36 protein-coding genes, 1 tRNA gene, 2 rRNA genes and 8 pseudogenes (2 of these 47 running past the window's edge) are annotated in these 51,397 nt (G+C 59.5%); 17 read left to right on the forward strand and 30 right to left on the reverse strand.

Annotation, left to right across the window (positions count from 1 at the left end):
• The 8 genes and pseudogenes from ISN39_RS15035 to ISN39_RS15070 all read left to right on the forward strand — a co-directional run.
• Positions 1–308, forward strand: the 3' end of a protein-coding gene (locus ISN39_RS15035) for an efflux RND transporter periplasmic adaptor subunit (protein WP_246763234.1). It extends 1,084 nt beyond the left edge of the window; 308 of the gene's 1,392 nt are visible here — the last part of the coding sequence; its start codon lies beyond the left edge, outside the window; it ends in the stop codon at positions 306–308.
• Between the two features lie 6 nt (positions 309–314).
• Entirely contained in the window at positions 315–3,425 is a 3,111-nt protein-coding gene (locus ISN39_RS15040) for an efflux RND transporter permease subunit (protein WP_194728067.1), read from the forward strand.
• Positions 3,426–3,434: 9 nt separating this feature from the next.
• Positions 3,435–5,171, forward strand: coding sequence for an ABC transporter permease subunit (locus ISN39_RS15045; RefSeq protein ID WP_194728068.1), 1,737 nt, complete (start codon positions 3,435–3,437; stop codon positions 5,169–5,171).
• 15 nt (positions 5,172–5,186) lie between these two features.
• Positions 5,187–6,497, forward strand: a complete 1,311-nt coding sequence (locus ISN39_RS15050; protein WP_194728069.1) for a nitrate/sulfonate/bicarbonate ABC transporter ATP-binding protein — start codon at positions 5,187–5,189, stop codon at positions 6,495–6,497.
• A 264-nt stretch (positions 6,498–6,761) separates the two neighbouring features.
• Entirely contained in the window at positions 6,762–7,085 is a 324-nt protein-coding gene (locus ISN39_RS15055) for a hypothetical protein (RefSeq protein ID WP_194728070.1), read from the forward strand.
• 1,009 nt (positions 7,086–8,094) lie between these two features.
• Positions 8,095–8,469 carry a hypothetical protein gene (locus tag ISN39_RS15060; protein ID WP_194728071.1) on the forward strand — a complete coding sequence of 125 codons (375 nt, stop codon included), beginning with the start codon at positions 8,095–8,097 and terminating at the stop codon, positions 8,467–8,469.
• A 46-nt stretch (positions 8,470–8,515) separates the two neighbouring features.
• A complete protein-coding gene (locus ISN39_RS15065; protein WP_194728072.1) occupies positions 8,516–9,043 on the forward strand; it encodes a hypothetical protein in 528 nt (175 codons plus the stop codon).
• Between the two features lie 83 nt (positions 9,044–9,126).
• A pseudogene (locus ISN39_RS15070) lies at positions 9,127–9,336 on the forward strand (LacI family DNA-binding transcriptional regulator); the annotation flags it as partial.
• Between the two features lie 442 nt (positions 9,337–9,778).
• Here ISN39_RS15070 and ISN39_RS15075 read toward each other — a convergent pair.
• The 4 genes from ISN39_RS15075 to ISN39_RS15090 form a co-directional block, all read right to left on the reverse strand.
• A complete protein-coding gene (locus ISN39_RS15075) occupies positions 9,779–10,714 on the reverse strand; it encodes a pirin family protein (RefSeq protein ID WP_194728073.1) in 936 nt (311 codons plus the stop codon).
• A gap of 164 nt (positions 10,715–10,878) precedes the next feature.
• On the reverse strand, positions 10,879–11,754 hold the full coding sequence (locus ISN39_RS15080; protein WP_194728074.1) for a LysR family transcriptional regulator: 876 nt from the start codon (positions 11,752–11,754) through the stop codon (positions 10,879–10,881).
• Between the two features lie 40 nt (positions 11,755–11,794).
• The gene (locus ISN39_RS15085) at positions 11,795–12,826 is read right to left on the reverse strand and encodes an LLM class flavin-dependent oxidoreductase (RefSeq protein WP_194728075.1); all 1,032 of its coding nucleotides are present in this window, start codon (positions 12,824–12,826) and stop codon (positions 11,795–11,797) included.
• Between the two features lie 180 nt (positions 12,827–13,006).
• Positions 13,007–13,666: a hydrolase gene (locus tag ISN39_RS15090; RefSeq protein ID WP_194728076.1), complete on the reverse strand. Its 660-nt coding sequence runs from the start codon at positions 13,664–13,666 to the stop codon at positions 13,007–13,009.
• Positions 13,667–13,819: 153 nt separating this feature from the next.
• Between ISN39_RS15090 and ISN39_RS15095 the strand changes: the two genes are divergently transcribed.
• Positions 13,820–14,704, forward strand: coding sequence for a LysR family transcriptional regulator (locus ISN39_RS15095; RefSeq protein ID WP_194728077.1), 885 nt, complete (start codon positions 13,820–13,822; stop codon positions 14,702–14,704).
• Positions 14,705–14,855: 151 nt separating this feature from the next.
• Here the strand turns inward: ISN39_RS15095 and ISN39_RS15100 are convergent, their stop codons facing one another.
• The 3 genes from ISN39_RS15100 to ISN39_RS15110 all read right to left on the reverse strand — a co-directional run bounded on the left by ISN39_RS15100 (position 14,856) and on the right by ISN39_RS15110 (position 18,679).
• A complete protein-coding gene (locus ISN39_RS15100; protein ID WP_194728078.1) occupies positions 14,856–15,812 on the reverse strand; it encodes a zinc-binding alcohol dehydrogenase family protein in 957 nt (318 codons plus the stop codon).
• A complete protein-coding gene (locus tag ISN39_RS15105; protein ID WP_194728079.1) occupies positions 15,809–17,608 on the reverse strand; it encodes a monovalent cation:proton antiporter-2 (CPA2) family protein in 1,800 nt (599 codons plus the stop codon). Before ISN39_RS15105 ends, ISN39_RS15100 begins: the two co-directional genes overlap by 4 nt.
• A gap of 330 nt (positions 17,609–17,938) precedes the next feature.
• A complete protein-coding gene (locus ISN39_RS15110) occupies positions 17,939–18,679 on the reverse strand; it encodes an SDR family oxidoreductase (protein WP_194728080.1) in 741 nt (246 codons plus the stop codon).
• A gap of 172 nt (positions 18,680–18,851) precedes the next feature.
• Between ISN39_RS15110 and ISN39_RS15115 the strand changes: the two genes are divergently transcribed.
• Positions 18,852–19,745: an AraC family transcriptional regulator gene (locus ISN39_RS15115; protein WP_246763235.1), complete on the forward strand. Its 894-nt coding sequence runs from the start codon at positions 18,852–18,854 to the stop codon at positions 19,743–19,745.
• A 275-nt stretch (positions 19,746–20,020) separates the two neighbouring features.
• Here ISN39_RS15115 and ISN39_RS15120 read toward each other — a convergent pair whose 3' ends face one another.
• The 15 genes from ISN39_RS15120 to ISN39_RS15190 form a co-directional block, all read right to left on the reverse strand.
• On the reverse strand, positions 20,021–20,302 hold the full coding sequence (locus tag ISN39_RS15120; protein WP_194728081.1) for an HAD family hydrolase: 282 nt from the start codon (positions 20,300–20,302) through the stop codon (positions 20,021–20,023).
• Between the two features lie 41 nt (positions 20,303–20,343).
• Positions 20,344–21,294: a sugar kinase gene (locus ISN39_RS15125; protein WP_194728082.1), complete on the reverse strand. Its 951-nt coding sequence runs from the start codon at positions 21,292–21,294 to the stop codon at positions 20,344–20,346.
• Position 21,295: 1 nt separating this feature from the next.
• Positions 21,296–23,386, reverse strand: coding sequence for an FAD-binding protein (locus tag ISN39_RS15130; protein ID WP_194728083.1), 2,091 nt, complete (start codon positions 23,384–23,386; stop codon positions 21,296–21,298).
• A gap of 27 nt (positions 23,387–23,413) precedes the next feature.
• Positions 23,414–24,583: a Gfo/Idh/MocA family oxidoreductase gene (locus ISN39_RS15135; protein WP_194728084.1), complete on the reverse strand. Its 1,170-nt coding sequence runs from the start codon at positions 24,581–24,583 to the stop codon at positions 23,414–23,416.
• A gap of 52 nt (positions 24,584–24,635) precedes the next feature.
• Positions 24,636–26,291, reverse strand: coding sequence for a GMC family oxidoreductase N-terminal domain-containing protein (locus tag ISN39_RS15140; protein WP_194728085.1), 1,656 nt, complete (start codon positions 26,289–26,291; stop codon positions 24,636–24,638).
• A 48-nt stretch (positions 26,292–26,339) separates the two neighbouring features.
• Positions 26,340–27,845 carry a GMC family oxidoreductase gene (locus ISN39_RS15145; protein ID WP_194728086.1) on the reverse strand — a complete coding sequence of 502 codons (1,506 nt, stop codon included), beginning with the start codon at positions 27,843–27,845 and terminating at the stop codon, positions 26,340–26,342.
• A 12-nt stretch (positions 27,846–27,857) separates the two neighbouring features.
• On the reverse strand, positions 27,858–28,973 hold the full coding sequence (locus tag ISN39_RS15150; RefSeq protein ID WP_194728087.1) for an ABC transporter ATP-binding protein: 1,116 nt from the start codon (positions 28,971–28,973) through the stop codon (positions 27,858–27,860).
• A 5-nt stretch (positions 28,974–28,978) separates the two neighbouring features.
• Positions 28,979–29,923: a carbohydrate ABC transporter permease gene (locus tag ISN39_RS15155; protein ID WP_194728088.1), complete on the reverse strand. Its 945-nt coding sequence runs from the start codon at positions 29,921–29,923 to the stop codon at positions 28,979–28,981.
• A complete protein-coding gene (locus ISN39_RS15160; RefSeq protein WP_194728089.1) occupies positions 29,920–30,867 on the reverse strand; it encodes a sugar ABC transporter permease in 948 nt (315 codons plus the stop codon). Before ISN39_RS15160 ends, ISN39_RS15155 begins: the two co-directional genes overlap by 4 nt.
• A gap of 74 nt (positions 30,868–30,941) precedes the next feature.
• Positions 30,942–32,204 carry an ABC transporter substrate-binding protein gene (locus ISN39_RS15165; RefSeq protein ID WP_194728090.1) on the reverse strand — a complete coding sequence of 421 codons (1,263 nt, stop codon included), beginning with the start codon at positions 32,202–32,204 and terminating at the stop codon, positions 30,942–30,944.
• Positions 32,205–32,291: 87 nt separating this feature from the next.
• Positions 32,292–33,812, reverse strand: coding sequence for an aldehyde dehydrogenase family protein (locus ISN39_RS15170; RefSeq protein ID WP_194728091.1), 1,521 nt, complete (start codon positions 33,810–33,812; stop codon positions 32,292–32,294).
• The gene (locus ISN39_RS15175; RefSeq protein ID WP_194728092.1) at positions 33,812–34,591 is read right to left on the reverse strand and encodes an enoyl-CoA hydratase/isomerase family protein; all 780 of its coding nucleotides are present in this window, start codon (positions 34,589–34,591) and stop codon (positions 33,812–33,814) included. Before ISN39_RS15175 ends, ISN39_RS15170 begins: the two co-directional genes overlap by 1 nt.
• Complete coding sequence (locus ISN39_RS15180) at positions 34,584–36,197, reverse strand: acyl CoA:acetate/3-ketoacid CoA transferase (protein ID WP_194728093.1); 1,614 nt, start codon at positions 36,195–36,197, stop codon at positions 34,584–34,586. The genes ISN39_RS15175 and ISN39_RS15180 overlap by 8 nt, the downstream gene beginning before the upstream one ends.
• A gap of 6 nt (positions 36,198–36,203) precedes the next feature.
• A complete protein-coding gene (locus ISN39_RS15185; protein WP_194730227.1) occupies positions 36,204–37,205 on the reverse strand; it encodes a Gfo/Idh/MocA family oxidoreductase in 1,002 nt (333 codons plus the stop codon).
• Between the two features lie 400 nt (positions 37,206–37,605).
• Positions 37,606–38,673, reverse strand: a complete 1,068-nt coding sequence (locus tag ISN39_RS15190; RefSeq protein ID WP_194728094.1) for a LacI family DNA-binding transcriptional regulator — start codon at positions 38,671–38,673, stop codon at positions 37,606–37,608.
• Between the two features lie 389 nt (positions 38,674–39,062).
• Between ISN39_RS15190 and ISN39_RS37900 the strand changes: the two are divergent.
• The 3 genes and pseudogenes from ISN39_RS37900 to ISN39_RS36440 form a co-directional block, all read left to right on the forward strand.
• Positions 39,063–39,347: pseudogene (locus tag ISN39_RS37900) on the forward strand (ABC transporter permease subunit); the annotation flags it as partial.
• Between the two features lie 170 nt (positions 39,348–39,517).
• Positions 39,518–39,568, forward strand: a pseudogene (locus ISN39_RS36435) (hypothetical protein); the annotation flags it as partial.
• 42 nt (positions 39,569–39,610) lie between these two features.
• A complete protein-coding gene (locus ISN39_RS36440; protein WP_246763237.1) occupies positions 39,611–39,925 on the forward strand; it encodes a hypothetical protein in 315 nt (104 codons plus the stop codon).
• Here ISN39_RS36440 and ISN39_RS36445 read toward each other — a convergent pair.
• The 3 genes and pseudogenes from ISN39_RS36445 to ISN39_RS15210 form a co-directional block, all read right to left on the reverse strand.
• Positions 39,885–40,163, reverse strand: coding sequence for a hypothetical protein (locus tag ISN39_RS36445; RefSeq protein WP_246763238.1), 279 nt, complete (start codon positions 40,161–40,163; stop codon positions 39,885–39,887). The two genes, ISN39_RS36440 and ISN39_RS36445, sit on opposite strands and share 41 nt — an antisense overlap.
• Positions 40,164–40,552: 389 nt before the next feature.
• Positions 40,553–42,484: a methyl-accepting chemotaxis protein gene (locus tag ISN39_RS15205; protein WP_194728095.1), complete on the reverse strand. Its 1,932-nt coding sequence runs from the start codon at positions 42,482–42,484 to the stop codon at positions 40,553–40,555.
• 694 nt (positions 42,485–43,178) lie between these two features.
• Positions 43,179–43,548, reverse strand: a pseudogene (locus tag ISN39_RS15210) (DDE-type integrase/transposase/recombinase); the annotation flags it as partial.
• Between the two features lie 85 nt (positions 43,549–43,633).
• Here ISN39_RS15210 and ISN39_RS37905 point away from each other — a divergent pair.
• Positions 43,634–45,526: an ATP-binding protein gene (locus ISN39_RS37905; protein ID WP_194728096.1), complete on the forward strand. Its 1,893-nt coding sequence runs from the start codon at positions 43,634–43,636 to the stop codon at positions 45,524–45,526.
• Between the two features lie 112 nt (positions 45,527–45,638).
• Here the strand turns inward: ISN39_RS37905 and ISN39_RS15220 are convergent.
• A pseudogene (locus ISN39_RS15220) lies at positions 45,639–46,268 on the reverse strand (IS630 family transposase); the annotation flags it as partial.
• Here ISN39_RS15220 and ISN39_RS15225 point away from each other — a divergent pair.
• The 3 genes and pseudogenes from ISN39_RS15225 to ISN39_RS15235 form a co-directional block, all read left to right on the forward strand.
• A pseudogene (locus tag ISN39_RS15225) lies at positions 46,257–46,991 on the forward strand (IS6 family transposase). The pseudogenes ISN39_RS15220 and ISN39_RS15225 overlap by 12 nt on opposite strands.
• Before the next feature lie 492 nt (positions 46,992–47,483).
• Positions 47,484–48,233 (forward strand): transporter substrate-binding domain-containing protein, encoded by a 750-nt coding sequence (locus tag ISN39_RS15230; protein ID WP_194728097.1) that lies wholly within the window; start codon positions 47,484–47,486, stop codon positions 48,231–48,233.
• 184 nt (positions 48,234–48,417) lie between these two features.
• Positions 48,418–48,534: pseudogene (locus tag ISN39_RS15235) on the forward strand (IS110 family transposase); the annotation flags it as partial.
• Positions 48,535–48,575: 41 nt separating this feature from the next.
• Here ISN39_RS15235 and ISN39_RS15240 read toward each other — a convergent pair.
• From ISN39_RS15240 to ISN39_RS15255, 4 genes and pseudogenes are all read right to left on the reverse strand, one after another.
• Positions 48,576–48,698 (reverse strand): annotated as a pseudogene (locus tag ISN39_RS15240) (IS6 family transposase); the annotation flags it as partial.
• Between the two features lie 227 nt (positions 48,699–48,925).
• Positions 48,926–49,002: transfer RNA gene (locus ISN39_RS15245), tRNA-Met, on the reverse strand.
• A 108-nt stretch (positions 49,003–49,110) separates the two neighbouring features.
• Positions 49,111–49,225: ribosomal RNA gene (gene rrf, locus ISN39_RS15250) — 5S ribosomal RNA — on the reverse strand.
• 131 nt (positions 49,226–49,356) lie between these two features.
• Positions 49,357–51,397: ribosomal RNA gene (locus ISN39_RS15255) — 23S ribosomal RNA — on the reverse strand (it continues 902 nt past the right edge of the window).

Here is a 51,397-nt window from a genome sequence, read left to right on the forward strand (position 1 = left end):
TGTGGCCGGGTCAATTCGTTGAGCTGCGCGTACGTCAGCAGCTGCAACATGATGCCACTACGGTGTCCTCCTCCGCCGTGCAGAGGGGTCCGGCCGGCTTCTTCGTCTACGTCGTAAAGGCCGACAACACCGTGGAGGCGCGGCCGGTAACGATAGGACAGGTCGCGAACGGCCGCGCAAGCGTGGCAACCGGACTGACCCCGGGGGAGCGTGTGGTGACATCCGGTCAGTACCGCCTCGAACCCGGTATAAAGGTCGTCGCCCAGGATGACATCAAACAGTTGACAGCCGCCAGCCAAAAAGGTTGAAAACAAATGTCGATTTCTTCGCGGTTCATCGAGCGTCCGATTGCCACGTCGCTCCTCATGGTCGGCGTGCTTGCCATCGGCATAGCTGCCTATCCGCTCCTGCCAGTGGCGCCGCTGCCCGAAGTTGACTTTCCCACCATCGCGGTCACCACCCAGCTTCCGGGCGCAAGCCCGCAGACGATGGCTTCCTCCGTGACCCAGCCTCTCGAACACCAATTCGGCGAGATTCCCGGCGTCACCGAAATGACATCCGTCAGCACGCAGGGAAGCAGCGCCATCACGCTGCAGTTCGATCTCAACCGCAACATAGACGGCGCTGCCCAGGATGTGCAGACTGCCATCAATGCCGCCGCGGGCCAGTTGCCGACGGACCTTCCGGCGCCGCCGACCTATCGCAAGGTGAACCCCGCCGACTCTCCTATACTCACTTTGGCAATGACCTCCGACACACTGCCCCTGACGAAAGTCGATGACTATGCCGAAAACGTTCTGGCCCAACGAATCAGCGAGGTTTCGGGCGTGGCGCAGGTTTCGATTTTCGGCCAACAGAAACCGGCGGTGCGGATCCAGGTCGATCCGAACAAGATCGCGGCGCTCGGTCTCTCGCTCGAAGATATTCGTACCGCTATCGACGCCAATACGTCGAATGGTCCGAAAGGGGAGATACAGGCACCGAACCATACCTATACCGTCTACGACAACGACCAGATCCTCGAGGCCGGACCCTGGAATGATGCGATCGTCGCCTATCACAATAGCGCACCGGTCAGGGTGAGCGATATCGGCAAGGCGATCGACGGTCCCGAAAACACGCAGCTGCAGGCTTGGGCGAACGGCAAGCCGGCAATCCTGTTGCCGATCTTCAAGCTTCCCGGCGCAAACGTCATCGATACCGTCGACAAGATTAAGGCAATGCTGCCGGCCTTGCAGGCGACGGCCCCGCGCGCCCTGCATGTCTCCATCCTCAGCGACCGCACCACGACCATCCGGGCCTCGGTCAAGGACGTCGAACAGACGCTGATGATCACCATCGTGCTGGTGGTGATGGTGATCTTCCTCTTCCTGCGCAATTTCTGGCCGACGGTGATCCCGAGCATCACGGTGCCGCTTGCTCTCGTCGGCACGTTCGGGCTCATGTATGTGCTGAATTTCAGCCTCGACAATCTCTCCCTGATGGGTCTTGCCATCTCCGTGGGCTTTGTCGTCGACGACGCCATCGTCATGCTTGAGAACATTCACCGGCACATGGAGGAGGGCAAGTCGGCGATGCAGGCGGCCATCGACGGCTCCAGCGAAATCGGTTTCACCATCATATCCATCAGTCTGTCGCTGATTGCCGTCTTTATCCCGCTTCTCTTGATGGGCGGAATCGTCGGCAGGCTGTTTCGCGAGCTGGCGATTACCATAACGATGACGATCGCGGTTTCGGCATTCGTTTCCCTGACGCTGACGCCGATGATGTGCGCCCGTTGCTTAAAAGAGGAGAGCCACATGCACCACGGCCGGCTCTACATGGCCTCGGAACGGGTCTTTGACGCCATGCTGAACGGCTACCGGCGCTCGCTCGATCTGGCGCTGCGCTACTACCGGGTGACATTTGCGATCTTCATCGCCTCCATAGTCGCTACCGGCTACCTGTTCGTGACAATCCCGAAAGGGTTCTTCCCGATACAGGACAATGGCCTTATCCTCGGTTTGTCAGAGGCAGCGCAGGATACGTCCTTTGCCGAGATGGCAAAGCACCAGCTGGCGCTTGCCCGCATCGTCTCTAGCGATCCTGCAGTCGCCGCCGTCGGCATCGCCGTGGGGGCGAGCGGTGGCCAACCGCTGAACAACGGACGGATGTTCATCACGCTCAAGCCCGAGGACCAGCGGGACGCGTCCGCGAGCGAGGTCATCAACCGGTTGCGTCCAAAGCTTGCACAGGTTGAAGGCGCGGCGCTTTTTCTTCAGCCGGCGCAGGACGTCACGGTCGGGGGGCGAATCGCACGCGCGCAATTCCAATACACATTGCAGGATGGCAATGTCGATGAGCTCAATGAATGGGCGCCGAAGCTGCTGGCCAAGACGAAGACCTTGCCTGAGCTGACAGATGTGGCTAGCGACCAGGAGAATGATGGAGCGACCGTGACGCTCACCATCGACCGCGACCAAGCCTCACGTTTCGGCATATCACCGGAGCTTATCGACGATACCCTCGACGATGCGTTCGGCCAGCGGCAGGTGACGCAATATTTCACTGATCTCAACAGTTATCACGTCGTCCTGGAGGTCTCGCCGGATGCGCAGAGTTCACCCCTTGCGCTCAATCAACTCTATATCAGATCGCCGCTTACCGGTGAACAGGTGCCTCTGAGCCTGCTCGTCAAGCAGACGACACAACCGACCAGCGTCCTGGCGGTCAATCACCAGGCCCAGTTCCCCTCAGTCACCTTGTCGTTCAACCTGGCAAAGGGAGTGGCGCTCAGCCAGGCCGTCTCGGCAATACAGCAGGCCCAGGCTGCTATCAACACGCCTCCGACGTTGACCGGCAGGTTCCAGGGCAATGCTCAGGCGTTCCAGGATTCATTGGCAAGCGAGCCGATGCTCGTGCTTGCCGCGCTAATGGTGATTTACCTCATTCTCGGCATGCTCTATGAGAGCTATATCCATCCGCTGACAATCCTCTCGACGTTGCCCTCGGCCGGTCTTGGCGCCCTCATCATGCTGCAATGCTTCGGTTTCGATTTCACCGTGGTCGCCTTGCTCGGGGTGATCCTCCTGATCGGCATCGTCAAGAAAAACGGCATCATGATCGTGGATTTCGCGATCGCGGCGGAACGCGATCAAGGGCTGAGCCCAGAGGATGCTATCCGTCGCGCATGTCTTCTTCGCTTCAGGCCGATCATGATGACGACCATGTCCGCTCTCCTCGCCGGTGTGCCGCTTATGCTCGGACATGGGACGGGCTCGGAACTTCGCCAGCCACTGGGATATGCGATCGTTGGCGGTCTCATCCTCAGCCAGGCAATGACTCTTTACACGACACCGGTCGTGTATCTCTATCTCGACAGGCTGAACAGCTGGTTCCCGAGGCCGCGCCGAAAGCCGTCCCTCAAGGTTGTTCCCGGCGAGTAGGGGCAGGTTATGGCGGCTCATAAGCGTATTTCACCTCCAGCTCTCGGCTGGACGGTTTTGCCAAACGTCTGGGACGTCATTGCCCTGGTGCTTGTGATCGGCATGCTTGTTCTCGTTGCCTATGGCGCGAGCGAAACGGCGATGCCGATCTCCGTCCTCAACACAGAACCTCTCTCCCTCGATCCGTCACATCTGCCGTTCTATGCTTTGCGGACTATGCTGCGGATGCTGGCGGCGATGGTATTCTCGCTCCTGTTCACCTTCGCCTACGCCGCACTTGCCGCCAAGTGCCGGCGCGCCGAGATGGTGATGATACCGATTCTCGACATCCTGCAGTCGGTACCCATTCTGGGCTTCCTAACCTTCACGGTCATTTTCTTCATGAACCTCTTTCCTGGCCAGGTTCTCGGTGCCGAACTCGCGTCAGTCTTTGCGATTTTCACCAGCCAGGCCTGGAACATGACCTTCAGCATGTATCAGTCGCTGCGCAACGTTCCCAAGGACCTTGACGAGGCGACGCAGAGCTTCCACCTCAGCGGCTGGCAACGTTTCTGGCGGCTCGACGTTCCGTTCGCTACGCCCGGACTCGTCTGGAATGCCATGATGTCGATGTCGGGCGGATGGTTCTTCGTGGTGGCGTCGGAAGCGATCACGGTCGGCGACACGACCGTCACGCTGCCGGGCGTCGGTTCCTACGTTGCCTACGCGATCAAGGAGCAGAACCTGACTGCTGTCACCTATGCGATCGTGACGATGCTCGCGGTGATCATCATCTACGACCAGTTCCTTTTCCGGCCTCTGGTCGCCTGGGCGGACAGGTTTCGCTTCGAGCAGACAGCCTCCGGCGACGCGCCTACGTCCTGGATGCTCGATCTCTTCCGCCGCACCCAGGCCCTGCGCAACCTGGCCACCTACGTCGGAAAGATGGTGCGCACTATTCCGGCGTTACCGATTCCACGACTGCTCAAACTTGCTCCTAGACACCGTGATACGCGGCCGTCGCCGATGATCGACAGGGTCTGGCTGGCGTTCATCATTTGCGGATCGGCATTCATCGCCTGGCAGTTGGTGGATTATCTCAAGAAGACGCTGACGCTGTCCGACGTCGGAACTGCATTCGTCGATGGGTTCTTCACGCTTACACGCGTCATCGTGCTGATGGTTCTGGCAACGCTCGTATGGGTACCCGTCGGGGTCTGGATCGGCCTGCGCCCTAAGCTGGCGGAACGTGTCCAGCCGCTGGCGCAGTTCCTAGCTGCCTTTCCCGCCAACATCGCCTTTCCCGCGTTCGTTGTGCTTATCGTTGATTTCGGGCTCAACACCGAGATCTGGCTGAGCCCGCTGATGGTCCTTGGAACGCAATGGTACATCCTGTTCAACGTCATCGCCGGAGCCAGCGCCTTTCCAAGCGATCTCATGGAGGCTGCACGCAGCCTCCATCTCGGCGGTCGGCAATGGTGGTTCAAGGTCATTCTGCCGGGTATCTTCCCCTACTACGTCTCGGGCGCGATCACCGCATCGGGCGGCTCGTGGAACGCCAGCATCGTGGCGGAAGTAGCGAGCTGGGGCAGCACCCAGCTCACGGCGAGCGGGCTCGGCTCCTACATCGCGAACGCGACAGCGGCAGGGGACTTTCCACGCGTCGTGCTTGGCATCGCCGTCATGTGCGGTTTCGTCACGCTTTTCAATCGCCTGCTCTGGAGGCCGCTCTACGCCTTCGGTGAGCGTCGCCTCCGCCTCGGCTGATCAGGAAGCAGTTTCATGTCGAACAACTTTGTAACGAATGAGCTTATCGACCTCCGCCAGGTCTGCCGATCGTTTCCGAAGGGCAGCGGCGGTGAGGTCGTCGTCCTGGAAAATGTCGATCTCCGCATCCGCGAGGGTGAGATCGTCGGTCTGCTTGGCCGCTCTGGTTCGGGCAAGTCGACGCTCCTCCGCATCATCGCGGGCCTCATCACACCTTCCGCCGGAAATGCCCAATGCCGTGGCGCACCCATCGACGGACCGCCCATGGGGATTTCCATGGTGTTCCAATCCTTCGCGCTCTTTCCCTGGCTGACGGTGCTTCAGAATGTGGAACTGGGGCTCGAAGCTCAGGGGGTGGACCGTGCCGAGCGCCGTTCCCGCGCTCTGGCCGCCATCGACCTCATCGGCCTCGACGGGTTCGAGAACGCCTATCCCAAGGAACTGTCGGGTGGCATGCGCCAGCGTGTGGGGTTTGCCCGCGCGCTCGTCGTCCATCCCGACCTTATGCTGATGGACGAACCGTTCTCGGCGCTTGACGTGCTGACCGCCGAAACGCTGCGCACGGACTTGATCGATCTCTGGATCGAGGGACGTCTTCCCATAAAATCGGTTCTGATCGTGACCCACAACATCGAGGAGGCGGTGCTGATGTGCGACCGCATCCTGGTGTTCTCGTCAAATCCGGGGCGGGTCGCCTCGGAAATCAAGGTCGATCTTCGACATCCGCGCAATCGGCTCGACCCAAGCTTCCGTCAGCTCGTGGACGGCATCTATGCCCTGATGACCGAGCGCGCCGGGCCTCGCGCTCCCTCGGTGGAGGGCATCCAAGGAACCGGCGTCGGGATGATCCTCGATCATGTTTCGACCAACGTGCTGTCGGGCTTGATCGAGGCGCTCGCGGCACCGCCTTACGACGGACGGGCCGCCCTGCCTGTCCTTGCAAGTACCCTTCACCTCAAAGCCGATGAACCCTTTCATCTCGGCGAGGCTCTGCAACTGCTGCGCTTCGCCGAGCTCGACCAGGGCGCTCTCGTGCTGACGGACGTCGGCAGGCGTTTCGCACATCTGGACACGGACGGACGCAAGAAGCTCTTCGCTGATCTCCTGTCCGCCTACGTTCCCCTGGTCAGCTTGATCCAGCGGGTCATCGACGAGCGGCCTTCCCATACAGCACCAGCCACCCGCTTCCGGAACGAGCTCGAGGACTACATGTCGGAAGCCAATGCGGATGAAACCTTAAAGACCGTGATATCCTGGGGGCGGTATGCCGAAGTCTTCGCCTATGACGAGCACTCCGAGATGTTCAGCCTGGAAAATCCAAGCTGAACGGTACCTTAGGCGATACTCGAACTCGCCGCGAAGCACCACGTATCTTGCGGGTCGGTTCTCTTTGCCGTCTCCGAAAACTGCATCACGTCCAGCGAGCCGACGCGCTCAAAATCGACAGGAATTGCAACGCTGGCAGCCGGATGATGCCTATGGAAGCTTCAGCTCGCCAATAGCCTGTGACAGATCGTTGCACGATAAGGCCCGCCAAGTGAAAATGCCGCTATGCGGAAGCCAAATTCCCTCGGCGAAGTTGGAGCTCAGATGTCCGGCAAAGACCCACGCGTAAGAAGTCCTCTGTCGCATCATATTCTGCCAACTTCGAGCACGATGATCGGCATTTGCATGACGCTGATCGGCCTTGTTAAGGTGAAGGAGATAAAAGCCGGGCCGAGCCACGTCGACGAGTACGCAGCTCTTGCCGCCGTAATCTTCCTCGTCAGTTCGGTAACATCTTATCTATCGTTGCGATACGAGGAGAAGGCGGCACTTAGCCAAAAGCTTGAGGTGTTTGCCGATTTCTGCTTCATGATCGGACTCGTCGCGATTGTCATTATTGGCATCTTGTTCGCCTATGCGGTCATCTAGGCGTTCGGCGCGTCCGCGATTGCGAGCGTGAATTTGAGCTGTTCGGTTTCTGACGCAAGGAGATCGTCGCTCCGATTTCATTTCAAGGCGATGCCTGCAATCCTGACGACCCCGGAAGAGGTCGATCTGTGGCTCAGGGGATCGTGGGACAAGGTCAATCACCTGAAGCGTCCTCTTCCCGGCAACATGCTGGTGATTGTCGAACCACCTGTCCCATCCCACGAAGGGCTGCTGCGACGACCATCGATTCGTGCGCACAATTTCCCGGAATGATGTAGCAGATGCCACAACATCGTAGTTCATGTGCCACGACGCCTTGAATGTTCCCCTCAGAAACACACCGACGGCGTCCCCTCAAAGCCTTTGTCGAGCGGCCGCTGCAGTGCCCGGCTGTGCGCCACGATCTGTGCTGCATCCTCGATCAAGGCTCTGACAATGTCAGATGCTGGTAGAATGTCCCCTGACCGCCACTGAGCAGGCTGACGAGCGAGTGCCGCCTTATCGCCGTTGCCATCGGGGTGTGCGGCCAACCTCTTCGCCCTCCCCAGGTCGGGAACCGACTCCGTGGGCGACCATTAGGGGACCTTGGCCTGCCCGATGTTAAGCCCGTTGTCAGATGGGCGGCTCCGTCTCCGCGTTCTAGTCCGCGCGGCTACCATTGCGGCTATCATTGATGACGGAAGGTGCACCATCGGGTCCGCCGCCGTCCAGCGGTCAAGGCGATCACATATCGCAGATCTGCGAGAACGCCGTGCTCGACCAGATGATCTGCGACCCATAGGACGCGGCGAACCTCCACGCCGAGTTGCCCTCAGGGTGCTCGATTCAGCGAGTCCGAGCGCCTGCCACGCCGGGGTTCCCGATCATGAAACCTCGGGTCAGCCGTGACTTTCACGGGTGAGCCTATACAGAAGGACAATTACGCAGCGCGAGCAGAGCCAGTAGCGTTCGATCGCCGATCGCAACCTTTTGAAAGCCCGGTCGCACCTCTTCTTTCAGGAGCATTCAAATGAAGCGCTATGAGGATGAAGACCAGAAGTCCCCATTAGTCGGTCTAGCATTCCCGATCGGGATATATGTGATCTGTCTCGGGGTGTACGTTGCATCCGCCGCACCGGCCGAGGCACCGACCGGGGCCTTCGTATCGGTCGCCGCCGGAGCGCCTGCCCCCTTAGCGGGCACGTGTGCCGCGTCCGAGCAGCAGAGTCCACACGTTCGGTCTCGGGACGATTTTCCACCCACTTCTTTCCGCTACCGGGAGAACCGTGCTGAGATCATTGCGCTGGCCGACGCAGGCAAGTTCGAACTGTCGTACCACCCGAGCGACGAAAAAATTCCAACAGACCAAACCGATTGCATTCGGGAAGTTTCGGATGACGAGTAGCCGTTGCTCTATGGCACGGTGATCAAAACGAAACTCCGATGGCTGTTTGCGCGTCAATTACAGTGGCACGAATTTCGCGGAGGTGTTTCCGCAGCAGGTCGCGCCCAACGGCTTCGTGCAGGCTGCAATCGATCTGCCAGACGACCGGGTCATCACGCTGGATACGCTGGACGACGGCAAGGTGACGGGACGGCTATGCCCGGTGCGGCTCGGCTGGCTCAAGGAACAGCTTAAAGAGGCGAACGGCCGCGCGGTCTATCTTTTCTTGCACCATCCGCCGGCAAAGGTGCATCTGCCGGCACTAGACAGCATCGGGCTTGCCGAACGGGATGCCTTTTTCGACCTGCTGAAAAGCCACGGCGATGTCAGGCATATCTTTGCCGGACACCTGCACCGGCTCGTGACCGGCAAGTGGCACGGTATCCCCTTCACGATCCTGTGCAGCACCAACCATCAGACCGCGTTGGATTTCGTGTCGCCTCAGACCTCAAACTGCTTCGAGCCGCCGCTTTATTCGATCATCCTTGCCGAACAGGATTCGCAGGTCATCCACTTCCATCAGTTTCAAGATTGAGGCCTGATCCGCATTCCGGGAACATTTTCCTATGGCAATAAGGAGGCTTCACGCATTTTGATCGGGGAGGACGATCGCCGCGGATGAAAGGGATCCGACAGCTTGCCAAGCATCTCGACATTTCGATCGGGTCCGTATCCCGCGCGCTGAACGGCAAGGCCGATGTCAATGAGGAAACGCGCAAGCGGGTCCTCCCGGCCACCGAGGAATTCGGCTACGTGGCAAATCAGTCCGGACGCAGCCTGCGCCAGGGGACGTCCAATGTCATCGGCCTGATGATCGAATCCAGCAGGAGCGTCCGGAAGGTGGTGGTCGCCAAGATGCCGGATAACCAGCGGGCAACGCTGGAAGTGCACGGACATATCGCCAGCTATCTGGAGAAGCCGGCTGCCGGTAAGCTCGACACGGAGGCCAAACAAGAAGAACTCCTCCAAAGCTATCTGGAGGAGTTCGATCAGAAACGACTTGCCTGGCAAAGTTTGCAAGTTTGTTTGGTTGCGGGGGCAGGATCTAATCTTCACTTGCGCCCCGAGCAAGTAAAGATGGTTGCGGGGACCGGCGTCGATCATAACTTGCAATCGACGCCAGCAAAGATGGTTGCGGGAGCAGGATTTAATCTTAACTTGCGATCTCCGAGCACCCCGAACCCCTACTTAAGCTTCTGGTTGCCGAGAACCGCATTGGCCCCTTTTTGTAGCGCTGCGTAAACATGGCATGCTAATTCTGCGCTCCTCATCACTCTGGAAGCGGGATGTGCTCATCCCGGTCGTCGACCGGAAGATCGAAGCGCCCCTCGCCCCAGTTCTGTGCCCGCCATTCAGCCTTGGCTTCCTCGATACGCTCCCTGGATGAGGCGACGAAGTTCCACCAGATGTAACGTGGGCCGGAAAGTGTCGCCCCGCCTAAGATCATCAGTCGCGCGCCTTTTTCGCCAGCTGCGACCGTGATCCTGTCGCCAGGACGAAACACCATCATCTGGGGTGCTTCGAACTCCCGGCCGGCGATCGAGATCGAGCCTTCGACAATGTAGATGCCCCGGTCCTCATGATTGTCCGGCATCGGCAGGCGAGCGCCTGCCTCAAGCCTAACATCGGCATAGAATGTCTCGGAAAACATGGTCGCGGGAGCGAACTTGCCATAGGCGTTCCCGAGAATGAGCCTCACCGACACACCGTGGTCCTCGATCATCGGCAGCGTCTCCTTGCCGTGGTGTTCGAACATCGGCGCCATGTCCTCGTGGGCTTCCGGCAAAGCCAGCCAGGTCTGGATCCCGAACAAGCCGTTCGGCCCTGTCCGCGCCGCTGCGGATGTCCGCTCGGAATGGGAAACACCTCGCCCTGCCACCATCCAGTTCAACTCACCGGGACGGATGATCTGGTCAGCCCCGGTGCTGTCACGGTGGTGAAAGTCACCGCGATACAGATAGGTGACCGTGCCAAGACCGATATGAGGGTGGGGCCGAACATCGATGCCCTGGCCGGTCAACAGCTCGGCCGGGCCAGCCTGGTCGAAGAAAATGAACGGTCCCACCATCTGCCGCTTCGGCGCCGGCAAGGCGCGCCGAACCTCGAAGCCGCCAAGGTCCCGGGCCCGGGGAACGATTAGGGTCTCGATCGCGTCGATGCCGACCTCGTCAGGACAGCCTGGTTCGATTGCAGGGTTCCAACTCATGCGCCTTCACCTCATCCGTTGACGATCTCGTGCCTCCGTAGAGCCCAGGGTCGTTGCATGGCCCCAAGTGACTAACGGGTGAGCGCGCCCGCGACTAGTTGCGCGGCGCGGTGAGCTGTGTCGCAAAAAGCGGAACACGCAGTCGATGTGTCAACACGCAGACCCTACAAATGCGGATTTCTTTCGAATGCTTCGATCAGGAACTCCGAGAGGATGCGCACTTTTCGCGCCGGGTGCGGGCTGGGTGGCCGCACGACGTAGACCCCACCCACTGGTAGGGGATAGCGGGTCATGACCGGAACGAGTGCGCCGGCCGCAAGATATTCATGGGTCACACAATCGGGAAGCCACGCTAAACCAAGCCCTGCTGCCGCCGCGCTGGCGAGCGCCGCGCCGTTGTCGGAACTGAAGCGACCCTGCGGCTGCACGGTGACGATCTTGTCGCCATCCATGAACCGCCACGCCTCAGCACCGATCAGGGATTGATGAACGGCGATTTCGTCCGGCTTTTCAGGTGAGCCATGCGTCCTGATATAATCCGGACTCGCCACCAGCCTGCCGTAAATCTGACCAACGCGCCTTGCGATCAGGTTAGAGTCGCGCAGGGCGCCGACCCGGATCGCGCAGTCGAAGCCGTCCGCGATCAGATCGACGAACCGATCGCTGTATTCAGCGTGGATTTGAAGCTGTGGGTGGTGGCGCGCCATCTCCGCAAGCACGGGCGCAAAATGCACCGGGCCCGATGTTAACGGGACGGCGACCCGCAAGCGCCCGCGAAGGTCACCGGAGGGCAGTATCGTTTCTCGCGCGATGTCGATCTCGGCGCAGATCCTTGCCGCATAATCGCGAAACGTGCTCCCGGCTTCCGTCAGCCCAGCACCACGGGTCGTGCGCGCAAGAAGCTGGATACCGAGCGCTTCCTCAAGCCGGATGAGGCGCCGACTGACCATTGACTTGGAGATCCCCAGTCGACGTGCCGCGGGAGAAACGCCCCCGGCATCGGCAACTTCGACAAATGTCCGCAGATCCTCGATGTCCATTTGGCGTTCCCCGCTTCGCGATACAGCCTGGCCTCCATGCCTATCGCGCTGCCCTCACGATTGGCGCGACTTCAGTGCCGAGAAGTTCGATCGATGTCTTCATCGCTGCCGTGTCGAGAGAGGCTGTGCTCATTTGGAAGGTGATGCGCGAAACGCCGCCAAGCGTCTCACTGGCCTGCAGCATCTTGGCTGCGACCGTCTTCGGGTCACCGACCAGGAATGCGCCCTGCGGACCTGTCATGCCTTCGAACTGCTGGCGCGTCGGCGGTGACCAGCCGCGTTCGCGACCGATCTTCGTCGTCAGATGCGCCCATCCGGGGAAGAAGGCATCCTTCGCTGCCGTACTGGTTTCGCCGACGAAGCCCATTGCATGCACGCCGACCTTGAGCGTCTCGGTGCTGTGCCCTGCACGCTTGCCCGCTTCGCGATAGAGATCGACAAGCGGACGGAAGCGCTCGTAGCTCCCGCCGATGATCGCGATCATCAGCGGAAGGCCAAGCGCACCGGCCCGAACGAAGGATTGCGGCGTTCCACCTACGCCGATCCATACTGGGAGCTGTGGTTGATGAGGACGCGGGAAAACACCTTGTCCGTTGAGAGCCGGACGGAAGCGACCTTCCCATGTAATTTTTGTCGCCTCGCCAAGCTTGAGATACAGATCGAGCTTCTCCGCAAAAAGGTCGTCATAGTCGCGTGTGTCCAGACCGAAGAGCGGGTAGGCCTCAACGAACGAACCTCGGCCGACAACAACCTCCGCACGGCCTTTAGAGATCAGATCGAGAGTTGCGAATTCCTGAAAAACCCGCACCGGGTCGGCGGCGCTCAGAACGGTCACCGCGCTCGTCAATCTGATCCGGCTGGTCCGGGCCGCGGCTGCGGCCAGGATGACAGTCGGTGCGGAGTCGAGAAACTCCCCGCGATGATGCTCGCCTATGCCGAAAACATCGAGCCCAACGCGGTCCGCGACGACGACCTCCTCGATAAGTTCGGCCATACGCTCGGTCGCAGAAGGAAGCTTGCCGGAGATCGGATCCGGAAGGATGGCTGCAAAACTGTCGATACCGATTTCCATTTTTGGCCCCTGGATATTTGCCAGTCTACGCCGGTGACTGACGCTGGAAATTCATCATGCGCACAATCAAGCCGGTGCTTCAGATACTTCGACCTGTCATGAAAAGGGACGACGAGATTCAACGCACCGTCCGGGCTCTTGCGATACGTTCATCGAGAACCCCGTCATCCCCGTTAGGTTCTAGTGCCCGCTTTGGGTGGTCGGCACCGGCGTGTTGAGAAGCTGCTGCTCCCAAAGATACGCGATGCCGCTGCCGCCGAAGTGCTGGATGAGAATCTCGGTCAGCTCCTCGACATGCTCGGTGCGCGCCCAATCGCGTTGCCATTCGCCCGCCAGCGCCATCACGGTCATCACGTTCGCGCCGGCCGCGATCATTCGCTGGATGGCAACTTCGTGAGACTCCTTCGAAATCCCGCCCGACGCGTCGGTGATCACGGTCACGTCCCAGCCTTCGCCGGCAGCCTGGATGACAGGCATTGCGACGCAGACCTCGGTCCACAGGCCGGCGATGATCAGCTGCTTGCGGCCGGTCGCCTTGACGAGGTTCACCACATTCTCGTCCTGCCAGGTGTTCACCCAGGTGCGATCGATGACTTCCTGGCCAGGGAACACGTCGGTGATCTGCTTAAAGAGAAGTCCACCGCGCGCCGCGATCACGCTGGTGAGAATGGTCGGAACATTGAAGGCTTTTGCCAGCTTCGCCAGCGCGGTCGTGTTGTTGACCACCATATGAGGATCATGGCTGTTCAGGTTCGCCAGCTGGTAAGGCTGATGATCGATCAGAACGAGGACGGAGTCTTCGGGGCGGAGAAGTGAGTCAAGGCCGTTACGAAAGGTCATGGTTTCATCCTATGTTGGCGGTTTATTGAAGCGCGTTTGCTCAAAAGACATGCGCCCTCCGAGGCGCTGCCGCGGGACGAAACTTGTCATTCCTGTTTGTGATGCGGTAGTCCTTGTCTGTGCCAAGCTGTGTCGCAGAATGAGGAACGCTAAGTGGATATCGAAGATCTCCAGACATTCGTCGAAGTTGCTGATGCAGGAGGCGTCACTTCGGCGGCGTTGCGGCTTGGCATCTCCAAGTCGATGGTCAGCCGAAGGCTTGTGCGGCTTGAAGCGGAGCTTGGCGTCCAGCTTCTAGCCCGATCTACACGCGGGGCTTCTCTGACAGAGGCGGGCGCAACCTTCCGGGACTACGCAGCAAGGATTTCAGCCGAAATCGATGTGGCCAGGGAGACAATTCTGCCGGCTGGTGAGCTTCGTGGTCGCCTGCGTGTAGCCGCACCGCTTTCCTTCGGGCCGACGCATTTCGCGCAAGTACTTGCACAAATGGCGCGTCGCCATCCTCATCTCCAGATCCAGACCTGTTACAGCGATCGCTTCGTGGACCTCATCGCAGAAGGATATGATTGTGCGATCAGGGTCGGGACTCTTCAGGACTCAAACCTGATCGCAAGACGCGTCGGTCCCCTCTACGGGAATTTCGTCGCCAGCCCGGACTACATCAAAGCCCATGGCTCTCCGGAGACACCGGACGAACTCGTAACCCATCAGGCTCTCATGCAGGGAACGGAAACCTGGCAAGTGATGGATGGAGACAAGGTAATAACCGTTCGCCCACAGGGACGTTTCAAGGCGGACAACGGGGTCGCTCTCGCTGTCGCCGCAGCAGCCGGATTGGGTATCGCCGCGCTCCCTGATGACCTTATCAAAGATTATCTGGACTCGAGTACACTGGTTCGGGTCATGAAACGCCATCCGCCGCCCCCGATCGGTATATATGTCGTTAGACCGCCGGGGCAGCATCCTGCAAGAAAAGTTCGTGTGCTCACTGAAATGCTGATTGAGTGTTTCAACCATGGCCCGGCGTTGCCGCGCTAACGCGCATGTGAATCGCTATGCCACAATAGTGCGCTTCATCTCATGTGCCCTCGCTATTCAACAGGAAGATCGATTACCTGCACCGGCCCTCCTTACAACGGTCGCGATGCGTCGGATGGCGATAGGCACTCACCTCTCGAAATCATCAAGGTCAGGGGATCATCACGACGCGACCCAACGGTTTAGCTGTCTCTGCATACTCATGTGCGTTCGATGCATCACGCAGCGGAAACACCCGATCGATCACGACTTTCAGGCGTTTCTTCGCCGTTGCCTTGAGAAGTTCGTCGACCGTGTCATGCACGGCTGACCTCTCGAACAGTGTCCCCATAAAGACGCCGTGAAGCGTCTGATTATTCTGCATCGGCTGCCACAGTTCGACATTGAGCTCCCCGCCGCCTGCGTTCCCGACGAACACGAGGCGCCCCTCGGGAGCGAGTGCGGATAGCGAGGCCTGCAAGGTCGAGCCAACCGGGTCGATGACGAGATCCGCCCCCTTGCCGCCGGTCAGCCGAAGGACCTCCTCAACGACGTCTTTCTCCAGGCGATCGATGGCATGTGATGCGCCGAGCTCAGTCAGCCGCGCCTGCCGTTCGCGGCCACCGGCCACGGCGATGACGGTCGCCCCCGCATCACGCGCCAGTTGAATGGCCGCCAGACCGACACCGCCGGCGGCGGCCTGAATCAGGACCGTCTCGGTTTCGCCCAGGCCGCCTTTGGTAATCAGGCAGTGATAGGCCGTGCCGAAGGAAATCGGCAGCGCCGCGGCCTGTGCCATTTCCAGACCATCCGGAACCAGCCATGTGCGCGAGGCGGGAACGGACCAGAGTTCTGCATGCGATCCACGCATATCGAAGGCAGCCACCTTCTCGCCAACTGCCCGGTCGCGGACATTTGCGCCGATCGAAACAATTCTACCGGCAGCGGCATAGCCGACGATCCAGGAAGATTTCTGTGGCGTCGATCGACGGTTGATCAGATCACCTCCCTCGATCGAAATCGCCTCCACGGAAATCAGGACATCATCTGGCCCACAGACGGGATCGGGCACATCGGCATATTTCAAAACCGTTGGAGGGCCAGGGTTGTCGTAGACTGCGGCTTTCATGGGCCTTTCCTTTTTGATGAGGAAAGCTTGCTCGCTTGATGGGTGACTACTCCGCTTAGCGGCTCAGGAACGGGCCGGACGTGAAGCCGATCGCGGCCGGACATGGCGTTACCGTGCACCTGCTCGGACAGTCGCTCATTGTCCCGTTGACGGACGTCTTCGGCGGCCTCCTCCACGTCAAGTTCGGCATAACCCAATGCTCGCAGGCCCTCCGCTCCCATCAGGTAGGCGGATTCGACCGTCTCGCGGATCTGATAATCCACGCCGGCGCGGATCAGGTCCACGGCATGTCCGCGATCATAGCTGCGCACGAGAATCTTTGCCTGCGGAAATTCATGCTGCGCCAGTTCCACGATCTGCATTGCGGCTTTCAAGTCATCGATGCAGATCATCAGTGCTTCGGCGGAACCGGCGCCGGAGTGGCGCAATGTGTCGAGCCGTGTGCCGTCGCCGAAAAAGACCTTGAACCCGAAACGTCCCGCCTCGCGGATACGGTCGGGGTTCATGTCAATCACCGAGAGGCTGACCCCCTTGGAAAGCAGCAGTTGCGAAGCAATCTGCCCGAAGCGGCCGAAACCGATAATGAGCACCCTTCCATTGAGATCCCGGGCCACCTCAACGCCCTCCATAGATGCCCCGCTTCGTAGCAGCCGGTCTGCCGCGATCATGAGAAGCGGCGTAAGCGCCATGGAGAAGGTCACGACGGTGGTGAACAGTGCATTTTCGCGCGCATCAATCACGCCACCTGTGGTCGCGGAAGCGTAGAGCACGAACGCGAATTCGCCACCTTGCAGGAACATCGAGGTGCGGTGCAATGCCTGATGACCGGAACTGCCAAATGTACGTGCGACCGCATAGACCACGACGCCTTTTGCGACGGTGAATGCGACCAGCATGGACACCAGAAGCCACCATTCCGCGGCAACGACGGAAAGGTCGAGCGACATGCCGACGGCCATGAAGAACAGGCCCATCAGCAGGCCGCGAAACGGCTCGATGTCGCTTTCGATCTGGTGCCGGTAGCTGGAGCTCGACAGCATCACCCCGGCAAGGAATGCGCCCATTGCCATGGAAAGACCCGCGCTGGCCATCAGCAATGCTGCTCCGAGCACCACCAGCAGCGCGCCCGCCGTCATTACTTCACGCGTCCGTGCACGCGCCAGCAGGGCGAAGAACGGGTTCAGGCCCCATCTTGATACTCCCAGAAGAACCAGCAACGCGCCAAGCGCCAGCAAAACGTCCATCCATCCCGACTGTCCTTGGGACAGAGGCGACAGGAAGGTGACCACTGCCAGAAGCGGCACGATCATCAGGTCCTCGAAGAGGAGGATGGAGACCGATTTCTGGCCCTCGGCACTCGAAATCTCGCCGCGCTCCTGCAGGACCGACATGATGACCGCCGTCGAGGAAAGGACGAAACCGGCACCGGCGATGAAAGCCACCGGGCTGGAAAGGCCAAAGACCAGCATGCCCGTCAGCGTCAGGGCTGCAGTTGCCGCCGTGACCTGCACGAGGCCCAGTCCGAATATCTGGCCACGCATGGCCCAAAGCTTGTATGGGCGCAACTCCAGCCCGATGACGAACAGGAACATCACCACCCCCAGTTCCGAGAAATGCAGTATGGACAGGGCATCGGTGAACAGGCCCAGCACCGACGGACCGACAAGCACGCCGGCAGTGAAATAGCCCAGAACCGAACCGAGGCCGAGCCGCCGAAACAAGGGCACCGCGACGACGGCCGCCCCCATCAGGACGATCGCAGGCCCGATCGTCTGCCCCAAGCTCGCTTCAGCCATGCATTCGTCCTTCCGATCTCACACGCTTGAGCAACCGGGCGCCGGCCAAAGATAGACCACGCCCCGCCATTCAGTTTCTCCACCGCGTTTGGTATCGTTGCAATTTTAGGCTGAATAGTCTCCACATTCGCAAAACTATGTCGCAAGAAGCGGAACGCAAAGTCCCCTGACTTCAGCGATACAACTCTGCAAATAATCGCGAGTACAACGATAAGAGTTGAGATGACCTACTTTACCACCAAGGACGGCGCCCGGCTTTTCTACAAGGATTGGGGCACCGACCAGCCTTCGCCCGACCTTCATTGAGCGACCACCAACTGCATTGCGCCTTCATGAAAGCGCGCCGCCGTCCACAGTGAGGATCGTCCCGGTGATCTGCCGAGCGGCAGGCGTCGCGAGAAAGGCGACCGCGGCCGCGACATCTTCGGGCTGATTGAAACGGCCAAGGGGGGTCAGGCTACGCTGGTAATCCGCAGATTCACCCGTCTCGGGATTCGACTCGGTGTTTGTCGACCCCGGTTGAACGAGATTGACCGTTATGTCCCGAGCACCCAATTCGCGCGCAAGACCGCGATTGAATGCTTGAAGCGCACCTTTGGTCATATAGTAGACCGTGCCGGGTACGCCGACGATACGATCCGCACCCGCTGAACCGATGTTTATGATACGACCGCCTTCCTTGAGATGGGGAATGGCCGCCTTCGACGCGAGCACCGGCCCGCGCACGTTGACCGCAAGCAGCGCGTCGAGATCCTCGACCGTGAAATCCGCAATATTGTTATACCGTGCGATCGCGGCATTGTTGACGAGAATGTCGAGACCGCCCAGTGCGCGGACGGCTTCGTCCACGGATCGCTGTATTGCCGCTGGATCGGCGCTGTCAGCCTGGATCGCGACGGCCTTGCGCCCCTTGCCTTCCATCGCCTGAACAAGTTGCGCCGCGCTGTCCGCTGACCGCTCATACGTTATCGCTACATTCGCCCCCTTCTCGGAAAGCGCGCGTGCAATTGCCGCGCCTATGCCGCGAGACCCTCCCGTCACCAGAGCACTCTTCCCAGCCAGTTCCTGCATAATCCGAACCCTTTCAATATCGTGTCGCCCCGATGCGCGGTTTCGAGGCCCATTCCTCTTGGTACCGAGGATCACGGCAGTTTTCCTTCGTAGAGCCTGAAGATAGCCAGACACGACCGAGGCCACATTCCCGATTATCCCAGAGACTTGCCTGATCCTTCCAAATCACTACATGCTCGAGGTGATGGCCGATCCTCTGAAACCAATCACTCAGCTGCTGAACGACGTTGCTCCCTTTGTTGCGCGACATGGGGGAACTGTTGGCCTCCCGACTTCCGTTCCGCGCCTGACGCTATGGACAAGCACACGCGCCACGTCACCCACACCGGCCGTGTTCGAACCCATGTTCTACGCCGTTTTACGGGGCACCAAGGTTTTGACCATGGGCGCCAATCGCTTCGAACTGCTGGCGGGTGCTTGCGCCGCGTCGTCCTTCGGCCTGCCCTATATCCACCAGCTGACTGGCGCGACGCCCGAGCTCCCTTATGTCGGTATCAGCCTTCATCTTGATATCGGCATGCTCACGCGCGTCATGCTCGATATGCCCAAACAGGAGGATCGCTGGACGTGCGCAGTCGCGGCAGGCGATCTGAACGGGCCGGTCGGCGACGCGTTCGCTCGTCTCGTCGGGCTCCTGGCCACGCCCGATGATGCCGGCGTGCTCGCGCCGCACTACGAGTTCGAGCTTTACTATCGTCTGCTGCAGAGCTCGATGGGCGATACGCTCCGTCAGGTCGGCCGGCGAAACGATCGGTTTCAACAGCTCAAGACTGCGGCTGACTGGCTCGCCGCCAACCACAGCGAGCCCGTTGTTATCCCCGACCTGGCGGCCTCTTCCGGCATGAGCGTCACCTCTTTTCATAGGCACTTCAAGGCTGTCACAGGATTTAGCCCGCTGGCCTTCCAACGTCATATACGCCTGCTGGAAGCTCGAAAGCTTCTTGCCGCTGGGAGCACAAATGTATCGCGCGTGGCATATGAGGTAGGCTACGCAAGCCCGTCGCAATTCAGTCGAGAGTATAAAAGCATGTTTGGCACTGCGCCCGTGGCTGACCTGCAACGCTGAATCCTGCCGCGCCCGCCTCGGATAAGTGCAAAAGCTCTGCAAGATAGACTGGTTGAAGAACATTATCAGGGTGCCGAATTAGCCGGAGCCGTGAACTCTTGGTGCATCAGCTCGATCCGTGCCCAGACAAACGAACAACGATGTCGGCGATCCGACTGCATGATCTGCCGATTCGGAGGCGCCAGGGGCCAAATTTCTTTCGGCGTTCCTCATTCAGCGACACAGCTTCGCGCGACGGTGCACTACCGCGTCTCCGTTCAAAATGACATCAAGGCTCAGGCAGCATTTGGGAGCATATTCGCGTTCAAATCTCGCAAGAGTACGTGTTCAGACATACCCGCGCGCTCCAAATACCAGTCGCGATTCATCTGCACGCCGGATGAAGCAAAACCCTGGCTCCAGGCGCGTGCGTAGACTGGGATCGTATCGACAAGCGTGCCATCGCAGTCGAAGATGATGGCATCGAAGGCCATGTCGAGCGTTGTAAGATCTAGAGTCATAAGAGTTCCATTCTCTCCTCCCAAGGGACTTCCTGCAGCAAACTGAGTTGCGATCATGTCGGCTCTTCTAACCGCGGACACTCCAACGCCGTATCGGCCTAGGGGATGCGCCGCAGGGAGGCTCCCATCGACTGTACGATCTCCCGCGTCGCACGGGCACCCAGCGTTCCGATAACCACACCAGAGACTTGCTGCCCGGTCGATATCGACTCTTCGCACGTCCGTCCCAGCAGCCTCGATGCCAGATAGCCGGCGTTGAAAGCGTCACCTGCGCCGGTGGTGTCGCGGACAATCCCAGCAGTCGGTGTGGGAACTTCTCCAGTCCAATCACCTACCGCAAAGACAACCGGCTCGGATCCATTTTTAACGATAACCTCTGAGGCGCCGAAGTTTTTGATCCTTTTGACGGTGGCAACAGGGGAAGTATCGCCCCATAATGTAGCCTCGTCGTCGAAACTAGGCAGCGCGATGTCCGTAAACTCCAGCATACGGCTGATCGCATCTCGTGCCTGGGAAGGGCAATTCCAAAGCCTCTGCCGAACATTGGGGTCAAACGAAATGCGCGTTCCTTTTTGCCGCGCGACGGAAAGCTCTTTAATGAGTATATCGCGCGCGCAGTCGGTGAGAATTGCCAGTGTGATGCCGGAGATGTGGACAAGCTCAACCCCCGACAAAGCCTCCCGGACCGCACTGGGGTCGTCGGCCAGACCGCGCGCAGCCGAATCCTTACGCCAGTAGTGGAAGCTTCGTTCAACGCCCTCTAATTCGATCACGTAGAGGCCCATCTGACGATCAGCATCGCGGAGGACGACGGTCGGGTTCAAGCCGTCTTCCATGAGTTCGGTTGCGAAGGCGTCCGAAAACTTGTCCGTCCCGATCTTGGTAAAAAAGCCGACGTCACCTAAAGGGCCGAGAAGCTGGGACATGTGCCAGGCGGTATTGAATGTATCGCCGGCAAAGCCCCTACGGTACGTGTCGGGGCAGGCCGGAGCCATCTCAATCATCGCTTCGCCGACCGTCAGCACCCGGCATTTTGAGGAAGCAACCATTTCAGGCACATCCCTTCGAATCTAGATCGTAGATCGCGCCTGTGAGCCAGGCAGGCCAGTCGCGCTCGAAGAACGACTTCGCCGTTTCGTCGAAGGTCCTGTTCGGACGGGTCCAAATTTCCATTCCCTTTCTGCCTGCACGAACGACGATCTGTTCGCGTCGGTGTTCGTCTTGCTCCTTGCGGAAACGGAATTCTTCAAGCGGACCAGATCTCGAAAGAGGGAGATATTCGCCGTTCTCGTCGCATATGGCACGTGCGCCTCGGCTTCCACCGCCATTCGAAATGAAATAGTCAAGGGCGGCCAGAACCGCCTCGGACGCCACCGCCATCTGTGCCCACTGAACTGCGCGGCTCGCTTCTGCAGCTCGCTCGAAACCGATGCCTTCTGCGCGAATTCGCGCATTCAGGCGCCTGGCGTCCTGCAGTGCGTCCGCGACGCTCTGCGCATCGCAGATGAGCCCCGCCTTGTCGCTCATTCGAGCCTGCACCTCGGATCGTACAGCCTTGACCGTGAGACCACTGTCGGCGCGAAGCGGGGCCGCCAGTCTATCGACCGCCAAGGCGGCCGAGCTGGTGACATGCCCCAACGGGGCCGACTTGGCCCTGCCGCTCGCAGCGATATGTTCGGCAGCTCGGGTGCCGAACACCTGCCCCGCGTTCAACGCTGCACCACCAGGACGCGTCACGCCATGCGTGCCCGCCGCCTCGCCGATCGCATAACAGCCAACCAGATTGCTTCGGCCCCAGGTATCGACCATGACGCCGCCATTCATATGCTGATTGTTGACTGCGAACTCGAGCGGCGCAGACGCCACGTCGACCTTATAGCGGCGGTACAGCTCGATCGAGAGAGGATTCATGTGCCGGAGACGTTCGATCGGCATGGCCTGGTTCGCGCCGGCGCTGGACAGATACCGGCTCACATCATCGTCAAGGCGATCGAGTGAAAAAGGAAGATCGCCGGGAACCGGGAGCGGATTTCGGTTGAAATCCATGAACACCCGGCGCCCGGCTGCGCTCTCACGATAAATTGCCAGATCGACGAGGCTGGAGCCGAAGTCGAGCATTCGCGTGGAATGGAAAGGCCACTGGTATCCCTTTCGGAAGACGTTCGACGCCAGTTCCTGAGTGGACCGATAGTAGTCGGCAAGAAAGTGATGCTCATTCCCATCGGCGTCCACGGAGTAGATGTGCGGGATCGCCTGCACGTAGGTGCCGGAGAGGTTCCAAGGAAATCCATCGCGACGCGTGCCAATCCCGAACTGGCTCTCGGTCAGGTTCACTAGCTCCACGCCCGCCTCGAGCGCGAGCCCCAACGAGCCGAAACAGCCGTTCGGGTAGACGCTGTCCCTGTAGAGTTCGCCCGGACCACCTGCTGCAAGGACGAGAACATTACAGACGAACAGAGCCAATCCGATTGGGTTCTGCTCGCTCCGTGCCGCCGCCATCATGACCAGAACTCCGCTCACTCGCCGCCTGTCACCCTCGCCTTCATGGAGAACCTTCACCGCCGTCGTGTGATTATAGAACGGGATCGCAAGGCGCATCGCTTCATCGGCTAAGACCTTTACCATCAGGCGCGAGGTGCGTGGACCACAGCTCGTGGCGCGCCCGACCTCGTCATGATCGGTCTGATACCGTAGGGTGCCGCCGAGCGGCTCCTGTGGCAGCGGCAGGCCGAGATATTGCAAAGACGCCATCATCCGGGCGGAACCAACGGCCTCGACGTAGGCCGTGTCCTCGTCCATCGCTCCGCCGGCACGGATTGCTCGCGCCATAGCCTTGAAGTTGTCGCCCTGGTCGGCGGTGTTGGCAGTGTGCAGCGTCTGCTTGTCCGAACCGGAGCAGGCAGACGTGCCGCCCCATGCGCTTTGGCTGACGATGACCACGTCGTCGCCGCGTCGCTTCAGCTCCACTGCAGCACGCAGGCCCGCCGCCCCGGAACCGACGATCACGCAGCCCGCGCGGTAGACTGGCATCTCGATGCCCCCGATGCGGGCCGTCTCCGAGGGCGGCGCCTCGGGAGCCAGCTTGGGCATATCGACGTCCGTAAGGGCGTCCAGGATGTGTTGGGGAACGTCGATTGTCATCGGTGCAGATCCTTGAAGGCCTTCTTATCAGGCGAGCGGGATGTCCACCCAGCGCTTCGCGCGGGAGGATTCCATGCAGGCATCGACGATCTGGCAGATGTGATGTCCGCTTTCGAACGTCGGCCACATCGGCGTATTGGTGGTGATCGACTTAACAACCTCCGCGGCCTCGATGATCTTGCTCTCGTTGTAGCCCAGCGCGAAATTGGGCAGCGGCAGGAAGGCTCGGAAGGTAGCGTTCTCGGGACCGACGTCGATCTCGCGGAATCCAGCTCGGCCGGTCCGGTCGTCGTTGGTGTAAAAGCGAAGGCGGTTCACCTCGTCGTAGTTGTAGACGATGCTGCCCTTGGTGCCGTAGATCTCATAGATCTGCATGAACTTGCGCCCGGTGGCCACTCGGCTGAAGTCCACGATGCCGGCTGCGCCATTCTCGAAGCGGCAAAGAAGGTTAGTCGCGTCCGGATTGGTGATATCGGCCCATTTCTCGTCGCCCTTGAGTTCGACCTTCTCACCGTAGCCAAGACCTTCGACCACGGGACGCTTTGGCGTGAGAATCAGGTTGTCGGCGATCAGCGAGCTGACGCGGCCAACAAGAAACTCCATGAAGCTGAAAATGTGCGAGCCGGTATCGCCGACAATCCCGGTCGGAGCTAGCTTTCCATCAGCGCGCCACATGTAAGGGGCCATCGGATCGCCGTACATGTCGATGTGCTGGCAACCCTTGAACATCTTGATCTCGCCGATCTCGCCAGCGTCGATGATCTCCTTAGCGAGATCGTGCACCGGGTTGCGGGGGAATGCGTGCCCCACGCGGGTGATCACGCCCTTCTCTCTGGCGATGTCGGCGAGCTCGCGAGCTTCGACTGCGGTGTTGGCGAGCGGCTTCTCGCAGTAGACGTGCTTTCCCGCAATTAACGCGGCCTTCGCGACTTCATAGTGGAGGCTGTCCGGCAGGCAGATGTCGATGAGGTCGACGTCCGGATCGTTGACCGCCTGCTTCCAGTCCTGAAGTATCTTCGCGCCTGGCGCGCGGCGTGCAAGGTCCTCCGCCGCGGCCGGGTTGGCCTCGACGATCGCGACGACGCGGGCCGTGCCGCCGGAGGTGCCGAGGAAATGCGGGAACGTCTGATAGGCCATGGTGTGAACCTTGCCCATCCAGCCGGACCCGCCAAGAACAGCTACCTTTACTTCGGTCATTGTCGTAACTCCTTTGGAATTCGGCCTTCCAGGACCGATGGCTTTTGTCAGCTTATCGGATGTCCGCCCGAGCTCTTGGACGGGTGTCGTTGCGCTCGTACGAGAAGATCGCGGACGGAAGCGGCGGCAGTCCGCGGATGATGTCAGACCCCTTTTCGCCCACCATGATCGTCGGCGCGTTGGTGTTGCTCGAGGGAACGCGTGGCATGATCGAGGAGTCGCAGACGCGCAGACCCTCAAGACCGTGGACCTTGAGATCGAGCCCGACAACGGCCTCCGGACCCGTCCCCATCTTGCACGTGCCGACAGGATGGTGGTCGGTCTTCGCGTTGGCGCATCCGTATTCGAAGAGCTGCTCGTCGGTCATGACCTTCGGCCCCGGCAGACGCTCGGCGAGAACGAACGGCTTGAGGGCGGCCTGCTGCATGATCTCGCGGGCGATCTTTAGCCCTTCAAGCGACATCGTCCTGTCATGGGGGTCCGACCAGTAGTTCGGGTCGATCAGCGGAGCAGCCGAGGGGTCCGAAGCCGAGAGCCGGACTGTGCCCCGAGATCTCGGATGGAGATAGGCTGAGTTCAGCGTCACGCCTGCATTCTTGAGACGCTCGACGCCGGCTTCGATGCCGGAGCCGAGACCCAGGTGGAACTGGATGTCCGGCGACCGGGCCTGCGGATCGGCGTACCAGAAGCCGCCCGTCTCGAAGAGCGAGGACGCCACCGGTCCTGAGCGGAAGAGGACGTACTGGAGGCCGGCCCAGAGGGTGCGATGGATCTTCGCAACGCCATCGTATGTGTGGTCGCCGGTGCACTCGGCGATGACGAAAAGGTCCAGGTGATCCTGGAGATTTCCGCCGACGCCCGGCAGGTCGTGTAAGACCTTCACGCCGACGGACTTAAGGTGGTCGGCCGGTCCGATACCCGACTGAAGCAGGAGTTTCGGAGACCCGATCGCGCCGGAAGATACGAGGACCTCACGTTCGGCACGGACGACTTCGACGCCATTCTTACCGACGATTTCGACGCCAACAGCACGGTTCCCCTCCAGGATGACCCGCGAGACGCGAGCATTCATGCGGATCTTCAGGTTCTTGCGATCTTTGATCGGAGACAAATATGCGAGCGATGCCGACGAGCGGCGACGGTTACGCTGCGTCAGCTGATAGAACCCGACGCCCGCCTGCTGCCGGCCGTTAAAGTCATGGTTGTAGGGGATGCCGAGCTCCTGCCCTGCCCTGATGTAGGCGTCGCAGATCGGCAGCGCGGACACCGGCATGGAAACCCCGAGCGGTCCGCCGTAGGAATGGTAGTCGTCGGCGAAACGCTGGTTGTCCTCGGCGCGCTTGAAGTATGGGAGTATGGAACGGTAGTCCCAGCCGTCGCAACCGTCCTCGCTGGCCCACATGTCGTAATCGGCCGCGTTGCCGCGCGCGTAGAGCTGCGCGTTGATGGAAGAGCCGCCACCGATGACCTTCGCCTGCGTGTAGCGCAGCACGCGACCCTTCATGTGCTTCTGAGGCACCGTGGACCAGCCCCAGCTTGCTACGCCCTTCGTCATCTTGGCGAAACCGGCAGGCATGTGGAACAGCGGATTCCAGTCGCCGCCGCCCGCTTCGAGGAGCAGCACGTTGACGCTGGGGTCTTCGGTAAACCGGCTGGCGAGGACGCATCCTGCCGGACCAGCACCTGTTATGATGTAATCGAAACGCATTTTTGCTGTCCTATCGAAGCAGTGTAACGAGTGGGTTCAACGGGCCGCTCATCTCTGCAGATCCGTGGATGCGATGTGGTCGGCCACGCGCAGTGCCTGACTGGCCACGGTGAGCGCGGGATTGACCGCCGCCGAGGTCGACAGGAAGCTGGCATCAACCACGAAGAGATTCTGATGGTCGAACGAGCGGCAGAACACGTCGAGCGGTGCCTTTGCCGGATCGTCGCCAATCCTGACGGTGCCACACTGATGCGAGGGCGTGCGCTTGTCGAAAGGCTTCGCTAGGACGATCGGAAAGCCAATCGATCTAAGGATCTGCTTTGTCTTGGCAACAAGGGCAAGGTGAGCCCCCCAGTTGGTTCGCTGCCACTGGAGGATAATTCGGTCACCATCGACCATAACCCGGCTTTCGGGGTTCGGGATGTCCTCGCTCATTGCATAGAAGTCGATCGCATGATCGGTGACAAGGCCAAGCATCCACTCAGGTAGATGAGGCATAGAACCTTTCAGAATCCGACTTGAGACCCGGCCCAGTAGCTGCACGTTGCCAAGCGGAGGGCCGCCGTTTCCATCCGATAAATAGAAGTCGTTAAAGGCGAAGGTCTTCTGATAGATCGACGTGTTCTTGAAGGTTGGGGAAATTCCGATCACGGCCGATGCATTGTGGTTCATGAAATTCCGACCGACCTGATCTGAGGAATTCGCGAGACCCTTCTTGAACCGCTCGTTCGCCGACCGGAGCAGCAGCACGGACGACTGGACCGCTCCTGCGGAGAGGATGACCAGCTTGGGAGACACCGATTGCGTCCGGCCGTCCTTGACGTAAACGACCTTTTCGATCCGGCCGTTCGGACCCGTCTCGAGCTTCGCAACTCGGGAATTTGTCTGGAGCGTCACGTTCGCATATTGCAGCGCGACCGAAAGGGCCGCGGTTTCAGCATCCATCTTGCCATCTTTTGAATTTGGATGCGCGTCCCAAGGCGTTTTGGCTTTCGCAAGCCAAAGGTCGATATCGACGCCCAAAGGCAAGGAAGCCGGGTGAAGCCCCTTCTTTTTGAGACGTGCCCGAACGTCGGCAATGGGTGGCTCATCCGGAACGGGCGGGTATTCGTATCCCATCGAATGGTAGGGCTCGGTGGGATCCTCACCCAAGGTTCCTCGGACGTTAAACAGGCGTTCGGCGCGGCTGTACCACGGCTCGAGCACTTCGTAGGGGAACGGCCAGGCAGGCGAGACGCCGTCCTGATGCTCGATCACATCGAAGTCTTCTTTGCGGTACCGGGAGAGAACAGCTCCGTAGAATTTCGAGTTTCCACCTACATTGTAGTAGTTGCCCGGATTGAACCCCTTGCCATCGGCTTCGTACCAGGTCTCCTTCGGCCGGAAATGGCCCCGCTGGAAGATGGCTCGCTGGTCGCGATTGACCGGAAGGTCGGCAATATGGTCGCCGGCTTCGAGGATCAAAATGTTTGCGCCCGTCGAGGCCAGTCCTGCTGCGACGGACGACCCGCCGATGCCGGATCCTATGATGACGATGTCGGGTGTGACGCTCATTTCAAATTCGCCTTAAGCAATCCGGACCTGGGTCTGAGGATCGAAGAACACTGCCTTGTCGAGATTGAAGGCAAGCCTCGCCTTTTCACCCGCCTTGATACGGGCGTCCGCCCGGAGACGAGCGACGACTTCCTTTCCACCAAGCTTGGTCACCGCAAATGTGTCGGAGCCCGCCGGTTCGACGACTTCGATCAGGCAGTCGTTTTCGGAGACGGATCGTGCGTTGCGGTCAGCGCCCTCTGGATCGGTTAGAGCTTCCGGCCGGATGCCGAAGATGACATTTCGGTTTGCGTATCCGGCAAGAGACGTCATGCCCGGTGACACCGGAAGATTCATGATCTCGCCACCGGCCCGCTCCAAGGCGACGGCGAGACCGCCCGCGCCGTTGGTGATCTTGCCCGAAAGCAGGTTCATTGCCGGCGAACCCATGAAGTCGGCAACAAACATGTTCGCAGGATTGTTGTAGATTTCCGCGGGCGTGCCGAACTGTTGGACGATACCGTCCTTCATGACGGCGATCTTGGTCGCGAGCGTCATCGCCTCGATCTGGTCATGCGTCACGTAAACGATCGTCTTGCCGGTGGTCTGGTGAAGGCGCTTGATCTCCGTCCGCATATCGACGCGCAGCTTGGCGTCGAGGTTTGACAGCGGCTCGTCGAACAGGAAGAGCTTTGGATCGCGTACCAGAGCACGCCCCATGGCGACGCGCTGACGCTGGCCGCCGGAAAGCTGGCTTGGCTTGCGGTCAAGAAGGTGACCGATCTGCAGCACCTTCGCGACCTTGTCGATCGCCTGCTTTCGCTCCTCGGGCGGGACGCCGCGCATCTCCATGCCGAAAGCGATGTTCCCCGCAACAGTCATGTTCGGGTAGAGCGCATAGCTCTGGAACACCATGGCAATATCGCGCTTCGACGGATGCAGGTCGGCGATGCTGCGGTCGTCGACCCGAATGTCACCTTCTGTGATGGTTTCCAGGCCGGCGATGGTATTAAGCAGCGTGGACTTGCCGCAGCCGGACGGGCCGACAAGAACTAGGAAGCCGCCCTTTTCGAGTTCGAGATCAATCCCCTTGAGGATTTCGACAGCGCCGTAGCGCTTTCTGAGACCGGAGATATTGAGGAAGGCCATTTGAGTTATCCTTTCACAGCGCCCGCCATCAGACCGCGGACGAAGTAGCGGCCGGCGACGATGTAGACGAAGAGCGTGGGCATGGCGGCGATTATCGCAGCAGCCATGTTGACATTGTATTCGACCACCCCGGTTGAGGTATTGACGACATTGTTTAGCGCCACCGTCATCGGCATGGATTCACCCGTGCCGGCGTAGGCTGATGCGAACAGGAAGTCGTTCCAGATATTGGTGAACTGGTAGATGACCGTGACGACGATGATCGGCAGCGAGTTCGGCAGCATGATGCGGCGGAAGATCTGAAAGAAGCTCGCGCCATCGACCTGCGCCGCGCGCACGAGTTCGTTCGGAAACGCCTCGTAGTAATTGCGGAAGAACAGCGTTGTGAAGCCGAGGCCGTAGATCACGTGGACGATGACGAGGTTCACCGTCGGATTGCCAAACCCGAGCGAGACTCCGATCTCGTTGCGCAGCGTATTCCCAAACCGGCCAAGATTGCCGAGAATGGTCGCCATCGGCAAGAGCACCGATTGAAACGGGATAAAGCAGGCAAACAACATCAGGCCGAAGACCAGCGTATGGCCGGGGAAGCGCCATTTCGTCAGCACGTAACCGTTCAGCGCACCGAGCACCGTGGAGATCGCCACTGCCGGCACGACCATCTTGATCGAGTTCCAGAAGTAGCCCTTGATGCCGGCGCAGGTGAGACCGACGCAGGTCTCGCCCCAGGCCTTGAACCAGGCATCGAAGGTCGGCGATTGCGGAAGCGACAGCATGTTGCCATTTTGGATCTCGTCCATGGTCTTGAACGAAGTGACCAACATCACGAAGAGCGGCATTAGGTAAATGACGGCAAAGAATAGCAGAAGGCCGTAAATGATCGTGCGGCTGATCCAGCGTGAGCTTGCATAGCTGCGGGTCGGCGCGGCGGAGGCGGTGATAGTGGTCATCGCGCCTTCTCCTTAAGTTCGGAATAGAGATAGGGAACGATGATCGCCGAGATGGTCATCAGCATGATGATCGCGCTTGCCGACCCCACGGCCATTTCATTTCGCTTGAACGTGTATTCATACATGAAGTTGGACGGCAGCCAGGCCGAGCCGCCGGGTCCGCCCGAGGTCAGCGCCACGACCAGGTCATAGGACTTGATCGCCATATGGGCCAGCACGATGAAGGCCGACAGGAAGACCGGTCGCAGCATCGGGATGACGATGCGGCGGTAGAGCTGACTAGTCGTTGCCCCGTCGATCTGGGCGGCTTTCATGATCTCACCGTCGATGCCGCGCAGACCCGCCAGAAACATCGCCATGACGAAACCGGACGCCTGCCAGACGCCGGCGATCACGACGGTGTAGATGACGAAATCCTTGTTCTTGATCCAGTCGAAATGGAAGCTCGTCCAGCCGAAATGGTGCAGCGTCTGCTCCAGGCCGAGACCCGGATCGAGGAACCATTTCCAGGCAACGCCGGTGACGATGAAGGAGAGCGCCATCGGATAGAGGAAGATCGGTCGAAGGATGCCCTCGCCGCGGATTTTCTGATCGAGCAGGATCGCGAGAAACAGTCCGAGCCCAAGGCAGATGAATATGTAGAGAAACCCGAAGATCCCCATATTGGTGATCGACGTGTACCAGGACGACGGTGGGTCGCTCTCAAATGTCCATCGCCAAAGGCGCTCGTAGGCGCGGGCACCGGTTAAGGCGTAAGACGGGAAGGTCTTGGAATTGGTGAACGACAGATAGGCCGTCCAGGCGATGAAGCCATAAACGAAAATGATCGTGATCGCGAAGCTTGGAGCCAGCACGATCTGCGGCAGCGCAGTTTGAATGCGCGCTCGTAGCGGAGCCGGTTTCGCGGGCGTAAGAATGGGTTCGCTGGTAGCGACACTGCTCATGGTGGTCGTCCCTTCGAGGGTAATCGATCGGGCGTCCTCCCCGCCAATCGGGCGGGAAGGACTTTCATCCGGTCTTAGCGTGCGTCGTCGATCGCCCGGACGAGCTGGGTGACAGCTTCGTCGGAGGTCTTGATCTGGCCGTGGACGAACTTGGAAACGACGTCCTTATAGGCGTTGGCGATTGCCGGAGGCGCGCCGTAACCCTGAGCGAGCGAGCCGAACAGCGTGCCCTTCTCGTTGGCAGCCTTCAGGTCGGCAATACCCTTCTTGCCGCAGGCGTCGAAGTCAGTGTCCGGAACGTCGGTACGGGCCGGAACAGAGCCCTTGACGACGTTGAAGGCCGACTGGAAACTCTTGGACAGCGTCGCTTTGGCGAGAGCAACCTGAGCTGCCTTGCGATCGTCCGGAACGTCGAACATGCCGAAGACGTCGGAGTTGTAGATCACGCTTCCTTCGGTGCCTGGGAAGCGGTAGCACAGGAAGTCGGTGTCGGGCTTCTTCTTGGCGGCAACGAATTCGCCCTTGGCCCAGTCACCCATGACCTGCACCAGAGCATCGCCCTTGATGACCATGGCGGTCGCCAGGTTCCAGTCGCGGCCCGAGAAGTTCGGATCGACGTACTTGACGATCTTGGCGAGGTTGTCGAACGACTTCTTCATCGTGTCCGACTTCAGCGCCTCTTCGTCGAGTTCGTTGAAGGCCTTCTTGTAGAAGTCAGCGCCGCCTGTGGATTCGACGATCGAGTCGAACATCGTCGCTTCCTGCCAGCTCTGACCGCCGAGAGCGAGTGGAACGACGCCGGCAGCCTTCGCCTTGTCGAGGAGCGCGATCAGCTCGTCAAAGGTCTTCGGCTGCGTGCCGCCGATCTTGTCCATCACGGCCTTGTTGATCCATAGCCAGTTGACCGAGTGCACGTTTACGGGAGCAGCAACCCACTTGCCGTCATAGACGGAAAACTTCTGCAGAGCTTCCGGAACGGACTTGTCCCAGCCTTCAGCCTTGGCGGTCTCGGTCAGATCGCCCATGACGCCGGCCTGTGCATAGTCGAGGACGGTGTAGCCAAGCATCTGCGACGCAGTCGGATAGTTGCCTGCGGCGACCATTGCCTTAAGCGCCGTCATGGCAGCATCACCGCCACCGCCGGCCACCGGAACGTCCTTCCAAGCGTAACCTTCCTTGGACAGATCCTGCTTGAGAACATTGAGTGCGGCAGCTTCACCGCCAGACGTCCACCAGTGCAGCATCTGCACTTCCTTGACGTCCTCGGCACATGCTACGGCGGTTCCGCCGGCAACTGCCAGTGCGACCACAGCGGTAGAAGTCAGAAACTTGCGCATTGAAAACCTCCCAGTGCAAGTATGAAGGTGCGGGACCCATTCCCGCACCGATCGCCCGCCCTCCTCGGGCGTATTCTCGTGGCCGGCCTAGGCCAGCGTTTCCTTCTTTGGCATCCACCAGCTTGTGCGGGCGCCGATATGCATGTTGAGCGTCTTCGTCTCGGTGTAGTCCTCGACCGCATGACGGCCGAGTTCGCGGCCAAGACCGGACTGCTTGTAACCGCCGAACGGCAGCTCTGATGCACCGTCCATGAAGGTGTTCATCCAGAGGGTGCCGGCGCGGACCTTGCGGCCGACAGTCAGGCACGTGTCGAAGTCGCGGCTCCAGACACCGGCCGAGAGGCCGTAATCGATGGAGTTGGCGATCTCGATCGCTTCCGCCGTTGTCTCGAAGGTGAGAACGGAGAGAACCGGGCCGAAGACCTCCTCGCGGGCGACCGTCATGTCGGGCGTGACGGCTTCAAGGATCGTCGGCGCCATGAACTGGCCCATGCCGAAATCGAGTGCTTCGCCACCATGAGCAACCTTCGCGCCGCCACTGGTCGCACCGGTGACATAGGCGTTGATCTTCTCGAGATGCTGCGGAGTAATGATCGCGCCGACCTGCGTGCTTGGATCGAGCGGATCGCCGACCTTCACGTCCTTGGCCAATTCGGCGACGCGCTTAACGACGTCCGATGCAATGCTCTTGTGCAGGATCAGCCGGGAACCGGCATTGCAGCATTCGCCGGCGTTGAAGTAGGCGCCGAAGACGGCGGCGTCGATGAATGCGTCGAGGTCCGCATCAGGGAACACGATCTGCGGGTTCTTGCCGCCAAGCTCCAGCGAGACCTTCTTCAAAGTCTGCGCGGCGTTCGTCATCGTAAGTTTGCCGACACCGGTCGAGCCCGTGAAGGAAACCATGTCGACGGCCGGATGAGTTGTCATGATGGCGCCGACTTCCGGACCGGTGCCGGTGACGATGTTGACGGCGCCCTCCGGAAGGCCTGCTGCCTGAAGGATTTCGCCGAGCAGCAGCGTCGATCCTGAAGTCAGCTCGGAAGGTTTGACGACGGTCGTACAGCCCGCGGCGAGTGCGAATGGCAGCTTTTGCCCCACGATCAGAAACGGGAAGTTCCAGGGGGTGATGATCGATACGACGCCGATGGCTTCGCGAAGAACGACGCCTAGCGTGCCATCGCCGAGAGTGTTGTAGCTTTCGCCATGAAGATCACGCGCAAGAGCTGCCGCATAACGCCAGATGTCGACGGACCCGGCGATTTCACCGCGGACCTGCGAGATTGGCTTGCCGGCCTCAATCGCATCAAGATATGCGAGCTCCTCGGAGCGCGCGGCGATCAAGTCTGCTGCCTTAAGCAGGACCGCCGAACGCTCCGACGCGGTCATTCGGGGCCATGGACCATGATCGAAAGCCTTGCGGGCGGCTACGATCGCCCGCTCGGCGTCAGCCTTCGTTCCGGTCGGGTATCGGCTGACCACCACTCCGTGGCTGGGCGCAACGCGTTCGATCGGCTGTGCACCGCCGGCTTCCCACTTGCCGTCGATCAGCATCTTGAAGTCGCGCGCCTTGTGATCCGCAAGTGCCTTGGGCGTAACCAGAACTGTCATTACCATTCTCCTTTGAACTTAGCGGGGCGCTTCTCCGTAAAGGATGCGACGCCCTCCTTGAGATCGCCGGTCTTCGCGACGAGGATCGAGCCCAGCGCCTCGACGGCGGTCCCGTTGTCTTCATCGTTCGCAGAGGCGATCATAAGCTTTACGACCTCAAGTGCCGCGGGACCGCGTGCAGCGATCCGTTCGGCGTATTGCTTCGCGGCGGTCACGGCATTGCCGGTCGATGTCACGGCGTCGACGAGCCCCAGGGCGCCGGCTTCGTGTGCAGTGAATATCTCGCCTCCGAGCGCCATTCGCCGGACCACCTGTGCGCCGAAGCGCTTGACAAGACGCTGGGTGCCCGACCAGCCGGGGACCATGCCAAGTCCCGTCTCCGGAAGACCGACCTTGATCTGCTCCTCGGCAATGCGGATGTCCGCGACACCGGCAAGTTCTAGACCACCTCCAAGGGCATGGCCGTTGAGCGCGGCGACGAGCGGCACGCGCAATGTCGCGAGCCTTTCGAAAATGCGATGGCCGTGGCGAACCCATGCGTGGCCGAATTCCTCCGGTCGCATGCCGCCCCAGGCCTTGATGTCGCCACCGGCAGAGAAGCCCTTGCCGTCGCCTGTCAGGATCGCGACCCGCACTTGAGCATTGGCTTCGACCTCGTCCGCGGCTGTGGCGAGCGCCTTCAGCATGTCGAGATCCAGGGCGTTCAGCTTCTCGGGCCGGGAAACCGTCATGACCGCGACGTGGTTTTCGACCTCGACTTTCACGGTTCCACTAGCCATTGAAAACGCCCTCGAGAACGCGGGCCGGCTTCGACGAGAGCGATAGACCGATATTCGCCTCGGCGAAGAGGTTCGCGTCCATCGTCTTGAGGTCCTCGGATACGATCAGCGGAAACTCGGACTGATCGAGAATATGCTCTTGGAGGTTTACGCCCGGAGCGATTTCGCTCAGGACGATGCCATTGGGCGTAAGCTTCATGACGCACCGCTCGGTGACATAGGTGATGTCCTGGCCCTGCTCGACGGCGCGTTTGCCCGAGAATGTGACGTGTTCAACCTCATTGACGAGCTTCTTAAGCTTACCTTCCTTCTCGATGACGAGCTTGCCGTCCTCGATCGCGAGCTTTGCGCCTGCGTTGAACATGCCGGAGAAGACGATCTTCTTGGCACGTGCTGTGATGTCGACGAAACCACCTGCGCCCGCCGTCACGTGAGGCCGGAACGACAGCTTCGAGACGTTGACCGAACCGTCCCGACCGATTTCTAGGAACGAGAGGAGCGAGGCGTCGAAGCCGGCGCCCTGGAAATAGGTGAACTGGTATGGCGAAGGCATGTAAGCATCCGCGTTCGATGCACAGCCGAACGCGAAGTCAAGGAGCGGCACGCCGCCGACGGCGCCCTGTTCGATGACCCACGTCACTGCGCCGTGAAGCCCCTCTTCCATGAGGATGCGCGGCACGTTCGCCGAGATGCCGAACCCCAGATTCACGCAGCTACCAGCCTGCAGTTCCTGCGCCACGCGGCGGGCAATCACCTTCTGGATGTTGAATTCCGGCACCCGGAACGTGTTCAGGGGGCGGAAGATTTCGCCGGAAATCGCCGGATCGTAAAGCGTCTGCGTTGTCTGCTTCTGTTCCGGATCGACAACGACGTAGTCGACCAGCATGCCGGGAACGCGGACGTCGTGCGGTTTCAACGAACCCTCTTTGGTGATCCGCTTGACCTGGGCGATGACGATGCCGCCATTGTTGCGGGCGGCGAGCGCCTGGTCGAGGCCGCCGAGATATGCGCCTTCGTGTTCGTAGGTGAGATTGCCACGCTCGTCGGCCGTGGTTGCCCGAATGATAGTGACCTCCGGGACGATCGCCGGAAAATAAAGATAGTCCTCGCCCTCGAACGACACGCGCTTGACGACCGCTTCCGAGGCGCCGAGATCGTTCATCGCGCATCCCTGCCGGTTCGGATCAACGAAGGTTTCAAGGCCGACCTTGGTGAGGACGCCGGGACGCTTGGCAGCGGCTTCGCGGTGTATATCGAACATGATCCCCGACGGAATGTTGTAGGCGGGGATTTCGTTGTTCGTGATCATCTGCCAGATGAGCGGCGGTTCGGCGCTTGATGGGCCGGATGGATAGGACCCGCCGATGATCTTCTTCAGCAGCCCCTTCTTCGCGATGTAGTCGACGCCCTTGATGCCGCTCATGTCACCGGCTGCAATTGGATGAAGCGTTGTCAGGTCGCGCGGATGGCCGGTCTCGTCGAAGCGCTCGCCGATCGCCTTCAGCATCAGGTCGGGGCAGCCGAGGCCGCTCGACGACGAGACGGAGACAATCGCCCCGTCGGGAATAAGAGCTGCGGCTTCAGCCGGGGTGATGTGCTTGCTCATGTTCGTTTACAGTCCTGTTTCAACTTTTACAGCCGCTCGGATCGCGACCGCCTTCTTGACCGCGAGCGCAGTAGCCAGCGACCAGATGCCGTCTTGGGCGGTCGCCGTTGGAGAGCCTCCAGCGATCGCAGAATGGAATGCCCGGATGACCCCCTCGTAGAGATTGCCACCTTCGACGGGCAGCTGTTCGTCGCCGTCTGCCGTGCGAAGTACGACGCTGCCTACTGGGCGCTGCGTCATGACGTTGCGGCCGATGATTGAACCGTCGGTGCCGTGCACTTCTAGTCCGGTCTCCGCGAACTTTGTCGTGATGCCATCGTGCAACTGCGCGATGATGTCGTCCTCGAACCGAACGACTGCCATCACCGCGTCCTCGAGGCCTCTGCTCGTCATTCCTGCCGATTGCGAAAGTGCGACGACTTCTGTCGGGTTGCGGCCCAGAACGTATCGGAGCGCGTCCACGTCATGCACGGTCAGATCGAGGATCACGCCACCGCCTGCGGCTGGCTTGTCGAGACGCCAGCCCTGCAGATGTGCCGGAAGATAGCCGGCGTGAAATACGCGAGCCGAGAGAGGCCGTCCGATTTTTCCAGCCGCGACGGCGTCGCGGATCGCCGTGTGAGTGGCGGAATTGCGTAGATGATGGTTGGTGGCGAAGACAACGCCCGCCGCGGCGGCAGCCTCAGCCGTTGCCTTGGCGTCTTCGACAGAAAGGGCCAGCGGCTTCTCGCACAGCACGTGCTTTCCCGCGCGGGCGGCTGCGATCGCCTGGTCTCGATGCAGCTCGTTTGTCGTAGATATGTCGACGGCGTCGATGTCGGGGTTCGACAGCAGTTCGTCTATGCTCGTCGTAAAGCTACCGATCTCGTTATCGGCAGCGTACTTCCGCGCCCGGTCGACATCAGAGCTCATCACCGACAAGATGGTCCCGTCGGCTGACCGGATCGCTCCGATGACCCATTCGCGCGCGATTGTGCTTGCGCCGACGATTCCCCAGCGGGCGGCAATGCGACCATATTTCACTGAAAACCTCCCAGGCTCTCCGCCAATATAACAAGATCGATATTGGAACGTTCCAAATATGTCAAGCAAAAAAACTAAGTTTATGGTACAGTCTTTGATCGTTGTTTCCTGAGAAAATGAGCGCTAAAGGCAGCGATACCTGAAAGCTTGCTGCCTCAGCGTGAGTGGCTTAATTTGGAACGATCCATAATTGTTCGGAGGTTTACACCTGACTTCCTGGGCCATGCGATGGTTCATCGCCGGTCGAAACCCACGCATGGGAGGCGACAGGTATTCGGCGGTCGCCGCTGCCACTTCCTAATCACCTGAAGGAAATTATATTGAAGTCGCAGCGAATCTCGCGTCACCGCACGAGCACGGCTTAGAGAGCTCCCCCAAACTACAATCAGCTGCTCAATGGCGCGGAAGAAGTGAGCTCGCGCTCAGGTAAAGCTCCTTTTGCTCCGCAGCTTTCTCGAATGACCAGCCGCACGGACGTTACGACATTCTCGGCATCAGCCCGGCCTGCACTAATTTGTTTGAGGAGCAGCTGCGCGGCACGGCGCCCCATCGCCTGCGGATCGACGGAGATGGTGGTCAGAGCAGGAACGGCTGATTTCGCTTCGATGACATCATCAAAACCGACCACCGCAAAGTCTTGGCCTGGTTCCATGCGGCGCGCGCGAAGGCCGTCGCAAGCGCCAAAGGCAACCGCATCGTTGAAACAAACCGCAGCTGTAGGAGCCTTCTTGATGGTGAGGGCGCGGCCGATTGCTTCAATCCCGCCCGCCCGCGAGGGCGGGCCCGGCACGATGAGTTCAGGATCGAGTCGAAAACCAACCGCATCAACAGCTGCCCGATAACCAGAAAGGCGCTCATCAAAAACCGCCGTGTCAGGAAAGCCACCAAGAAAGGAAATTCGCTCGTGGCCAAGCGAGACCAAATGCTTGACTGCCATCGCCACGCCATTGGCATTATCTGCAACGACGGAAGAAACTTTCGCTCCTGGCAGGCTCCGGACAACCACGACAACGGGAATCCCAGCTGCAACCAGCGGCTTGAAGTCGGCTGGATCTGTCGCACGGGCAGGAGAAAGCAGAAGCCCTGAAATTCCGTGTTCGCGCATTGAAGAGACGACTTCGCGCTGCCGGTCGATACTCTCGCCTGTATTGGCGAGAAACTGAACGAAGCCTGCCGATTGAACAACCATGTCCACGCCGACTGCAAGCTCTGCGAAAAAACTGTTTGTAAGATCGTTCACCACGATCCCGATGATGCTCGATTTGGAACTCGACTGACGCAGGTTGGCCGCGCCGCGATTGTAGACGTAGCCGAGCTCGTTCATGACCTCGACCACTTTTGTGCGTGTCGCGCCTTTGACGAGCGGCGATCCTTGAAGAACCAGCGAGACGGTGGATTTGGATACGCCAGCCGCCCTAGCAATGTCGATCACTGTCAACTTCGCCTTTGCCATCGCATCCCCTCCCCGATCAAGTAAGTTCAAATTTAATTAGAACGTTCCAATCGGTCAAGCTTTTCCGCAGCTTTTCACGAGCCTCGATAGGATATCGCTCTGGACGCATGTCCGATATTTTATTGCAGAGCATGTAAAAGGTTTCCCTGCGCGTGGCGAACTGATGCAGCTTTATAGCATGCTTCCCTTCTACAAAAAAAGGACTTGCCTTTTAGAACGTTCCAATTTATTTGATCCGCGTCATGGGGAGTTTGTCATTGGTTCGATGCAGGGGCGTTAAACCGACGCGGCCCGACGAAAGATGAGCTTTTCGTCGGCTTGGTCGGCAATGTCCACCACCGCGTGCGCCGACAGTGTACGAGCTGGGAGGACCTTGGGTGTAAGTTTTCATCTTCGCGCCCGGATTTGAGGGGCTGGACAACCTGCTCTACGGCGCGCTGCTGACCATTCAGCTCTCCTGTGCGGCGATGATACTTGGTCTGGCCCGTCTCGATCGTTTGCGGCGTTGGAAAGACGTTTGACGTTCCGCCTCTCCGCTCATTAATGACTATCGAGATCATCCGAAACACGCCGTTTTTGGTGCAGATCTATTTCATCTTCTTCGGCTTGCCGTCGCTCGGTGTCCGCTTGAGCCCAAACAGCGCGGCTTAATCGCTGTCGTTGTCAATTTCGGCGAACCTGAACCTCCGATGCCGAGGGTGCACTCCGGGGCGTACTGTGAAACTTGCTCACTGGAGAGGAATGGTCGACATCAGGGAGGCGGACCTAGCCTGTAGATGGCAGCCCAAAATATCTGTTCTCCGGGCTGACCAAGTGCGCCTGCTGCGGCGGAGGCTATTCCGCCATCTCGGCAACCCTGATCGGCTGCTCTACGGCGCGCAACAAGGGCACCTGTGACAATCGGGTTAACATCCGTCGCGACGAGCTGGAGACGCGCGTGCTGAACGCATTGCGGACCAGACTCGTTGATCCGGCCATGTTCGCCCGCTTCTGCGAGGTCTTCACGCAGGAGATGAATCGGCTGCGCATGGAAGGCCGCGCAGGCATCGCCGCGGCCGAGGCGGAGGTCGCGAAGATCGACCGCGAGCTCGACACTCTGCTCAACCTGATCCTCAAAGGCGGCGCAGCCGACGCGATCAATGCGAAGATGGTGCTGCTCGAACAGCGAAAGAAGGAACTAGCCTTGTTCCTCGCTGAGGCCGAAGAGCCTCCTACCCTTCTGCATCCGTCGATGGCGCTGCAAATACCGTAAGCGGGTCCAACAGTTCTACGAAGCCCTGCAGGACGACGAGGAAGAGAAGCGGATCGAGGCGGCCGACATCTTGCGCTCGCTGGTGGATAAGATCGTGCTGACGCCAGCCGACGGCAAGGTTGAGATCGACGTTCGCGGCGATCTTGCCGGGATCCTTGCGCTTTCCCTCAAAAGCAAAAACCCCGCGGCGTACGCGGCGGGGTCGCAAGTAAAGATGGTTGCGGGGGCCCGATTGCACCGAGACTTGCAGTTTCGGTACCTTATGTAAGGTCCAAAGGGAAGGTCAGCTCTACGCCGCCGCCAATTGCGAGCGCGATCGCGGCATCAATCCTCCGGAAGCGCACCCGTAACAATTCTGTCGGAAACGTTTCGAGGAGGACGATCGCCGCAGATGAAAGGGAATCGCACCGGCGCCGGACGGAATCGCCGACCGCAATCCGGAATCGAATATCTCGACTTCGGAATCCCTTATGATGAATTCAGAATCGGTTACTCCGGGTTCGGAAGCGCAGATTCGGCTACGATTGCAGGTTCCCGCGGTCTTGCGGACGGCTGCCATAACGGCCGAGCGGCTGCGTAAAAGTTCGACCCGTCGAGGATGCTTTCGACGGGGAGGTTGTTACCGGATCAGAAATCCTGCCACTCGGCGGAACGGGTATCGACCGCGGCATTGCCGGAGAAGGCGCCGGCGTGGCGGCCCAGTCTGTAAACCGGCGAGGCAACCGGCGCGTCATGGCCCTTGGCGGGCTGCGGCAGGGACCGGCGCTCCGCGTCCGTCAGCCTGAACTGCGCCAGAAGCTCATTGAGCGAAGCGACTTCGCGGGCAAGCCCGTGGCTGGCGGCGGTCGATTCCTCCACCATGGCCGCATTCTTCTGCGTGTCCCGGTCCATCTGGTTAACCGCCGTGTTGATCTGCTGGAGCCCGGCAGACTGCTCCTGCGCGGATTCCACTATCGCGGCCACGTTCCGGTTAATCTCCTGCACCTCGGTGACGATCGTCTGCAGCGCCCCGCCGGTGTTGCCGACCAGGTGCACGCCCTGGCGGACCTGCTCGTTGGAAGTCAGGATCAATGCCTTGATCTCCTTGGCGGCATTGGCGGAACGCTGCGCCAGTTCGCGGACCTCCTGGGCGACTACCGCAAAGCCCTTGCCCGCCTCCCCGGCCCGCGCCGCCTCGACGCCGGCATTCAGCGCTAGGAGATTCGTCTGGAAGGCGATCTCGTCGATGACGCCGATGATGCTGCCAATCTCGCCGGAAGATTTCGCGATCTTTTCCATGGCCATTACTGCCTGCCGAACGACCTCCCTCGACTGTTCCGCGCCGCTGCGGGTGCGGGCGACGAGCTGGCCGGCCTCGCGGGCCCGCGCGGTGGCGTCCTTGACGGCGGTCGTGATTTGTTCAAGCGCGGATGCTGTTTCTTCCACGGCTGTGGCCTGCTGTTCCGTCCGATTGGCAAGATCGTCGGCCGCCGCCTTGATCTCGTTCGCATCGGCGTCGATCCCGCGCACGTTCTGCGCCACCCGGACGAGCGCCGACTGCAGCTTCCCGGCGGAGGTGTTGAAGTCGTTGCGCACGCCGTCGAGGCTCGCCGTGAACGGCTCGTCGATACGGTAGGAGACGTCGCCGTCGGAAAGCTTCGACAGGCCGGCCGCGAGGCTGTCGATCGCGAATTTCACGTCGGCGGCTTCCCTCGCCTTTTGCCGCTCGCGGTCGAGGCGTTCCTTTTCCGAGAGGCTGCGGTTTTCCTCGGCCTCCTGCTCAAGCCGGATGCGTTCGAGCGCATTGTCGCGGAAGGTCGCAACGGCCCTGGCCATCTGGCCGATTTCGTCCTTCCGGTGCATCCCGTGGACCGGCGCGTGCGTATCGCCCTGCGCAAGGGATGCCATGCGCTGGCGCAGGACGGCGATCGGGTTGGTGATGCCCTTCAAGACAATCATCAGCGCGGCGACGATGCCGACGAGGAATGCCACCCCGATCACGGCGAGCGAGGTGACAATCGCAGCGTTCGTTTCGGCGGCCAGCGCATCTTTGCCGGCATCGATTTCTTTCAGGTGACGATTAACCATATCCACGACGCCATCCCTCAACGGCATCATGATGGCGTCTGCCTTGGCAAGGATCGCTCTGGCTTCTTCGTCACGGTTCTCAGTACCCAGTTCGATCGCCTTGCCGCTCAAAGAAATGACCTGCTCGGCGGTCGATATGAACGCCTCAAGCTCTGCTGCGTCTTCAGGTAGCTTTGTCTTCGCGTCACGAAGCCGGTTTCGGACGTGCCCGACGCTCTCCTGATAGAATTCAATGATCGTGTTGAAAGCAGGATCGGTCGGCTCATAGGCCGTGGCCTGATAGGCGGTATAAGGCAGGTTGACCAGATTGCCTGTAACACGCGCCAACTGGATAGCGGCGGCATTGTCCCTGGCAATGAAATCGGAATAAGCCGCGTCGGCGGACTTGAACCGGATAGAGAGACTGGCGGCAGCTCCGATGCCGATAACGCAGAGCGGTATGACAACCGTTAATATTTTCGTCCGGATGCCTGCATTCTGAAGAACAAACATATGGCCTCGCTTTTATTACAGTATTATGACACCCATGCGCTGGTGTTTTTTTGAATAAAACGACAGAAAGCATTGCGTCGCTTATGCTAAAATCACGGATTGCGTAGCGGACGCACATTTTTCCTAGTCAGCTTATTTACATGACAGAATAAGCGCTACACATTCTGCCGCAGGTTGCATAATATAGTTTAACAATTGTCTAATTGTACCAATTTATCGGATCAAGCATTTTTACCGTCATTCGAACAGCGGTGGTTGCCTGCCCTGGCTTGATACCTGGCGGTGTCCGGCACGGTCCCGTCAGCCAACTGACCGACGGGACGAGGTCACGCCGTCAGTTCGCTGGCGCGGCTTTCGCAGGCCTCGGCGGGTGCGAAGCGCCGAACTCCTCGATCCACACCGTTACGCGCGCGACGCACCTCTCGAGCGCTTAGTCCCGATCGCCGTTGGCTGACGAAGGCGCCGTTGATCCGGTAGATGCCGCAATGGGCCGGTACTGTTGAAAAACTCGTCGGAGACTATTGCAGTCCACCTTGGGCTTGCACCCGCACCGCGAGGGCTTCGGCAACAGAGGCTCGATCCGCGCCCATTCCTCGTCGGAGGCGTCAATGACCTCGACGCCATGCGCGCACTCGCGGGCGGGTAGCGTCGCCTTAACTTGGGTCGGGCACAGGATGGCCACGATGGCGCCGGTTTATGCCGCGGTCGACAGGGTGATTTCGTGCCACGTGTTCGTGGCGGCGTTTCGCAGTTTGCGATGTTCAGCAGTGCGCGTCCGGTTGCGGTGAAGATGGAAGAGGTTAGCGATCGGGCCGTGGATGGAGATGAAGCGCTGGCATTGCCCTGCCGACTTGAACCGGATCATGCCTCGTTCTCGTCGTCGAACAGCCAGATGCGAATTCTCCGCCCGGTTATTCAAGCCCTTATGCGAGCGATGCTCGACACTGCATGATTTCTCTTCTGGCGGCATCGTAGGATCTGAGCTTGTCGGTGATCATGACACGCGGTGCGACACCCGAAATTACACCAACTTGACGGACGCTATGCGCTGATGCACCCTCCGATATCACCGGACCGGGATCCCGAGAAACGGCGACAAACGAAGGTCCTGTGCAACCAGGGTCCGCTGCTACGTCGAGGGAGCGCAAATTGGGCCAACCCATAGGATGGTTGTCGGATTTCGCGCGCAGGCTGGCGGCCCGTGCGCGAGAATACCTGAGGAAGCTCGATGCGACCCGTCACAGCATTGGCGCACGCCTGCTGATCGGCATTCTGTTATTCAGCACGTTCGTGACCTTCGTCCTGGCCGGGATTCAGCTCTACACCGACTATCAGCGCGATGTAGCGGCCATCCAGTCAAGGCTCGACCTGATCGGCAAGAGCTATCTGGACAGCCTGGCAGAGAGTCTTTGGGCGCTCGACGAGACACAGCTGCGACTCCAACTCATGGGAATCCTTCAGCAGGCCGATATTCGTGCCGCCGAAGTCCGCGACACCGGCATTTCAATCAAACCGCTTGTCGTTCAGGTCGGCGAGACCCCCGAGCCGCCGGTTGTTACGCGGGATTATCCGCTGACTCACACGGTGCAAGGGCAGGACCGAGTGATCGGCACACTCCGTGTCGAAGCCACGCTGGCCGATGCTTATCGTCGGCTAACGGATACCGCAGCAAGGGTTTTTGCGACTCAGGCAACTGAAATCTTTCTGGTCGCGCTCTTCATCATTTTCTTCTTCAACTATCTGGTCACGCGTCATCTGTCCGCGATCGCAGCGAAAGTTGGCAGCTATCAGATTTATGACTCGCCCTTGGAGTTGCGCTTGAAGCGCCGTCGACCGCGGCACGACGACGAAATGCAGCGGGTAACCACGGCCTTCAACTCTTTATCTCACAACCTGCATGCTGCCTTTCGCGACCTTGCCGAACGCGAGGCGCGGATCCGGTGCTTGGTCGATGCCAACATCATCGGCGTCTTCACTTGGCAGCTCGTTGGCCGGACGCCCGAGGACCAGGACGTTGCGTTTCGGGACGTCAATGACGCGTTCCTGCGGATCGTGGGATATGACCGCGAAGACCTTGTCAACGGTCCCGTCACCCAACGGACCCTCACCGCACCGGAATGGCAGGACCGCACCCAGCGTGCGACGGCCGAGATGAGGCTGACCGGTGCCTTTCAGCCATACGAAGAGGAATACATTCGGAAGGACGGGAGCCGCGTGCCGGTGCTGATTGGTGCGGCGCAGTTCGGCGAAACCGGAGAGCAAGGCGTTGCCTTTGTGCTCGATCTGACCGAACGCAAACGCGGCGAACAAGCGCTGCAGCAGGCACAGGCGGAACTGGCTCACGCCGCCCGCATCGCAACCATGGGCCAGCTAACAGCATCCATCGCCCATGAAGTGAAACAGCCCATCGCCGCGGCGGTCACCAATGCCGAGGCCGCGCTCCGCTGGCTGGCTCGCCGACCGCCGGATCTGGAGGAGGTGCGGAAGGCACTGACCCAAGTTGTTCAGAACGGCAATCGAGCTAGCGATGTCATCGGCCGAATCCGTGATCTGGTCAGAAAAGCGCCGTCACCGAAGGAGCGCTTTGAGATAAACGGCGCGATCCGCGAGGTGATCGAGATCACCCGGGGCGAAGCGGTGAAGAACGGCGTCTCGGTGCGAATGGAACTCGGGGCCGGTCTGCAGCTCATCGAGGGCGACAGGGTGCAGCTTCAACAAGTGATCCTCAACCTGATGATGAACGCGCTGGAGGCGATGGCCGGCATGGCGGAAGGGCAGCGCGAGTTGCAGGTCACCACCACGGCCGAACCGGAAGGCGTGCGCGTCGCCGTGCGCGATTCGGGCCCGGGTCTGACGCCCGTGGCGGAAGAGCGGCTCTTCGAGGCCTTCCATACTACGAAGTCCAGCGGCCTAGGTATCGGGCTGTCGATCTGCCGTTCGATCATCGAAGCGCATGGTGGTCGGCTATGGGCCGAGGCCAACGAACCGCAGGGCGCCGTGTTTCAGTTCACACTGCCGGTCGAGCAGCATTCTGCATCGTGATTGGCGCACCGCGTCCGGCCCAATAGTCTGACGGGTGATGTCAGGTTAACCGGAGTTGAAGTTGTTGGCTGCTAGTCACCTGAATCCGAAGTTCGGCTCATTGTTTTCTGGCAGTGCCATTGCGGACATAGGTGTGAGTGCGGCGCTCAGGCACGCCCGGCACCATGGGCAAGACAGGCTGCTCGCGATCCAGTGCCTGGATTTGCGATTTTTCGTCAACGCAAAGCACGACAGCTCGATTTGGCGGCGACATGTAGAGACCGACAATGTCCTGCACCTTGTCGACGAACAGAGGGTCGGTCGACAGCTTGAACGTTTCTGACCGATGCGGTTGCAGCCCAAACGCGGCCCAAATCCGACGGATGGTCGTGTGCGAAAGCCCGGTCTCGGCGGCCATGGAGCGGATCGACCAATGGGTGGCGTCCTTCGGAGTGCTGTTCAGCGTGCGCTCGATCACTTGAGCAACCTGGACATCCGATACTGTGCGTGGGCGACCTGCGCGATATTCGTCGGTCAACCCTTCAATGCCTTCCTGCACAAACCGCCGCCGCCACTTGCCAACCGTGTGCTCGTGGACACCAAGGCGTTCAGCGACGTCTTTACTCTGCAATCCCTCCGCGCAGAGCAGAACCATCCGGCATCGATCTGATAGTGAACGCGGCGCTTTGTGCCGCCGAACCTGAGCTTCGAGAAAAGCCCGGGGTAGCGTCGCCTTAACATTTGCCGCGGTATTTACGGGCATGAGCCAGGACCCGCAGACCGATGTTACGACGCCCCGCTAATAAGCGTCATCGTTTTCCCGCCGAGATAATAGCGCATGCGGTGTGGCTCTACTTCCGCTTTCCGCTGAGCCTGCGTCATGTAGAAGATCTGCTGGCCGAGCGCGGCATTGAAGTCTCGTTCCAGACAGTCGCGGAATGGGCTGCCAAGTTCGGCCGAGAGTATGCTTCCATCCGGCTGCGTTCCAGGGGCAGTTTTGCCGACAAATGGCACCTCGACGAAATGGTAGTTGCTATCAAGGGCAGAAAATACTGGCTATGGCGCGCCGTCGATGCCGATGGCTACGTTCTCGAGGCTCTGATCCAGAGCCGCCGGAACAAGAAGGCGGCCTTGAAGCTGATGCGAAAGCTCCTGAAGGGCCAGTGTGTCGCACCGCGTGTCATGATCACCGACAAGCTCAGATCCTACGATGCCGCCAGAAGAGAAATCATGCAGTGTCGAGCATCGCTCGCATAAGGGCTTGAATAACCGGGCGGAGAATTCGCATCTGGCTGTTCGACGACGAGAACGAGGCATGATCCGGTTCAAGTCGGCAGGGCAATGCCAGCGCTTCATCTCCATCCACGGCCCGATCGCTAACCTCTTCCATCTTCACCGCAACCGGACGCGCACTGCTGAACATCGCAAACTGCGAAACGCCGCCACGAACACGTGGCACGAAATCACCCTGTCGACCGCGGCATAAACCGGCGCCATCGTGGCCATCCTGTGCCCGACCCAAGTTAAGGCGACGCTACCCTCAGCCTGCTGATTGGTAGCTTTCGCCGGGCCCAGGAGGTCACTTTTGGTTGTGGCAGACATGATGCTTTCCGGCAAGGAGCGGATCAATGCGAGGCACTCAGCGAGTCGGCTGGCGAATTCCGGATCATTCGCCAACAGTTCACTGAATGTGGTCGAATAATCGGATGAAAGCATCTTGATCTGGTCTCCCGGCACACGCGCCTACACGGAAAGTTGTTTTCCGCGGGGCGGCGCTGAGGTATTATTGCGGGTGTCATGCCGCGTGGCGCAAAGAACGAGCCAAGCATGCGTGTCGGTCACGATGTGCTTCGCTGCAACGCTGCTCCTTGGCCATTTCGCGCATCAGGTGCGCAGCCATGGTACCCGATGCCAGGAGTCATCTTCGGTACACCGGCTGACCAGATAGATGTCTTTCAGCCAACCGGGGCGCTTTGGAATGTTCGTTCGGTTCTTGCTCGCTGGATTTGTCTTCCTGTGCACTTGCGCGGCACCGGGGCTGGCCAACGCCGCTTGCGAGTTGCGCGTTGGCTGGGATGAATGGCCCCCCTACTTTACGTACGAGCGAGGGAATTTTCATGGTCTGGAGTACGACCTCTTGAAGTCGACGGCCGATACGACCGGATGCAAACTTGATTTCCTTCAGGTACCTTGGGTGCGTGCGTTGAAAATGCTGGGTGCCGGCGAGCTCGAACTTCTGTATGGCGCCGGGTATTCGGCAGAACGCGCCGAATTCGCCAGATTTTCGATCCCCTACCGTCAGGAACAATTCCTCCTGGTCACCCGGTCCAAAGCCGGCGACGACGCCGACTCGGTTTCCCTGAACGACTGGATACGGTCCGAAAGGGCGGTGAGTGATCCAGTCACCATCGGGGTCTTCCGCGGGAATTTCTATGGCGAACAGATCGAGGGCATTGTAAGAAACAAAGAGAACAACGTGGCCTTGGTCGAATTGAACGACAATGATCAGTTGATTGGGATGCTCGGTGCCGGCCGTATCGACGGTTTTATAATCGAAGACGGTGTCGCCCAGACAGAACTACGAGGGTCTCCATTTCCCTTCCATCGATACGCGATAAAGGAACAGCCAGCGGACCCGTTGCATTACATGTTTTCTTTCGGCGTTGCCGAGGATGTCGTGCAGCGTTTCAACAACGCGATCCGGGAACGGCAGTCGCAAGGCCGATAGCGAATTGTGTTCCGGGCCAAGGCCGTGACATGTTAACGCCGGACGACAAGTTGGATCGCCTCCATCCTTAGCTGAGGCAATACGAGTCTCACCTTGATTGATGAGGTGGAACGGCCCGCTACGACAGCATCCAGGTGCTAAAACGTGGTCGCTGACGTCAACGCCACAAGGTAGGAGCCGTTTTGTGAAGCAGATTGCCACCATCGGGTTAGATTTGGCCAAGCAGTTCTTTCAAGTTTATGCCGCCGACGCTGAGGGTTCCCCTGTCCTGAACCACAAGCTGCGCCGGGGCGAAGTGCTGAGATTGTTCGAAAAGCAGCCGCCGTGGTAGCGTCGCCTTACTACATGACGCAGGCTCAGCGGAAAGCGGAAGTAGAGCCACACCGCATGCGCTATTATCTCGGCGGGAAAACGATGACGCTTATAGCGGGGCGTCGTAACATCGGTCTGCGGGTCCTGGCTCATGCCCGTAAATACCGCGGCAAATGTTAAGGCGACGCTACCCCGCCTCATGCTGAGTAGTTACATGGAGCGCCGTTTCATCGCCGAGGCACACGCGGATTTCGCGGAGAAGCTGGAGGCTGGCGAACTTGACACGGAGCAGAAACAAAAAAAGCTCCTCGACGCTTACGCGGAGGAGCTTTTGAGCAAATATCTCAAATATCCCGAGTGGGAGAATTTGCAAGTTTGTTTGGTTGCGGGGGCAGGATTTGAACCTGCGGCCTTCAGGTTATGAGCCTGACGAGCTACCGGGCTGCTCCACCCCGCGTTATTGTTTTGAAGCGGAACGGACCGCTGTTGTTGCGGCCGGTTTATATCGGCTTATTGCCGTTGTTTTGTTTTGAGAAGATTGTGATTTTGTTGTTGCGTTTTGCAGACCTGGCGGCGACCGACTCTCCCGCGTCTTGAGACGAAGTACCATGGGCGCTGGGGCGTTTCACGGCCGTGTTCGGAAAGGGAACGGGTGCAGCCACCCCGCCATAACCACCAGGTCAGCGAAGCGCAACGATTTGAGAAGCTGGTGAAGTTTTCACTTCGTTTTGTTGAACACGTCATTGGCGGGGAAGCGCTTGTATGCTGCTTCTTATCGCCTGGCTCATTTTGATGAGCATTGTCAATGAGAACGATCAAGCCGATCGAGCTATTAGTACCGGTAAGCTTCATGCATTGCTGCACTTCCACACCCGGCCTATCAACGTGGTCGTCTTCCACGGCTCTGATAGGGAACACTCGTTTTCAGGTGGGTTTCCCGCTTAGATGCCTTCAGCGGTTATCCCTTCCATATGTAGCTACCCTGCTATGCCCTTGGCAGGACAACAGGTCCACCAGAGATATGTCCATCCCGGTCCTCTCGTACTAGGGACAGATCCTGTCAATATTCCTACACCCACGGCAGATAGGGACCGAACTGTCTCACGACGTTCTGAACCCAGCTCACGTACCGCTTTAATTGGCGAACAGCCAAACCCTTGGGACCTGCTCCAGCCCCAGGATGCGATGAGCCGACATCGAGGTGCCAAACAACCCCGTCGATATGGACTCTTGGGGGTCATCAGCCTGTTATCCCCGGCGTACCTTTTATCCGTTGAGCGATGGCCCTTCCACGCGGGACCACCGGATCACTATGACCGACTTTCGTCTCTGCTCGACTTGTCAGTCTCGCAGTCAGGCGGGCTTATGCCATTGCACTCGACGACCGATTTCCGACCGGTCTGAGCCCACCATCGCGCGCCTCCGTTACTCTTTCGGAGGCGACCGCCCCAGTCAAACTACCCACCATACACTGTCCCGGATCCGGATAACGGACCGCGGTTAGACATCCATGACGATAAGGGTGGTATTTCAAGGATGGCTCCACGGAAACTGGCGTCCCCGCTTCAAAGCCTACCACCTATCCTACACATGCCGACACGAATGCCAGTGTAAAGCTATAGTAAAGGTGCACGGGGTCTTTCCGTCTGACCGCAGGAACCCCGCATCTTCACGGGGAATTCAATTTCACTGAGTCTATGTTGGAGACAGCGGGGAAGTCGTTACGCCATTCGTGCAGGTCGGAACTTACCCGACAAGGAATTTCGCTACCTTAGGACCGTTATAGTTACGGCCGCCGTTTACTGGGGCTTCAGTTCAAAGCTTGCACCTCTCCCTTTAACCTTCCAGCACCGGGCAGGCGTCAGACCCTATACGTCGTATTGCTACTTCGCAGAGCCCTGTGTTTTTGATAAACAGTCGCTACCCCCTGGTCTGTGCCACCCCATCCTGGTTGCCCAAAATGGGGTCACGCTTCTTCCGAAGTTACGCGTGCAATTTGCCGAGTTCCTTCAACATAGTTCTCTCAAGCGCCTTGGTATACTCTACCTGACCACCTGTGTCGGTTTCGGGTACGGTCTATACGGTGGAGCTGTTTCCTGGAACCGCGTCCCTGCAAGATCAATCCAATAAGACCTTACAAGTTGAGCAATCCGTCACTACCACCAGGCCCACGAATATTAACGTGGTTCCCATCGACTACGCGTGTCCGCCTCGTCTTAGGGGCCGGCTAACCCTGCTCAGATTAACTTTAAGCAGGAACCCTTGGTCTTTCGGCGAGAGGGTCTCTCACCCTCTTTATCGTTACTCATGTCAACATTCGCACTTCCGATACCTCCAGGATGTCTCACGACTGTCCCTTCACAGGCTTACGGAACGCTCCGCTACCACGTGTATTGCTACACATCCTCAGCTTCGGTGCATGGCTTCAGCCCCGTTACATTTTCGGCGCAAAGACCCTTATTTAGACCAGTGAGCTGTTACGCTTTCTTTAAATGATGGCTGCTTCTAAGCCAACATCCTGGTTGTTTTGGGATCCTCACATCCTTTCCCACTTAGCCATGACTTGGGGACCTTAGCTGGAGGTCAGGGTTGTTGCCCTTTTCACGACGGACGTTAGCACCCGCCGTGTGTCTGCCGAGTAGTACTCCCCGGTATTCGGAGTTTGGTTAGGATCAGTAAGACGGTGAGTCCCCATAGCCCATCCAGTGCTCTACCCCCGGGGGTATTCGCTCGACGCTCTACCTAAATAGATTTCGCGGAGAACCAGCTATTTCCGAGTTTGATTGGCCTTTCACCCCTAGCCACAAGTCATCCCAATCTATTGCAACAGATGCGGGTTCGGTCCTCCAGTT

The organism is Rhizobium sp. 007 (genome assembly GCF_015353075.1).
Lineage (GTDB): Bacteria > Pseudomonadota > Alphaproteobacteria > Rhizobiales > Rhizobiaceae > Rhizobium.

Bases quoted from the DNA above. Each gene is read 5' to 3' on its own strand.
- ISN39_RS15125 (WP_194728082.1), bottom strand. From the start codon at position 21,294: ATGGTTGCTTCCTCAAAATGCCGGGTGCTGACGGTCGGCGAAGCGATG.
- ISN39_RS15105 (WP_194728079.1), bottom strand. From the start codon at position 17,608: ATGGCTGAAGCGAGCTTGGGGCAGACGATCGGGCCTGCGATCGTCCTG.
- ISN39_RS15120 (WP_194728081.1), bottom strand. From the start codon at position 20,302: ATGATCGCAACTCAGTTTGCTGCAGGAAGTCCCTTGGGAGGAGAGAAT.
- ISN39_RS15045 (WP_194728068.1), top strand. From the start codon at position 3,435: ATGGCGGCTCATAAGCGTATTTCACCTCCAGCTCTCGGCTGGACGGTT.
- ISN39_RS15050 (WP_194728069.1), top strand. From the start codon at position 5,187: ATGTCGAACAACTTTGTAACGAATGAGCTTATCGACCTCCGCCAGGTC.
- ISN39_RS15190 (WP_194728094.1), bottom strand. From the start codon at position 38,673: ATGGCAAAGGCGAAGTTGACAGTGATCGACATTGCTAGGGCGGCTGGC.
- ISN39_RS15230 (WP_194728097.1), top strand. From the start codon at position 47,484: ATGTTCGTTCGGTTCTTGCTCGCTGGATTTGTCTTCCTGTGCACTTGC.
- ISN39_RS15040 (WP_194728067.1), top strand. From the start codon at position 315: ATGTCGATTTCTTCGCGGTTCATCGAGCGTCCGATTGCCACGTCGCTC.
- ISN39_RS15090 (WP_194728076.1), bottom strand. From the start codon at position 13,666: ATGACCTTTCGTAACGGCCTTGACTCACTTCTCCGCCCCGAAGACTCC.
- ISN39_RS15155 (WP_194728088.1), bottom strand. From the start codon at position 29,923: ATGACCACTATCACCGCCTCCGCCGCGCCGACCCGCAGCTATGCAAGC.
- ISN39_RS15055 (WP_194728070.1), top strand. From the start codon at position 6,762: ATGTCCGGCAAAGACCCACGCGTAAGAAGTCCTCTGTCGCATCATATT.
- ISN39_RS15205 (WP_194728095.1), bottom strand. From the start codon at position 42,484: ATGTTTGTTCTTCAGAATGCAGGCATCCGGACGAAAATATTAACGGTT.
- ISN39_RS15075 (WP_194728073.1), bottom strand. From the start codon at position 10,714: ATGAGTTGGAACCCTGCAATCGAACCAGGCTGTCCTGACGAGGTCGGC.
- ISN39_RS15140 (WP_194728085.1), bottom strand. From the start codon at position 26,291: ATGCGTTTCGATTACATCATAACAGGTGCTGGTCCGGCAGGATGCGTC.
- ISN39_RS15160 (WP_194728089.1), bottom strand. From the start codon at position 30,867: ATGAGCAGTGTCGCTACCAGCGAACCCATTCTTACGCCCGCGAAACCG.
- ISN39_RS15145 (WP_194728086.1), bottom strand. From the start codon at position 27,845: ATGAGCGTCACACCCGACATCGTCATCATAGGATCCGGCATCGGCGGG.
- ISN39_RS15100 (WP_194728078.1), bottom strand. From the start codon at position 15,812: ATGAAAGCCGCAGTCTACGACAACCCTGGCCCTCCAACGGTTTTGAAA.
- ISN39_RS15085 (WP_194728075.1), bottom strand. From the start codon at position 12,826: ATGGAAATCGGTATCGACAGTTTTGCAGCCATCCTTCCGGATCCGATC.
- ISN39_RS15170 (WP_194728091.1), bottom strand. From the start codon at position 33,812: ATGACAGTTCTGGTTACGCCCAAGGCACTTGCGGATCACAAGGCGCGC.
- ISN39_RS15060 (WP_194728071.1), top strand. From the start codon at position 8,095: ATGAAGCGCTATGAGGATGAAGACCAGAAGTCCCCATTAGTCGGTCTA.
- ISN39_RS15110 (WP_194728080.1), bottom strand. From the start codon at position 18,679: ATGCAGGAACTGGCTGGGAAGAGTGCTCTGGTGACGGGAGGGTCTCGC.
- ISN39_RS15150 (WP_194728087.1), bottom strand. From the start codon at position 28,973: ATGGCCTTCCTCAATATCTCCGGTCTCAGAAAGCGCTACGGCGCTGTC.
- ISN39_RS15080 (WP_194728074.1), bottom strand. From the start codon at position 11,754: ATGGACATCGAGGATCTGCGGACATTTGTCGAAGTTGCCGATGCCGGG.
- ISN39_RS15135 (WP_194728084.1), bottom strand. From the start codon at position 24,583: ATGACCGAAGTAAAGGTAGCTGTTCTTGGCGGGTCCGGCTGGATGGGC.
- ISN39_RS15180 (WP_194728093.1), bottom strand. From the start codon at position 36,197: ATGAGCAAGCACATCACCCCGGCTGAAGCCGCAGCTCTTATTCCCGAC.
- ISN39_RS15165 (WP_194728090.1), bottom strand. From the start codon at position 32,204: ATGCGCAAGTTTCTGACTTCTACCGCTGTGGTCGCACTGGCAGTTGCC.
- ISN39_RS15130 (WP_194728083.1), bottom strand. From the start codon at position 23,386: ATGACAATCGACGTTCCCCAACACATCCTGGACGCCCTTACGGACGTC.
- ISN39_RS15175 (WP_194728092.1), bottom strand. From the start codon at position 34,591: ATGGCTAGTGGAACCGTGAAAGTCGAGGTCGAAAACCACGTCGCGGTC.
- ISN39_RS15115 (WP_246763235.1), top strand. From the start codon at position 18,852: ATGCTCGAGGTGATGGCCGATCCTCTGAAACCAATCACTCAGCTGCTG.